Raw genomic sequence first — 55,309 nt, forward strand, 5'->3', positions numbered from 1 at the left:
GCCGCTGCCGCCACTCCGGCCGCCGCCGCTCAGGCCGAGCAGGCCAAGGCCGAGGCGCAGCGGGCGGCGACCGGTGCGCACCCGTGCTGCAAGGGTCCGCGCGGTCCGCGTGGCCCGATGGGTCCGGCCGGCCCTCCCGGACCGCCCGGGTTCCCCGGCGTTCCCGGTCCGATGGGTCCGCTGGGCGCGACCGGTCCCGCGGGCCCGGCGGGTCCGGCCGGTCCGGTCGGCCCGACTGGTCCGGTCGGACCGGCGGGTGCGAACGGTCTGAACGGCGAGCCGGGTCTCGCCGGCGTTTCGGGCTTCGAGGTCGTCTTCGGTCCGTCCGTCACCTGCGCGCCGGCCACCGAGTGCACCGGTGAGGCGATCTGCCCCCTCGGCAAGCGCGCCGTGGGCGGCGGCTTCTCGGTGGCGCCGAACTTCCTGCCGGTGGTCACCACGGCCCCGAACGCGTCGGGTCTCTCGTGGAGCGTGACCGTCTTCAACAGCGGCATTGTGCCGGCGGTGCTGGTCCCGAGGACGGTCTGCGTCACCGCCCTCTAGATCAGACAACAGTGAAACGCCGTCCCGCCTCATGCGGGACGGCGTTTGGCCGTCAGCGGCCGACGTCGCGCCGCATCAGGTCGGCGGGCTCCTCACGCCGGACGATCAGCCGCGCCGTCCCGCCCCGCACGGCGACCACCGGAGGACGGCAGGTCAGGTTGTACGACGACCCCATCGCGTGGTGGTAGGCCCCGGTCACCCGCACGACCACCAGATCACCGGGCCGGGCGTCCCCGGCGGCCACGTTCTCGGCGATCACGTCGCCGGCCTCGCAGTGCCGCCCCACGATCGTCACCGGCTCCCCGGAGCGTCCGGGCACCGCGACCGAGTAGCGCGCTCCGTAGAGGGCCGGCCGGGGGTTGTCGCTCATCCCGCCGTCGACCGCGACGAAGGTCCGCCCGCCCTGCCGCTTGACCGAGATCACCCGGTAGAGGGTCACCCCGGCGGCGGCCACGACGGCCCGTCCGGGCTCGACCACCAGGCGGGGTTCGGGCACCCGCAGCCGCCGGCACCGTTCGGCGACCACCTTCGGCACGGCGGTCCCGAAGTGGCCCAGGTCGAGGCCGTGCTCGTCGTCGAGGTAGGCGACGCCGTGCCCGCCGCCGAGGTCGAGTTCGGGCACCGTGGTCGCGAACCGCTCCCGGACCATGGCCAGCTGGTCGACCATGACCTTGGCCGCCTCCTCGAACGGCGCGACCGAGGTGATCTGCGACCCGATGTGGCAGTGCAGCCCGGCCAGCCGCAGCTCGGGCTGGCTCAGCACCCGCCCGACGGCGTCGGAGAGCTCAGTCAGCGGGATCCCGAACTTCTGCCCCTCCGAACCGGTGCGGATCGCCGCGTGGCCCCCGGCCTCGATCCCGGGCGTGACCCGCAGGTAGACGTCCTGTCGCAGCCCCACGGGCACCAGCGCGGCCAGCCGGTGGATCTCGGCCACGTTGTCGATGACGACGCGCCCGACCCCGACGGCGTCGCGCAGTTCGGCAGGGGTCTTGGCGTTGCCGTGGAAGATGATCCGTGACTCCGGGAACCCGACCGACCGGGCGAGGGTGAGCTCTCCGCCGGAGCAGACGTCCAGGGAGAGCCCTTCTTCGGCCACCCACGACGCCATGGCCTGTGTGAGGAACGCCTTCCCGGCGTAGGCCACCGTGACGGACGGCAGCGCGGCGAGGTAGTCGCGGCAGCGGGCCCGGACGGCGTCCTCGTCCACGACGTACGCGGGGGTCCCGAATCGACGGGCGATATCAGCCAAATCCATAAAACGACACTAAGCACCTATAAAGCCCTAAATCGGGATCTATATGTCGTTCTCGCGTATTCCCTACGCCGTATTGACGGGGTCGTAACTCCCCACGCTCCACACGTGCCCTTCGGGGTCGCGGATCGTGTATCCCCGCCCGCCGTAGTCCTCCGACCGCAGTTCCCGGATCACCTCCACACCGGCCGCCTTCGCGATCTCGTACAGGGCGTCGACCTCCAGGTCGTCGACCACGACGTAGGTGCTGGCGGGCCCGGTCACCACGTCGAGCCCGTGGCCGACGGAACCCAGCATGACCATGCCGTTCCCCCGGCTGAGCTGGGCGTGGACGACCACGCCGTCGTCGGAGCGGTAGACCTCCGGCGAGGTGAACCCCAGGACGGCGGTCAGCCACGCCAGGGCCTTGTCGGCGTCGTGATAGCGAATCGTCGGAATGACTGTCATGGCGTACTTTTGCCCGGAAAGTCGTATGGACCTACCCCGCCCGGGCAAGGGGCGTGTTCATGGCGCTCTTCGACCGCCTCCACGACGCCCTGCGCGCCCACGTCGACGGCGAGGTCCGATTCGACCGGGGGACCAGGGCGGCCTATTCGACCGACGCCTCGAACTATCGCGAGGTGCCGATCGGTGTGGTCGTACCGAGAACGATCGAGGACGCCGCCCTGGCGGTGGAGATCTGCGCCGACCACGACGTGCCCGTGCTGTCGCGGGGCGGCGGCACCAGCCTGGCCGGCCAGTGCTGCAACACCGCCGTGGTCGTCGACTGGTCGAAGTACTGCACCCGCTTCCTGGACGAGGGCGACGGCACCGTCGTCACCGAACCCGGCACGGTCCTCGACGACCTCTCCCGCGGCGGCCTGATGTTCGGCCCGAAACCGGCCACCCACAACCACTGCACCATCGGCGGCATGATCGGCAACGACGCCTGCGGCGCGACCGCGCAGGCCTACGGAAAGACCTCCGACAACGTCCTCGACCTGGAGGTCCTCACCTACGAGGGCGCCCGCTTCTGGACCTCCCGCCCGCCCGAGACGCTGCGCACGGCCGTCGACGCCATCGCCGCCGACCACGGGGACGCGATCAGGGCCCGGTTCCCGAAGATCCCGCGCCGCGTCTCCGGCTACGGCCTCGACGCCCTCCTCCCCGAGAACGGCCGCGACCTGGCCAAAGCCCTGGTCGGCTCGGAGTCGACCCTGGTCACCGTGCTCCGCGCCCGCCTGAAGATGGTGCCCCGGCCGAAGGCGGGAGCGGTGGCGATCCTGGGGTTCCGCGACGTCTTCGAGGCCGCCGACGCCGCCCCGTCGATCGCGCCCTACGGCCCGATCGCCCTGGAGGGCATGGACGACCGCCTCATCGCCTACGAGCGCGCCCGCCGCCTCAACCTGGACGCCATCGACCGGCTCCCCAAGGGCGGCGGCTGGCTGGTCGTCCAGTTCGGCGCCGACACCCCGGAGGAGGCCGCCGCGCTGGCCCGCGCCATGGCCGCCGACCTGGGCGTCCGGCCGGTCGTCACGAACGACGTCGCCTCCGTCGCCGCCATCCGCGAGGCGGCCGTCGGCGCCACTGCGGGCGACGCCTGGCCCGGCTGGGAGGACTCGGCCGTCCCGCCCGAACGCCTCGGCGAGTACCTCCGCGACCTGCGGCGCCTCCAGGAGGACCACGGCTACGGCGCGTCGTCCCTCTACGGCCACTTCGGGCACGGCTGCGTCCACACCCGGATCCCGTTCCGCCGCGCCGACTACCGCGCCTTCGTCGAGGAGGCCGCCGACCTGGTCGTCTCCTACGGCGGCTCGTTCTCCGGCGAGCACGGCGACGGCCTGGCCAGGGGCGAGCTGTGGCCGAGGATGTTCGGCGACGAGGTCATGACGGCGTTCGTCCGCTTCAAGCGGCTCTTCGACCCCCGGAACCGGATGAACCCCGGCCGCCTGATCGACCCCGACCGGCTCGACGACCACCTCAAGCCCCGCCCGCCCGAGGTGCAGACCGTCTTCGCCTTCCGCGACGGCTTCGCCGCCGAGACGACGTCCTGCGCCGGGGTCGGCGAGTGCCGCCGCGACACCGGCGGCGTGATGTGCCCCAGCTTCCGCGTCACCCGCGACGAGAACCACTCGACCCGGGGCAGGGCCAGGCTCCTGTACGAGATGCTCCAAGGCGACGTGATCACCGGCGGCTGGCGGTCGGAGGAGGTCAAGGACGCCCTCGACCTCTGCCTGTCGTGCAAGGGCTGCCGCTCCGACTGCCCCGTCCACGTCGACATGGCCACCTACAAGGCCGAGTTCCTGCACCACCACTACAAGGGCCGGATCCGCCCTTTGTCCCACTACGCTCTCGGCTGGCTCCCGCTGTGGGCGCGGTTCCCCCTGCTGCTGCGGCTTCCCCGGGTCCCCGGCCTGACGACCGAACGCCCGCTGCCGCGACCGGCCCGGGTGCGGTTCAGCGACACCTTCCGCGCCCCGAAGCGCGGCCCCGAGGTCCTGCTGCTCCCGGACACCTTCACCGACAACTTCACCCCCCGCGTCGCGGTCGCCGCCACCCGGGTGCTCTCCCGGGCCGGTTTCTCGGTACGCCTCCCGCGCGCCCCCATCTGCTGCGGCCTCACCTGGATCTCCACCGGCCAGCTCGGCGTGGCCAGGCACGTCCTGCGCAGAACCGCGCGGATCCTCCGTGACGACCTCGACGCCGGCATCCCGTTCGTCGGCCTCGAACCCTCCTGTACGGCCGTCCTCCGGTCGGACGCCCCCGAGCTCCTCCCCGGCGACCCCGACGTCAGAAGGCTGGCCGACCGCACCCGGACCCTGGCCGAACTCCTCGACGACCACGACGTCGACCCGCCCCATCTCCCCGGACGGGTCGTCACCCAGCCCCACTGCCACCAGCATGCGATCATGGGCGCCGACGCGGACCTGCGCGTCCTGCGCAGAACCGGCGCCGACGTCACCCGGCTCGACGCGGGCTGCTGCGGCCTGGCCGGGAACTTCGGCTTCGAACCCGGCCACTACGACCTGTCGATGGCCGTCGCCGAGCAGGCGCTCTTCCCGGCCCTGCGCGCGGAACCGCAGGCCCGGGTCGTCGCCGACGGCTTCAGCTGCCGCACCCAGATCGAGCACGGCACCGGAATCCACGCCGTCCACCTGGCGGAGTTCCTGGCGTCTCAACCTTCCGGCCCCGGGCGGAGTCCTTAGGTCGATGTATGACGCGGAGGGATTCCGGAAGTTCGTGGCCGTGCGCGGTCGCGCTCTTTCGCGCGCCGCCTTCCTGCTCACCGGCGACCACGCCAAGGCCGAGGACCTCATGCAGGAGACCCTGGCCAAGGCGGCGGCCAAATGGCGGCGGGTCTCGGCCGCCGACGACCCCGAGGCGTACCTGAAGACGATCATGATCAATCAGTTACGGACCTGGCACCGGCACCGCAGCCTGGTCTTCTTCCCGACCTCCGAACCCCCTGAGACCGCCGCGCCCCCGCCCGACACCGAGCTGAAGATCGTGCTCCGGCACGCCCTGACCACCCTCACCGCGAAGCAGCGCATCGTCCTCTACCTGCGCTTCTACGAAGACCTGCCCGAGGCGCAGATCGCCGCCCGGCTCGGCTGCTCGGTCGGCACGGTCAAACGGCACACGCACGACGCCCTGAAGCGGCTGCGGAAGGCAGGCATCCATGAACCCGCGTGAGGCCTATCTGGACCTCGCCGACGACGCCCGCGACTACGGCGACCCCGACCGGGCCATCGACACCGCCGGACGCCGCCGGGCCACCCGCTGGAGCGCCGTGGCCGTCGCGGTCACGGTGATCGCCCTGTTCACGTGGCTGCGCCCCCAGCCGGAGGCGGCGCCGGTCCTCCGCGAGCCGCCGCATTCCGGCGTGCGGGCCCATTCGGTCTACTCGACCTGTCGTGTCGGCTGCCCGACCATGCTGCGGCTGACCGACGGCCGTGACTTCGAGATCGGGGTCGACACGGTCCACCCGCCCGGCAACTACACCATCTCCCCTGACGGCCGCTGGCTCGGCATCCCCGAAAGAGGCGGCTACGAGCTGGGCGACCTGCTCGGCGGCCCCAACCTCCGGCTCCCCGCCGAACCGGGCGGCGTCTACGGCCCCTGGGTCTGGGCGGCGGACTCCAGCCGGATCATCCTGGCCCACCACCGGGACGGCGACGTCTCCCACTACCTCGACGTCGACCTGCGCACCGGCCGGATGACCCGACCGGCCGTCCCGGAGGGCACCGAGATCGTCGGTCTGACCGGCGGCGGCGAGCTGATCCTCCAGCCGCCCCAGAAGGTCACCGACGAGCTCACCCTGACCGTCGCCGGGCGCCCGGTCGTCTTCCGTGCCCAGACCGGCCTGTTCGCCGACGACGACCACGGACTGTGGATCCAGTCCCGGGGCGACCAGCTCTACCTCCACGAGTACGGCGAGGAGACCGTCATCCAGATGTTCAGCCCCGACGGGCGGGCCGACGCCTATCTGCGCATCCCGGACGGCCGCTACGCGGTGGGCCCGACCGTGGCCGGATACGTCGTGGTAGAGCCCGGAGACCGGGTCCAGCGCCTCTACGAGATCGGCAGGGAGGAGAGGCTCGTCGGCGAGTACCCGCGCGACGCCGGTGTCGTCATCCCCGGCCTGGCCCGCCACTAGGCCAGCCGCGCCACCGCTTCGGGCGTGAGCTCGGCCAGGCCGGTCAGCACCAGCGACGCCCCGGCCAGCGCGTCGTCGTCGGGCGGGTAGGCCTCCTGCGGCACCGCGACCACGATCAGCCCGGCCGCCGCGGCCGACCGCAGGCCGTTGCTGGAGTCCTCGACCGCGACACACCGCTCGGGGGTGACCCCGAGCCGCTCGACGACGGCCAGATAGACGTCGGGGGCGGGCTTGCCGCGCTTCATGGTCTCGGTGGAGATCGCCACCCGGACGTCCACGTCGAGCGCGGCCAGCACGGTGTCGATCAGCACGGCCGGGGAGGAGCTGGCCACCCCGATGGGCCACTGGTCGGCGATGGCGCGCATGGTCGCCGCGGCGTGCGGGAGCAGGGGCAGGTGGTCGCGGTAGCGCTCGGCCATCCGCTCGATCACCGTCGCGGCGGTCTCGTCGGGCGACAGCCAGACCCCCAGCTCGCCGGTCAGGTAGTCGGCCCACTCGGGGGTGCTCATGCCCATCAGGCGCTTCTGGGTGTCCGGCATCCACGTGCCGCCGAACTCGGCGACGACACCCCGGCGTACCTCTTCCCAGACGGGCTCGGAGTCGATGACGACTCCGTCGAGGTCGAAAACGACTGCTTCGATCATGCGTACAGCCTGACATGGAAGAAGGGGGCCGCCGGCTCGCGCTGTGAGTCTGCCTCAAATCAGCGAGGACGGCCCCCTTCCCACACCTGGCTACGGCAGGGCGTCGATCACGGCGTCGCGCCAGTCGTAGTTCATCCAGTCGTAGTTCGCCCACATGCCGCCGGTGACGTCGGCGAGTTCGGTGTCGGCGAGCTCCTGGGCGGTGCTCTCGAAGTTGTTCATGACAACCCCCTCTTTCGTTTCGTGAACCTTGCGGAACCAAGGTCCCAGGAAGCACTTGGCGATCACTTGTGCGTGGATGCGAGCGATCTCCAAGTCGTCACCTTGTGGCTACGGCTGCGTGGTTACGGCAGCGCCTCGATCACGGCGTCGCGCCAGTCGTAGTTCGCCCAGTCGTAGTTCCAGGGCAGACCGCCGGTGACGTCGGCGAGTTCGGTCTCGGTGAGCTCGCTCGCGGTGTTCTCGAAGTTGTTCATGACAACCCCCTTCGTTCGTGAACCTTGCGAATCAAGAGTCGCAAGCGACGCTTGGTGGGATCTTGGTACTTCTTGGTGTGTTTTCTTGGTGCGCCACCAGCCGCGCGTAGTGGCCGTCGAGTTCCAGCAGCTCGTCGTGGGTGCCCTGCTCGACGACGCGGCCCTCGTCGATGACGGCGATCAGGTCGGCGTCGCGGACCGTGCTGAGCCGGTGGGCGATCACGATGCGGGTCTGGGTGAGGGCGGCGAGGTTGCGCTCGATGGCGGCCTCGGTGACCGTGTCGAGGTGGCTGGTGGCCTCGTCGAACAGCAGCACCTTGGGCCGCCCGAGCACCGCCCTGGCCAGCGCCAGCCGCTGTTTCTGCCCGCCCGACAGGCCCATGCCCTCCGACAGGTTGGTCTCGTAGCCCATGGGCATCGCCATGATCTCGTCGTGTACGCAGGCCGTCTTCGCCGCCCGCACGATCTCCTGCGGCGTGGCCCCCGGCCGGCCCAGGGCGATGTTCTCCCTGATGGTGCCGGTGAACAGGTGGGCCTCCTGGGTGACCACCCCGAAGTTGCGCCGCAGGGAGGAGCGCTGGAGGGCCTCCATCCGGACCGAGTCGTAGCTGACGGCGCCGAAGGTGGGTTCGTACAGGCCGACCATGACGCGCGCGAGGGTGCTCTTGCCCGAGCCGCTCCCGCCGACGAGGGCGATCTTCTGGCCCCGGCCGATGGTCAGCGAGACCTTCCACAGGATCCACGGCCCGTTGGGGGAGTGCCGGAACGACACGTCGCGCAGTTCGATCTGCCCGCGCAGGTGGCCGACCTGGACCTCGCCGTAGGGCTCGGGGGTGAACTCCAGGATGTCGGCCAGCCGTTCGAGGTGGGTGCCCGCCTCCTGGAGGATGCGGACCGTCCCCACCAGCGACAGGATCGGCGTCAGGGCCGCGCCCGCCAGGGCGACCAGCGTCAGCGTCTGGCCGAGGGGCCGGCCGGCCAGCACCTCCCAGCCGCCCGTCCAGAGCAGCGCCGCCGGGGCGGCCAGCCGCATGCTGTCGAGGACCGAGGTGACCAGGTTCTCCATCCGGCCCTGCCGCCCGTCGGCCTTCAGCTGGTCGAGGAACAGCTGCGACCAGCGGCTCAGCGCGGCGTCCTCGATGGCCCCGGCCTTGAGGATCTCCACCCCCTTGATGGCCTCCATGAGCTGTCCCTGCGTCTGGACCTGCGCCGACAGCGCCGCCAGGTTCAGGTCGGCCCGCCGCCGCTTGGTGAGGAGCAGCAGCACGGCCTGGACGGACGCCAGGGCGAGCAGGCACAGCCCCAGCGGCACCGACGACAGCAGCACGATCGTCACGTAACCGATCGCGAGCGGCCCGTCGAGCAGCGCCGTCGTGATCGGCCCGGAGATGAGCTGCCGCAACCGGCCCACGCTGGCGCTGCGCTGGGCCAGATCCCCGGCGCCCCGGGTGGCGAAGTAGCGGTAGGGGAGCCGGAACAGGTGGCCGACCACCTCCGTCGTCAGCAGCCGGTCGGCCCGCAGCCTGAGCTTGAGCACGGTCGCCGCGCGCAGGTAGGTGAGCCCGAGGTGGACGACGCCCGCGACCGCGAGCGCCACCCCCAGGGAGACCAGCAGCGCGGAGTCCTTCGTGGGGAGCACCCCGTCGACCAGGATCCCCGAGAACGTCTGCACCCCCAGCCCGAGGATCTGGAGCAGCAGCGACGCCAGCAGAATCCGCGCGATGAGCCCTTTCTGCAGCGCGGTTCTGGCGAGCGGGCCGACCCACGTCCGCCTCGCCCGTTTCCTGGGCTGGAACGTCTCGCCCGGCTCGAAGGTGAGCAGCACCCCCGAGTAGCCCTCGGCGAACTCCTCCCGGGTCAGCCTGCGGCGGCCGGCCGCCGGGTCGACGACGTCGACGTGCCGGGCGCTCTGCCGCTCGACGACCACGAAGTGGTTGCGCCGCCAGTGGGCGACCGCGGGGAGGGGCGCGTCGGTGACGGTCTCGGCCTTGTACGCGGTCGCGGTGAGCCCGTAGCCGCGCGCCGCCTTCACGATCGCCAGCGCCGAGAGGCCGTCGCGGCCGACCCCGCACTGCTCGGACACCTCACGGACCCCGGTGTGGCGCCCGTGGTGGCTCAGCACCATGGCCAGACAGGCGGCCCCGCATTCGGCCAGGCCCGACTGCAGGCGGACCGGTACTCTCACGTTCACTTTCGGGATCGTGGCAGGGCCGACTTGGACGGCACTTGTCCATGATTTGAGGACCCGGCGATTCCCGCCGGGTCCTCAGGGTGGATCGATCAGGCGAAGGCGTCGAGCGTGGCCTCGCAGAAGGCCTTCAGGTCATCCGGCATACGGCTGGTGACCAGGGTCGACGGCGCCTCATGGCAGACCACGACCTCCTTGTCCTGCCAGGTCGCCCCGGCGTTGCGCAGGTCGGTCCGCAGGCTCGGCCACGAGGTCATCGTGCGGCCCCGTACGACGTCGGCCTCGATCAGCGTCCACGGTGCGTGACAGATCGCCGCGACCGGCTTGCCCATGTCGAAGAAGTCGCGCACGAACCTGACCGCCTTCGGATCCATCCGCAGGAAGTCGGGGTTGGCGACCCCGCCGGGCAGTACCAGCCCGTCGAAGTCGGCCGCGCGGGCCTGGCCGACGGTGGCGTCGATCGGGAACCTGTCTCCCTTGTCGAGGTGATCGAACGCCTGGATCTCCCCTTCCTCCGTGGAGATCAGCTTCGGCGTCCCACCGGCGTCCTTGACCGCTTTCCAGGGTTCGGTGAGCTCCACCTGCTCTACGCCGGCCGGTGCGGCGAGGAAGGCGATGGTCTTGCCTTCGAGCATGTCAGTCTCCCCTCTGAGCTGAGTGGACTCTTCCCCTGCCCAGTCCTTACGCGACCAACCGGAACGACTGGGCGGCCGTGCCGTTGCAGGCGTACTGGACCAGCTGCACCGAGTTGGCCGTCGAGGCCGCCGGGACGTCGAGGCACTTGCCGCTGCCCCGGTTCACGAAGTGGTAGTAGCCGTCGCCCTCGGCGACCGGGAGCCACTGCTGGTTGTTGCCGCCGCCGTAGGTCCAGGTCTGGATGGGGGCGTTGTCGGCGACCGAGACGTTGGTCACGTCGAGGGCCTGGGCCGGGTTGCCCTGGCCGGAGATCCGGTAGTAGCCGTCGCTGGTCGGGGTGAACTGGTAGCGCTGGGCGGCGGTGCCGTTGCAGGTGTACTGCTGGATCGCGGTGCCGTTGACCGTGCCGGCCGCGCGGGCGTCGACGCACTTGGCGCTGTTCTCGTTCACGACCGTGTACCAGGTCGTGGGGGAGATGGTCCCGGTGGGCGGCGGGGTGGTGCCGCCCTCGCCGGCCAGCCAGCGGATGCCCTGGATGAGCCACTGGTTCTGCTGGGCGCTCGCGAAGGTCGAGGAGGTGCGGGTGTTGGTGGAGTAGTTCATGCCGTTGTGGCCGAAGTTGGTGTAGAGCATCTTGTACTTCGTGTTCGTCCACATGATCGGGTAGAACCCGCCGCGCCACTGCTGGTTGGGGTCGGTGCCGACCGGGAAGCTGGAGGTGTCGATCGAGGCCAGGATGCTGATGTCGGGGTTCTGGCGCAGGTCACGGCTCCACGAGTACCACTCGCTGACCGACGACTGGATCGTGGCGGGCAGCCCGGCCGTCGACGGGTGGTTGCGGTTCTCGATCTTCAGCGTCTCGGCCGTCGGCCCCCAGGTGTTGGTGGCGAAGGCCCCCGACCCGAGGAAGGTGTTGTAGTACCAGCTCCACGAGTTGGGGTCGGTGGTGAAGGCGCTGACGTGGAAGCCCAGCCAGGCCCCGCCGTTGTTCATGTAGTTCTGGAACGCCTGCCGCTGACTGGCGGGCGGGGCGTCGTCGAGGAACATGACGACCTTGTACTGCGAGATCGTCGAGGAGCTGAGCCTCGACCAGTCGGTCGTCGCCTCCCAGGTGAACCCGTTCTGGGCCGCGGCCGACGGGAACCACTCCTTGGCGTCCTTGGTGAAGTCGATGTGGGCGGCGTCCCACGTGCCGTTGTAGAAGGCGAGCACCTTGAACGGCGCGGCCTGCGCGGGCGGGCTCAGCACGGCGAGCAGTACGAGGCCGAGTAAGGAGGCGAAGAGACGTTTCACGGGATACCTGCCTTGAACCGTGGGGGGTGGCCGCCGGCGCCGCGGGCCAGTTTTCTTAAGAAAGTTTCCTAACAAATGACCACACCTGTCAATGATCTGGAAAATTGCACGTCATGCATCGATGCATACTGTGCAAGTTGACTGGGTAGGTCAGTGGACATGACATCCGCAGCACAGACCCCGACGGAACTGCGCCGCCTGCTGCCCCCCGAGCTGGTGGAGCGCGGCGCCTGCCCGTTCGACCCGCCCGCCGGGCTGACCAGGCGCCGCGGCCAGGGCGCGGTCCAGCCCCTCCGGCTCGCCAACGGCGCCGAGGCGTGGCTGGTCACCGGCATCGAGGAGGCCCGCGCGGTGCTCGCCGACACCCGCTTCAGCTCCGACCGGGTCCGCCACCCCGACGCCGCCACCGGCGCCGAGCCGCAGCAGGTCGAGACCCGCGACGACGGCATGTTCGTGTTCATGGACCCGCCCGAGCACACCCGGCTCCGCAAGCTGCTGACCGGCCAGTTCACCGTCCGCCGGATGCGCGCCCTCGAAGAGCGCGTCCGGGAGATCGCCGTCGACCACATCGAGGCCATGAAGGCCGCCGGCACCGAGGCCGACCTGGTGCCCGCCTACGCGCTGCCCATCCCGTCGCTGGTCATCTGCGAGATGCTCGGCGTCGACTACGGCGACCGCGACCGGTTCCAGCGGAACACCGCCGTCGCGCTCAACTCCGCCACCCCGCCCGACGAGCGGGCGCGGGCGGGGCTGGAGCTCTACACGTACATCAGGGAACTGGTCGCGGCGAAGCGGGCCGCGCCGGGCGACGACATGCTGTCGGGCCTGCTCGACCTGCCCGACAACCAGCTCGTCGACGTCGCGCTGGTGCTGCTCGGCGCGGGCCACGAGACCACCGCCAACATGCTCGCGCTGAGCACGTTCGCGCTGCTGGAGAACCCCGGCGAGCTGGCGCGGCTGCGGGCGGAGCCGGCGCTGCTCGACACCGCGATCGAGGAGCTCCTGCGGTTCCTGTCGATCATCCAGATGGGGGTCAGCCGGGTCGCGACCGAGGACCTGACAATAGGTGACGTGACCATCCCCGCCGGCGCCACCGTGATCATCGCCACGCCCGAGGCCAATCGCGACCCGGCCCACTGGGACGACCCCGACCGCCTCGACCTGAGCCGTCCCCGCGTCTCCCACCTGGCCTTCGGCCACGGCATCCACCAGTGCCTCGGCCAGCAGCTGGCCCGGGTCGAGATGAAGGCAGGCCTGGGCGAGCTGATCACGAGACTGCCGAACCTGCGCCTGGCCGTACCGGCCGAGCAGGTGCCGCTGCGCGAGGAGATGCTCATCTTCGGCGTCCACTCGCTGCCGGTGACCTGGTCATGACCGTGGTCGGCCGGCGTGAGCGCAAGAAGCTGGCGACCAGGGCCGCCCTCCGGGAGACGGCCCTGCGGCTGGCCCTGCGCCACGGCGTGGAACACGTGACCGTGGAGCAGATCGCCGCCGAGACCGACATCGCGGTACGCACCTTCTTCAACTACTTCTCCAGCAAGGAGGAGGCGATGGTCGCGGCCGTGGCCGCCGAGGCCGACGCGCTGATCGGCGAGTTCCGCGGCCGTCCCCGCGACGAGCCGGTGTTACGGGCGCTGCGCGAGGCGGTCGCCCACGTGATGGCCGTCAGCGACACCGAGGCGCTGCGGCTGATCGTCCGGGCCCCCTCGCTGCTGCCGCAGCGCCTGGCCGTCTACGCCACCCGCGAGAAGGCCCTGGCCGAGGCCATCGCCGACCGGCTCGGGCTCTCCCCGGACGATCTCTACCCGGCGGTGTGCGCGGCCACGGCTCTGACGGCGATGCGGGTGGTCCTGGAGAGATGGCTCGACCAGCCCGCCGACCACGCCGCCCTGCGCGAACAGACCGAAGAGGTCATCGGCCTGCTGGCCGCCGGCCTGGAAAGGAGACTTCCGTGATCGTCACCGTGGACCGGGAGCGGTGCTGCTCGTCGGGGCAGTGCGCGCTGATCGCCCCCGAGGTGTTCGACCAGAACGACGAAGACGGCACCGTGCTGCTCCTCCAGCCCGAACCGGCGGAGGACCTGCACGATGCCGTCGAGGACGCCGCCGACCACTGCCCGTGCTCGGCGATCAGCCTGTCCTAGAAAACGGGCACGCCCGCGCGCACGAGCTTCCAGTTGACGTCGGCGAAGGTCGCCGGGTCGATGGTGCCCGAGGCGGTGGCGGCGTCGATCAGCGCCTGGCGGATCTCCACCTGCCCGTTGTAGACCACGGGGGCCGTGGTGACGTGCGGGAAGCCGCCGCCGCCCGACTGGCGGTAGTTGTTGATGGCCACCACGAACTGCTGGTCGGCGGCGACCGGGGAGCCGTTGTAACTGAGGCCGACGATGCGCGACCCGACCGGCTGCGAGACGTCGACGTCGTAGTCGACGCCGGAGAGCTGGTCGTAGTTGTAGTCGGGGGTGCCGTTCGCGTTGGTCAGCGCCCGCAGGTCGATCGGCGCGCCGGGGGCGACCTGGGCGAAGTACTTGGCGGAGTACTCCAGGAAGTCCTTGACCTGGGCCCCGGTCAGCTTGATGCCGAGCAGGGTGTTGTCGTAGACGTACAGGCCGGCCATGTCACGCACGCTCACCGGCCCGGCGGGGAAGACCGCGGTCCGGCTGAACGGCGCCGCGATCGACAGCACCGGCAGCCCGGCGTCGGGCGTGCCCGCGATGGCCTGGGTGACGACGTCGGTCTGGACCTTCTGGATGTAGTCGAGGATCGGGGTGTCCTTGTAGGGGGACTCCGCCGCCGAGAGCTGCTCCTTCGACTGCGCGACGACCTGGTTGACGTAGCCGACCGTGGTCTCGTGCTGTTCCTTCATCAGCTCGACGATCTTAGGGTCCTCGGGGACGGTGTTGGCGTTCAGCGTGGTCGAGGCCTTCGCGGTGACCTCCCAGCCTCTCCGGATCTTGGTGAGGGTGAAGTCGACGACCGACAGACGCTGTCCCCAGCGCCCCGGCTCGGTCAGCAGCACCTGCTCGCCGGTGACCTTGTTGGTCACGAACCGTTGCGGGACGTCGTTGTGGGCGTGCCCGAACAGGACGGCGTCGATGCCCGGCACCTGCTCGGCGACCATCGCCGAGGCGTTCTCGACCGGAAGCTCCGTGCCGTAGGACGACAGGCCGTTGTCACCGGCGTGCGCCGTGACGAGCACGACGTCGGCCCCCTTGCCACGCATGATCGGCACATACTTCTTGGCCGTCTCGACCAGGTCGAGGAACTTCAGCCGGCCCTCGACGTTGGCCTTGTCCCAGATGGCGCTGCCCGGGTTGGTCAGCCCGAGCACACCGACCTTGATCGGGCTCTCCACGCCCCGGACCTTCATCGTCTTGATGATGTAGGGCTCGTAGGCGGGCTTGCCGTCTTTCACCGACACGGCGTTGGCGGCCAGCACCGGCGCCTTCATCTGCTTGACCCACCTGGCCAGCAGGGGGATGCCGTAGTTGAACTCGTGGTTGCCGAGGGTCACGGCGTCGTACCCGATGGCGTTCATGGCCTTGGCGATCGGGTGGGTCTCACGGGTCTCGGTGATCGGCTCGACCTTGGCGTAGTAGTAGGCCAGCGGCGTGCCCTGGATGGTGTCGCCCGAGTCGAACAGCAGGGTCCGGTCCTTGCCCCGGTCCGCGCGGATCTGGTTGACCAGGGTGGAGATCTTGGCCAGGCCGACGTCGTTGTGGGCGCTGTCGTCGTATTCGGCGTTCTTGAAATAGTCCCAGTTGAGGGCGTTTCCGTGGATGTCGGAACTGGCCATGACCGTGACCTTGACTTCGAGATCACGGTCGGCGTTCGCCGGGACGGCGGGTGCGAGGGCCACGGCGGCGAGGGTGATCGCGCCGAGGGCCCGTGCTGTTAAGGAGGACATGGCACGGGACGCTACCGGACGCCCGTCTGGCGTTCGGCGACGAGCTGGAAGACCCGCTTGAACTCCGCGTACGCCTCCTCGCCCACCGCGCGGGCGTGCTCGGCCTCCATCTCGACCAGGACGGCGTCCGACTTCTCCATGTGGTCGAGGCCCAGTTCGGTGGGCACGACGAGCTTGGCCCGGCGGTCGGCCGGGTCGGGGCGGCGTTCGACGTACCCGAGTGCGACCAGTTCGTCGACCAGGGTGCCGATCACCTGTTTGTGCTGGCCCGACTGTGCGGCCAGGTCGGAGGCCCGGCTGCCCTCGGCGTCGAGGTAGGCCAGCACGGCGCCGTGCCGCGGCCTGACCTGGGCGTGGCCCATCTCGGACAGCCGCGTGAACAGCTCCTTCTGCAGGCTGAACAGCGTGCGGCCGGACAGGATCCCCAGGTCGGGCCGCTCCCGCTTGCGCTCACTCCGTCGCACCGCAGGCCTCCAATTTAGTCACTATTTTTGACTGTCACTATTTTTTTACTATATTGTCGTGGACGACATCGATCGCATGAGAGGGGACATCGCGATGACCATTCTGATCACCGGAGCCACCGGCACCGTCTCAGGGGAAGTGCTGCGCTCGCTGCAGGGGGTCGACGACCTGCGGGTGCTGGTGCGCGACCGGGCCAAGGCGCCGTCGGGGGCCGAGGTGGCGGTCGGCGACCTGCACCACCCCGAGACGCTCGAACCGGCGTTCAAGGGCGTCGACACGGTGTGGCTGCTCACCGCCATGGGGCCCGACTCCACCCACGCGAGCGGCAACGCGCTGTGGGCGGCCAAGCAGGCGGGGGTACGCCACGTCGTCCGCATGTCGGCCATCGGCGCGGGGCACGACGCCCCGACCCGCAACGGCCGGCTGCACGCCCTGTCCGACCTCGAACTCGCGGCCTCCGGCCTCGGCTGGACGGTCGTCCGCCCGGCGTACTTCATGCAGAACATTCTCGGCTCGGTCAACGGCGGCACCTTCCACGGCGCCCCTGGGGAGGGCCGGATCGGCATGATCGACGTACGCGACATCGCCGACTTCGCCGCCGAGGTCCTCCGCGACCCCGCGCCCCACCACGGGCAGACCTACACCATCACCGGACCGGAGGCGGTCCGGCTGCGCGACATGACCGGCACGCTGTCGGAGGTGTCCGGCCGCCCGCTCGACTTCCAGCCGGTACGCCCCGACGACGCCTACCCCGTGCTGGTGAACGCCGGGATGAAGGAGTGGGACGCGGCCGTCACGACGGAGTACCTCAAGGCCTACGACGCGGGCTGGGGCGACTACACCACGCCCACCTTCAGCGCGGTGACGGGGCGACCGGGCCGCACCTTCACCGAGTTCGCCCGCGACTACGCCGACCGCATCGGCGGCTGAGAGCCGCGCGGCGCGACCAGGCCCGACTCGTAGGCGACGATCACGAGCTGGGCGCGGTCGCGGGCGTGCAGCTTGGTCATGGCCCGGTTGACGTGGGTCTTGGCGGTCAGCGGGGTGATCGCCATCCGCTCGGCGATCTGGTCGTTCGACAGGCCCCGCGCGACCAGAACGACCGCCTCGCGCTCCCGGTTGGTCAGCTCCGTCAGCGCGGCGGCGGTGGGGAGCGGCTGGGTGACGTAGCTGTCGATCAGCCTGCGGGTGATCGACGGGGCCAGCAGCGCGTCACCCCGGGCGGCGACGCGCACGGCGTGCAGGAAGTCCTCCGGCACGATGTCCTTGACGAGGAACCCGGCGGCGCCCGCGCGCAGCGCGTCGAAGACGTGCTCGTCGAAGCCGTAATTGGTCAGGATCACCACGTGCACCCCGGCGAGGCCGGGGTCGGCGGCGATGCGCCGCGTCGCCTCGATGCCGTCGACGACCGGCATCTGGATGTCGATCAGGACGATGTCGGGCACGAGTTCCCTGGTCAGAGCGACCCCGGCCAGCCCGTCACCGGCCTCGCCCACGACCTCGATGTCGTCTTCGAGGTCGAGCAGCGCCCGGAACCCCCCGCGCAGCAGCGGCTGGTCGTCGACCAGCACCACCCTGATCACGACGTCTCGTCCACGGGAAGCTCGGCCTCGACGGTGAAGCCGCCTTCGCCGCGCGGCTCGGCCCGCAGCCGCCCGCCGAGCGCGGTGACCCGCTCGCGCATGCCGAGCAGCCCGACGCCCGGCACCGGCGCGACGCCGGGCGTGGCCCGGCCGTCGTCGTCGACCTGGATGACCAGGGCGCCGGGCCGGTAGTCGATGCGCACCGACGCCGTCGCCGCGGCGGCGTGCCGGGCGACGTTGGTCAGCGACTCCTGGACGATCCGGTAGGCGGTCCGGCCGACCGCCGCCGGCACGTCGGCCCGCCGCCCCTCGACCGTCAGCCGCGCGTCCAGGCCCGTCGTGCGCGCGCGTTCCACCAGGTCCGGTACGTCGTCGAGCCCGCGCGGCGGATTCTTCCCGTCGTCGCGCAGCGCCTCCAGAGTCGCGCGCAGTTCCCTGGACGCCTCCCGGCCGGCCTCCCTGATCACCAGCAGCGACTCGGGCACCGGCTCCCCGCGCTTGCGCGCGACGTGCACGGCCACCTCGGCCTGGAGCTTGATGACCGAGATCTGGTGGGTGAGCGAATCGTGCAGCTCCCGCGCGATGTGCAGCCGCTCCTGGTCGGCCCGCCGCCGCGCCGTCTCCTCCCGGGTCCGCTCCGCCTCGTCGGCCCGCCGCTCGGCCTGCCGCAGCGCCTCACCCGCGGCTCCCGCCGCGACCAGCCAGGCCAGCTCCAGCGCGCCCCTGGCCTGGGCGAACGCCTCACCCGTGTCGTGCAACCCTGAGGCCAGCGCCGCGAGGGGGAGCGCGGCCAGCATCAGCACACTGGCGACCACGGTGACCGTGCGATGCCCGGACCGGACGGCGGCGTACACGGCGAACAGGAAGGCGACGGCCGGCACGTCGAACCCGGCCGCCTGATAGCCGACCGCGCACACCCCCGTGACGACCAGCACGGCGACCGGAGCCCGGCGGCGCGCGGCCAGCGCGAGCCCGCCCGCCACCAGCGGCGCGTAGCCGATCGCCGCCGACCCGTGCTCAGACAGCCCCGTGACCAGCAGCGCCGTCGCCACGCAGACGGCGATCACCCAGTCGACGACCGCGGCCCGCCGTGTGCTCATGCGCGCACCCTAACCCGGCCCCCGCCACCGGCGACTCCTGCGGACGGAGGATCGGCCGGCTACCACGTGCGCGGTAGGTCCGCCTGATAGTGCCGACTCGGCGGTAGGCGGATGCGGCGGTGAGGGCAGGCCCGACGGCCCGCGCACGGCTGACGACGGAGGGCACTTGCGGCGGACATGATCCACTCATCCCGTCGTTCGGAGGAGCGTGCCGCATGTCAGTCCAGATCATCGTCGCCGAGGTCGCACCGGTCTACGGCTTCACCGGCGGGCGGGCGGTGTCGTTCGCGGCCGCGCTCGTGGCGCTGGCCGGGGCGGTTCTCGGCGGGCTGGCCCTGTTCCGGTTCGTCCGGCGGCGAGCGGTCATCGCGCTGGCGGCCGGGGCGGTCGGGGTCGTGGGCGGCGGATGGGTCGTGGCCGTCGCCGAGGGAGGGCCCGGCAGCGGGTCGGGAATCGTCGGCGGGCTGGTCGCGCTGGTGTTCGGCTTGGTCGCGCTGGCCCTGGGCGGAATGGCGCTCAAACGGTCGTGAGCACCGTCGCCTGCCAACTTTCCCCCTTGAATGCGCGTCTTACCGTTATGGGCATTTTGCTTCGCGTCACCGCCGCGGCCGTCGCCGTCACCGTCGCCGCGGAACCGGCGGCCGCGCACGCCATGGCGTCGGCCGGTCAGTGGAAGGTCGTCCGCACCGACCGCCGTGACTCCTACGACGCGGTGACGGTGACTCCCGGCGGAGCCGTCTGGGTCGCCGGGACGCGACGCGCAGCGAAGGGCGCCGAGTCGCTCCTGCTGAAGGGCGGCCACTCCGGCTTCAAGCGGGTCACCGGCCCCGGCTTCCGGGTGAAGCGGCTGGCCTCGGCGTCCGACACCAGGGTCTGGGCGTTCGGCACGTCGAAGTGGGCCCGATGGGACGGCAAGCGCTGGCAGGTCAAGCCGTGGAGCCACGGCCGGGTCGATCGGGCGTACTCCATCGGCAGGAACCAGTGGGTCGTCGAGAACGCCAACACCTTCCCCACGGCGGGCGACCCCAAGTGGAAGGCGACGTCCACGCTGCGCCGCCTGACCGGCTCGACCTGGCGCAAGGTCCCGACGCCGATCGTCGTCAAGGGACTCGACGGCACCTGGGCGGCCGGCTCGTCCAGAGGCAAGGCGGCACTGGCCCGCTGGACCGGCAAGGCCTGGCGCGCGGTCGCGCTGCCCGCGATCCCGTCCGCGCACCCGGGCCAGCTCTCGGAACTGACCGACGTCGCGGTCGACGGCGAGACCGGCAGGGTGATGGCCGTCGGCTGGGCCGCCTGGCCGTGCGGCGCGAAGCGCCCCTACTGCGGTGAGACCCTGCTGCTGACCGGCTACCTGGGCGGCTTCGCCTACGAGGTCCGCGCCGAACCGGGCGCCCAGCCGCGCGCCCAGGCCGAACCCGACGGCAGAGGCGGGGCCTGGGTCGTTCATCCGGCCAAGGGCGGTGGCAGCGGTTACCTGCACATCGGCCCCGAGAGCGTCGAGACGGGCGTCTTCCCCGCTCCGTCGAAGCAGACCGTCCGTGACCTGGCGATCCAGGTGGAGAGCCCCTTCATCTGGGCGGTCGGCGCGGGGGTGGTCTGGGCGAACGGCCGCTGAGCCGTCGTTTCCGTACAAGACGGTCGTCGCGGCACCTCCTAGCATGGGCGTGGCCCCAGCACCCCGCCACTGAGGAGAACAGCACATGCGTGAGTTGGTCTACACCGGGTTCGTCACGCTCGACGGCGTCCTCGACTCCCCGGGCGGCCCGGCCGAAGGCCACCGCAGCGGCGGCTGGGTGGTCAAGGACATCGAGTTCCTGCCCGAGGCGTTCTCGCTCAAGGGCGAGGAACTCGCCGACACGACGGCCCTGATGTTCGGCCGCCGCAGCTACGAGGCGTTCGCCCCGGTCTGGCGCGACTCGGAGGACCACGCCTCTTACAAGGACCTGCCCAAGTACGTCGTCTCGACCACGCTGCCCGACGACGCCCTCACCGACGGCTGGGGCGAGACGACGATCCTGCGCTCGGCCGAAGACGTCGCCGAACTCAAGAAGGGCGAGGGCGGCGCGATCTTCATCCACGGAAGCGCGGAACTCGCCCGGACCCTCGCGGACGCCGGCCTGATCGACCGCTACAACCTGCTCGTCTTCCCCGTGCTGCTCGGAGCGGGGAAGAGCCTGTTCAGCCGGACCGACAAGGACAAGCAGACCCTGCGCCTGCGGACGTCCGAGGCCTACCCGAACGGCGTCGTGAAGATGATCTACGACGTCGTCGGCTGATCGAGATCGAGCGCGATCGCCCCACCCGACCCTTCGCGCAACTGTTTCGCGGTGCGGCCGACGTAGCGGCGCAGCGCCCGAGCGAGATGCGGCTCGTCGAAGTAGTCGAGCTTGGCGACGACATCGGCGACCTGTGTGCCGGCCGCCAGCAACGCCGAGGCCGTGCGGACCCGTTCGATCTGCCGCACGGCGCCCTGGGTGAACCCGGTCGCCGCACGGAACCTCCGCTCGACGGTGCGGTCTGAGACGTCTGGCCGCGCACCTCGCCGGATGTCGGCGACGAGCGGATCCCGGATTATTGCTCCTTCACGCACCAGGCGTTCCACCAGGGCCTCGGCGTCGTCGGGACCTGGGGTCTCCCAGCGAAGGCCGTCGAGCTGGAAGGTCCGGTGCGTGGCGTCGGGGAGTTCGAGACCCCGGTCGAGGAGGCTGGACGTGGGGACGGACCGAAGTGAGGTGCCCACGGCGAACTCGATGCCGACGAAGGCCGCGCCCTCGGGGACCGGGGCGGTGCCGGTTCTGGTCTCGGGGCCGGTGACGCTGGCGTACGCCGTGCCTTCACGCTCCCAGAACACCAGCCCCCAGCACGCCGTCGCGACCGAGGTCATCTCGGTGACGTGGTCGCTGGTGCAGGTCCAGACGGTGTCGACCCAGGACGAGTCGGACGGACGATTCACGAACCGCAGTGCCACGGGAGAAGGATAGGCAAAGTTCGTGGTCTTGGACGTCATGCTCGGAGCGAGCGGCTGGGTCCGAACGTTGAGAACTTGCCGCTGCCGAGCGTGGCCAAGGGCCCTGGGCCAGGACGAAAGCGTGACCTGCCGTCACCCGTGACGCCCGTGCGACGTCGCGGCTTCGACCGGCCTGCTGACCGGTGCCGCCTCCGCTCGAACCGCTGGTCGTGTGGCGCGTGCGAGCCTTGACCTCACCGGAGCAATGATCACTACAAGTGATCTTCCGGGTGAAGAGCGCCGCCTGGGTTTCGTCCAGGCGGGACGCAGCAATAGGGGAATGACGATCAATCGAAGTGTTCGCCGTCGCCCCGCGTTCCGCCGTGCCAGCCGGCGGGTCGCCGCGTTGTCGGTAGCTGTGGCCGCCCTCACCGGTCTGGCCACCGGCCCCGCCGCCGGCGCCATCGGACCGGCCGGGACGGTCGCAGCTCCGGTCGTCCACCGGACCTTGCCGTTCCCCACCGACCCCGGCGGCTTTCTGGCCCTCGCCCTGAAGATCGTGTTCGGGCCGAAGATCCAGCTTGACCTGACCACTCCGGGAGCGGTGGTCCAGCTGGAGGGCCAGGACGGTACGGTGACGGCCGCGGGCAAGGGCACCCTCACGGTCGAACTGCTCGAAGGGCGCACCAAGCAGGGGAAGAACGTTGTCCAGCCGGTCGTGGGCATGCTGATGGCCGTCAAGGCCTTCTCCCTGGACTTCCCCGGCGCCGCGACCGGCGACCTGTCGATCAGGCTGGACCCCACCCGCTCTGGTCCGCCCAGTGGCATGAGCGTCCTGGACCCGGGGCGAAGCATCGTCCGCTTCGCCGAACTGTTCTTCAATCCGCTGAAGTGGCCCGGTCTCACTGCCGCCTTCCTGCGCGACCCCAAGGCCTTCTTCAAGTCCTACCTGGGCATCTTCTTCCCGGCTCAGCACGACTTGAATGTGAACGTGAAGGCCACCAGCAGCAAGTTCCCCGGCGTGACCCTCGTCAACAAGGACACCATCAGCCTGCAGAACGCCACCACCAGGGAGTTCCCGCCCCGCAACGGGACCTACGCTCCCTTGAAGCCGATTGAACTGGTGGACATCGCCAAGCCCAATGGCCCGGTCCTCGTCAGGGTCGACGAGCTGCACGGTGTGCTGTCTTACGGCTCGGTTACGGTGCCGAGCGCCTCGATCGCCGTGCCTAAGTGACCCGGTGACGAACGGACAGGGGCTCGCGCCTTTAGGCGCGGGCTCTTGCCGTTGATAATCCCAGCAATAAGTCGGACAGGACGGCACCGGGACCATATGAAAGAAGCTTGCAACCCCGCTGAGCAGCAACAGGGGCTATTCCAAAGGCGCCCCGGTAGGAACCGAACCTGCGACACCAGGTTGAGGAAGGAGAAGCGACTTCCTGAGTGCATCAACAATATTCGCTAGATGCGCTTTTCGGGACGGTATTGGGACCAAGCGTCATTAACAGTCCGGGTGAGCGGTGCCAGGTCGCTGAGGGTTGCGCGTTCGTCGACGATAGAGGGTGTTCCGGTCGATGGACGGCCTCGAGCGCCTTATGCTCGCCAGAGCCGCCCGGAATTCGAGTTCGCAGCCACGAAGGTCACATGATTATTCGCGCGAAGCCTGGGAACTCGAAGTCTTGATGCTCTGGCATCAGGTGATGGTGTTGCGGCGGCTTCCAAGCAGGTTCAGATCAACGCGGCTGATTATGCCCGTGGTGAGGACGTACTCGGCCAACGACTGGAGTGCGTTCCATCCAGTCATGTTCGGCACGCCAGCGAAGTCGAGTCGATGGCGTAGGTACTCGATGCGTTTAACGAGCGTAGTGCGTGGCAAAGCCCAAGCGAGCTGCCGCGACAGCGTAGGACTTGGGGTAGGGATCGTAGCGCGGCGAATCCTCCAAATAACCAGAGAAGAGTGCTATCAATGCCATACGGTCAGTTTCATTGATTTGCACCTCAGGATGGGAAGCGGTTTGATGCCCCGTCACTTGCGGTTTGGGTCCATGAAGCACCAATTCGTACCTGTCGCGTGTGCCTTCGATGAGAATTCGTAGTCGGCCTTCGACAAGCTGGCGTCGACCGGGCGTGAGGATGCTGCGAAGGCCAAGGTCGTCTACAACTGCGAGTGGGGTGGTCGTCGATTCGCTAACGAGCCATATCAAGCCCTTCTCTAGGCGCACCGACCCGGCCTGCTTTGAGAGACCCGTGTCCGTTTGGTCCAAGCAGATGGTGCATGACGGGTTTCGGCCGAAAGTAAGCGGTTCTTGCGTCAGCAAATGGCGACGTGTTTTCCGCGTGGTGCCATGGTTCCATTCAACGGTCAGCGTTTGGCCATAGCCGTTGTCTTCATAATTGCCATCCGAACCGAATGTATCCTTGAAGTGCTGTGACGTCTCCAAGCGGTCGAGGAGCTCCTCAAGCATCAGTACACGCATCTCAGTGATACGGGCTCGCTCGCGTGCTAGCTCAAGTTGTTGGCGCAGGTCGATTATCTCCCTTTGAAATCGAATTCGATCTTCATTCCATCCGGTGCGGAGACTTTCGGATTCGGCTCGAATCTCGTGAAATAGTCGTGAGCGTTCTGTGAGTTCATTTTCCAGGGTGTGGGCGTATCGCTCCGCCTCTTTCCAGCTAGTCACGGCAACCTCTAGCTGGTCGCTGACCTTTCGTACTTTATATTCATGTGGGTGAGCAACTTTTAGAGCAGCCATCTGTAAATCGATTAAGTGCGCACGAACATCATCGGTCACTTGGCTGCCAGAGCTCGCGCGCATAGCAATGATCCGGTCGAGAAACCATCGATCTACAGGTACACGTTTGCCGTTCAAGTAGCGGGATACGGTGCCTTTGTCTATGGGGTGCAGCCTGCAGAACAAGTTGATGGACATGCCCAGGGCGGTGAACTGGGTTCGTAATTCTGCTGCCCACACCATTACCTGCGGGTTGAGTTCAGGGCTCAAAGGTGCTAAGTCGACTGGACGTCGCGCGATCTCGCTCACCTGTCCATCATCACGTCCTACGTCGACTTCCGCGACTGACTCAGGTCGCTGCAGGTGTTGCCAGATGTTTGCAACATCGCTGAGTGGTTGTTGCAGTGCGGCGCAACCCGGTCGGGTTCTGGCTTGCTAGAAGCCGGCATCTGTACTTCGCCTCGCAGACATCCGGCGAGCTGACTAGAAAGGAATCCCGTGTCCCGCCCGGTTCACTCGACTTCTTCTCTCCTAAGCGTTCGAGCTGCCTTGATTCTAGGGCTGTCTCTGATCCTCGGTGCGACTGCCGGCGCCCTCGCCTACTGGGCCACTCGGTCGGCCCCAGGGGCGATCCTGGGCGCTGGTGCGGCAACCGGTGGTGCGATCGGGCTGCTAAATCAGATTGTTAGCGGCACTTCCGACGACGGCGACGCCTGACGGAGGCTCGCATTCTCGGAAAGGGGCAGGATTGAAATGTGACAGCCGTTGACGCCGTACGGCGTCAACGGCTGTCAGCGTCACCGTGAAGCGGCCCGTTCATGGAGACTCTGATGGTTCCCGTGTTGAGTGGCGTCGGATTGTTGGACTCTTATGCTGGTTGGGGGGTTGGGTGGGGCATCCCGTGCCGATGGTGAACGCGCCACACCGACAATCGAAAGAAAGCGCCGCCTGGGAGGTCGACCGCGCGTTGTCTGGGGCACATTCGTACGTCGGGCGCAGAAAAGGGAGATCACCGCCGTCGCCACGCGTGTCATCGCCAAAGGTGGGGATCCCCTACCACCTCCGTGCCAGCCCAATCACCGTCGCGTTTCCGTATGAGTAGCCTGGGCTGGTGTCCCAGCTGGCGAATGCCCTACAGCTCGTGCTCACACGCTCGATCCCCCCACTCCGACGGTTTGGGAGAATAGGTCCTCAACGACCCCACACATTCGGCCGGCGTCCGGGGATGGCCACTCAGGCCCACTGCCCCATCGGTGTAGGGCGGCTAGTGGGACGACATTGGGACCAGGCCTTCGCACGATCACCGTCAGGTCGCGCTGTGGGCGGCCCACAGTGTCGAAGTGCTGCTGCAGATCTACGCGAAGTGCGGCACGGGACAGGAAGCTGTCGCCCGTCAGCGCATCGCAGCGGCCCTCTCTGCGGACTAAGTCCCTGCCTAAGAACTGGGTGAGAACACCGACAACGATCAGCTTTAGCCGACCACACCCAGAGGCAGGAAAGAGCCCTCCACCGGCATAACCGCTGGTGAGGGCTCGCTTGATTGGTGCCCCCGGTAGGAATCGAACCTACGACACCAGGTTTAGGAAACCTGTGCTCTATCCCCTGAGCTACGGGAGCCGACCCCCCAAGCCTAGCGAAACCACAGCCCCCCGCGCGCCACCCACCACACCCCAAAGTCCCCCCGCCCCAAGGTAAAGCTAAGACAACCCGCCAATCACCCAACAGCAGGGAGTGATGGGCTCGCCCCCGTGAACCGAGGACGCCGCCCCGGCAGCCGCGCACTCCGCCCCGCGGTCCTGCTGGCCGCCCTGCTAGCCCCCGCCGTACTGGCCTTAGGGTTACTCGTCGCCGAACTGACCGAATTCGGCGTCCCCCCATACCTAAGAGCCAAGCCGGCGCAGCCGCCGGTCTTCATGGCCCCCACCCCCCTGCCCCGCCCGCCAATCCCGGACCGCCTGTACGAAGGCCGCATCCCCGCCCCAGAGAGAAGGCGCCACCCGACAAAGCCCCCCATCCAGGCCGCAGCCGCAGCAGCAGCGGCCACCACCACCGAAGCCCCGCCCCAGCCCAAGACCCCCCCGAGAAGGCAAGTCACCCCCCCAAGGCCCAACCCAAGAGAGGCAGCGAAGCAGGAGTGCCCCGACGAGTGGACCGACACCTGGCTCTGGGAGATGTGCCAGGAGGAAGCTCGCAAGCCGGCCTGAAAACCTCGCGTCAACCCATGCGAACGGTCCACAAGGCACATACGGCATAAGACGCGTGAATCGGTATGTAACGGCTCCTACGACTCGGGCACGGCCACGCATCCTGCTGTAGTAACGTGCGTCCCTGACCGAGGTCACGAATTCGCAAACGGAGGAGTCGAGCGTGCGATCAGCGGGACTGATCGCGGCCGTCATGCTGGCGCTCTCTATGACCGTGCCGGTACAGGCCGCGCCGGCGCAGACCGCACCGAAGAAAGACCCTGCCACGCTGACCGAGCTCCGACGGGATGCCGAAGAGGCGGCCAAGGGAATCGAGGCCGCCACCAAGGCGCTCGTCGCCCGGCAGAAGGAGTTCGACTCCTCCAACAAGCAGCTTGAGGCCAAGCTCACGCAGCTTCGCGTGGCCGACCAGGAGCTCGCGCGCATCCGGCAGCCGCTGTCCGACCTGATCGAGGTCATGTACCAGAACCCGGCCAGCCGGAACATGGGGTCCCTGCTGACCAGTTCGAACGGTGAGGCGTCGCTGCGGGCGATGAGCGACGCCAACCAGCTGGTCGCCGGCCGCAACATCGTGGTCGTCGACGCGACCCGCCTGTTCCAGGAGCGGGAGCAGCTGGCCTCGGAGGCACAGGAGCTGCGGGCCACCAAGCTCCTCCAGGAGGCCCAGCTCTCGTTCGAGATCGACACGCTGCGCAAGCAGTCGCAGAAGACGGTCAAATCCCTCACCACCGCCCTCGCCAAGCTCGGCGTGAAGCGCGGCGGCGGCGCGTGCGACCCGACGCGGGTCGTGCTCGCGGAGGAGTACGCGAACGGCCTGCTACCCACGAACGTGCTCTGCCCGCTGCCCTTCAAGGGCGAGGAACTCCGCGCCGACGCCGCTATCGCCTTCGCCGACCTCAACCTGGCGTACAAGAAGCGCTTCGGCCAGCCCCTCTGCGTCGTCGACAGCTATCGCAGCCTCCGCGACCAGCAGATCGTCTACTACCAGCGCCCCGGCCTCGCGGCCATCCCCGGCCGCAGCAACCACGGCCTCGGCCTGGCGATCGACTTCTGCGGCCCGATCCGCGTGTACAAATCCACCGAATTCGTCTGGCTCGAACAGAACGGCAAGAAATTCGGCTGGATCCACCCCGACTGGGCCTACGTGAGCCCTTTCGAACCCTGGCACTGGGAATACGACCCCAAGATCGGCTCCCTCCTTTAAAGCCTGCTCCGTTACGGCTCCGCCCACCCCACCCCACCCCGCCCGCCGCCACTGGCCGCCCCCGCACCCGGCGCCAACCGGCCGCGCCGCAACGCCCCGCAACGACGGCAACGGCCCCGAAAACCCGCGTCTAACGTGGATGAATGGCGATCGACAACCGCGCCCCCGCCTGCGCCCGAGCCAACGAGGCAGCCTGCCCGGTAGTAGTGGCCAACACGAGCAACCCACCCTCCTCCGACCGCGCCTTGGTCAACACCGTCACCCGCTCGGCCGCAGTCTCCGCATGCGTCTCATAAGCGGCCAGCACATCGATCACATCCCCGGCCGTCACGAGCGAGGCCGCCTCCGCGTCCTCAACCCGCACCGGCGTGGCCACCACACCCCGCGCATCCGAGCGAAGCAGCCCACCCCCAAGCAGCCGGGCATCGGTGAGCACCTCCCCCCGCCGAGCAGGCGCCGTCAGCACCTTCCCCACCACGGGGGACCCGGCGGCCAAATACCCGTCAGGCAGCACCGAAGACGGCACCCGAACCGTCGAAAGATCGCCGGCCGCAAGCCGCCCACCGGAAAGATCGCGAGCCACCACGAGCACGGCCACCCCCGACGGAGCCTGTACGGAAACAAGCACTCCGGCCACCGCCAGCCCCAACAGAACAGCCGAGATCAACCGTCGCCGCCGGGCAAGCACCCGACCCCACCGCGCCGGCACCACGACACGCATGAAAAGCCTCCAGGGCAACGGGGGGAGCCGCACTACAAGCGCACTCCACAAAGGGACCGTTCCTGCCATGCGCAGCGAACGGACAAACAGAGGCCATCGGGAAACCCGACACAACTCCCGCCCATCGGTCCCAATGTCACGGCGGGGCGGTAGCCACGAGAGACCTCCCGCGACTCGGTGTTGCCGTTACCGGTGGCAGCGTCGATCAATCGCGGTAGGCATCGCCGCCCGGCGGTAGCAGAGCACGTTGTTGGTGACCAGCTAGTTGGCCGCAACTCCGGCGACCTTGGTGACTGCCTCGATGATCGGGCCGATGCCGTAGACGCTTCACTCGTTGCAGGCTGACGCGGCAGCCCATGGCAAAGGCGGAGGTCAGCGGGACCGGCGATGCAAAGGGACCATGGGTCGCGGTCGGCACTGGAGGCAGTGTCTGCGGGCGGTCGATATGCGGAGATTCACTTGTCGAAGGTCAGCGCGGCAGTCCGTGACAAAAGGGAGGTCGGCGGGACTGTCGATGCAGGGGGGAAGCACGGGTTGCGGTTCAGTACTGGAGTCGGCGTCGGTGTGGGCTGTCGATACACGCAAGATTCGCTCGTTGTGGTTGACGCAGCAGGCTGGCGGTAACCCTCGACACACGAGGCGAGCGCTCATGTGCAGGTGAGGTCAGCAGGAGGAGCGGGCCCCCGTAGGCCGCAGAAAAAGCCCCCGCTCACCCTTACCAAACCGCCCCGAATTCAGGGAAGGTCGAACGGCAGCTTGATCCCGTCCAGCGCGTTCCCGCAAGCGCAGGCCCGTTCCTCAGGGAGCGCCTGCACCACCTGCCCCACCAGTGACCGCATCCGCTCCACGTTGGCCGCGAAGAACGCCATCACCTCTTCATGGGTGACCCCGTCACCCGCCTCGACCCCCGCGTCGTGATCGGTCACCAGGGACATCGACGTGTAGCAGAGCGCCAGCTCCCGAGCCAGGATCGACTCCGGAAACCCCGTCATCCCGACGATCGAGCACCCCATGCCCGCGAACCACTTCGACTCGGCCCGGGTCGAGAACCGAGGGCCCTCGATCACGACGAGGGTCCCCCCGTCCGACACGTCCCATCCGGACGTGCGGGCGACGGAGACGGCGGCGGAACGCCCGTCAGGACAGTAAGGGTCGGAGAACGACACGTGGACGGCACCGCCCGCGTCGTAGAAGGTCTGGATGCGACCGGAGGTGCGGTCGATGAGCTGGTCGGGGACGACCAGCGCCCCGGGGCCGAGTTCGGCGCGCAGGGAGCCGACGGCGCTGGGGGCGAGGACCTGGCGCACGCCGAGGGAGCGCAGCGCCCACAGGTTGGCCCGGTAGGGGATGCGGTGGGGCGGGAAGCCGTGGTCCCGCCCGTGGCGGGGGATGAAGGCGACGGTGCGGCCGCCGATGCGCCCCACCGTCACCTTGTCGCTGGGAGGCCCGTAGGGGGTCGCGACATCGATCTCCTCGGCGTCGTCGAGCAGGGAGTAGAACCCTGAACCGCCGATGACACCGATGTCCACACGATTGACCATGGCGCCGACACTAGCGCCCCCGGCCCCACCCGGTGAGGCCCTCTATGCCTTCCTGTGGACAACCCGCATCGTCGCAGGTCAGGCCGCTGGAGTGCTCGCGGGGGCAGTGCTCGCCGGGGTGCTCGTCTCGGCCGGCTTGCTCTCGGTGGCCGGCTTGGACGTCGACGACGAGGTCGTGGACGACGACGTCGACGACCGGTTGTCGGTCCGGTAGAAGCCGGAGCCCTTGAACACGATGCCCACCGCGTTGAACACCTTGCGGAGGCGGCCCGCGCACGCGGGGCACTCGGTCAGGGCGTCGTCGGTGAACTTCTGGACGACTTCGAGCTGCTCACCACAATTGGTGCAGGCGTACTGGTAGGTGGGCACGCGGTCCTCCTCAGTGACTTGGCACTCGACCCAAGTGACTGCTAAATGATAAGGCAACTGGCAACCTGCAACGTTGCCCTGGGGGAGTTTAGTCCCCTGTCTCCCCATACCAACCTGCGAGTTTGCCTCTGCGAGAGACCGCCCGCAGGCGCTTTTCGACCGTGCGGCGCTGGGCGGCGGTCGTCACGACGAGCAGCTGGTCGTCGCGGCGCAGGCGGGTGCTGCCGTCGGGGACGAACGAGTGGCCGTCTCTGACGATCATGGTGACCGCCGCGTCCGACGGCAGCCGCAGTTCGAAGATCTCGACGCCGTGGAGCTTGGACTCCGGCGGGATCCGCATCTGCAGCAGGTCGGCGTGCAGCTCCTCCAGGGGGGCGGCCTCGACGTCGAGATCGCGTGCCGCGCCCTCGTCCGACAGCCGCAGCACCCGGGCCAGGAACGGCAGGGTGGGGCCCTGGATCAGGGTGAAGACCACGACGATGACGAAGACCTCGTTGAACAGCTCCTTCGCGTGCGGCACCCCGGCCGCCCAGGGGATGGTCGCCAGGACGATGGGCACCGCGCCGCGCAGCCCGGCCCACGACAGGAAGACCTGTTCCCGCCAGTCGAACCGGCCGATCCGGGTCACCCGGACGGCGAAGGCCGACACGATCACCGAGATCGGCCGGGCCAGCAGGACCAGCGCCAGGCCGGCGACCAGGCCGGGGACGATCTGGCTCGGGAGTTCACTCGGGCTGACCAGCATGCCGAGCATGACGAACAGGCCGATCTGGGCCAGCCAGGCGGTGCCTTCGGCGAATCCTCTGGTCGCGGCCCGGTGGGGCAGCTGGCTGTTGCCGATGATCAGCGTGGCGACGTACACGGAAAGGAAACCGGAGGCGTGCAGGCTGACCGCGCCGCTGTAGGCGATGAAGGCCACCGCCAGGACGGCGATCGGGTAGAGGCCCGAGGCGGGCAGCGCGACCCTGCGGAGGGCGTAGGCGGCGATGGGTCCGGCGGCGCAGCCGACCGCCGCGCCGGCGGCCAGTTCCCACAGGGCGGTGCCCAGAACGTTCCACATGGACGGCATGGGCTCGCTGACCTGGCTCAGCATCACGACGACGATCACCGTGGGGGCGTCGTTGAAGCCCGACTCGGCCTCCAGGGTGCCGGCCAGGCGGGGTGGCAGGGGGAGCCGGCGCAGCACGCTGAAGACCGCCGCGGCGTCGGTCGAGGCGAGGATCGCGCCCAGGAGCAGGGCCGAGCGCCAGTCCATGCCCAGGAAGCCGAACACGGCCAGGGCCAGCACGATGATGCTGATGGCGACGCCGAAGGTCGCCAGTACGGATGCGCTCGGTACGGTCGAGCGCACGTGTTCCCAGTTGGTGGTCAGGCCGCCTTCGGCCAGAATGACCGCGAGCGCGATCAGGCCGAGCTGTTTGGCCAGTTCGGCGTCTTCGAAGTGGACGCCGAGGCCCGACTCGCCGAGGGCGACGCCCAGGGCGAGATAGAGCAGCAGCGACGGCAGACCGGTGCGGTGCGCGATCCTGACCGAGATCACGGCGGCCAGGACGATCACGGCGGACAGGAGGAGCCATCCGTCGATGTCCAGACGCACCAGGTCCCCTTTCGTGATTTATGTAGATTCTTTCACAGGAATCACACGGATCCCGGACGGCAACGCCGCGTACCTCACCCGCTGATCATGGGGCTCGGCGGGCACGCCCGGACGCAGTTCGCCCTCGTTGAGGAGGGCGACGGTCGGGACGTTGGGGCCCACTCTCGCCAGAGCGCGGTCGTAGGAGCCGCCGCCTCGCCCGAGGCGTACACCCGAATGAGGGTCGACGGCGAGCGCCGGGACGATGACCAGCGCGGCGGTCCGGATCGTGTCCACGCCACGCCTGGTGTCGACCGGTTCCATGATCCCGTGGCGGCCGGGCGCGAGGGTGTCGGGGCCGTCGTAGACGGCCCAGTCGAGGTCGTCGTCGTCGCGCAGCACCGGGAGGATCACGGTCGCGCCGTGTTTCCACAGGGCGAACACCAGACCCTCGGTGGCGGGCTCGGTTCCGGTCGACCAATAACAGGCGACGAGGCCGGCCATCTGGACCCATGGCTGGTCAAGCAGGGTTTCCCGGATCCGGCGAGCGCTCTCACGGCGATCATCGGTGTCCATGATGGAACGTTCACGCAGAATTTCACGCCTCAGCTCGAACTTGTCCAAAGAGGCCTCCACTAGCCTTCATCCATGGGTGCTGACTTCGACTCCGTAACCAAAGCCGTTGTCCCCGCCGCCGGTCTCGGGACGCGATTCCTGCCCGCGACCAAGGCCACTCCGAAGGAGATGCTGCCGATCGTCGACAAACCGGCGATCCAGTATGTCGTCGAGGAGGCAGTCTCCGCGGGGCTGCTCGACGTCCTGATGGTCACCGGGCGCAACAAACGATCGATTGAAGACCACTTCGACGTGGCCGCGGAGCTGGAGGGCGCCCTTCGGGCGAAGGGCGACGAGAAGCGGCTTTCCCAGATTCAGGAACCCGTCGACCTCGCGACCATGCACTACGTCCGCCAGGGCGAGCCGAAGGGCCTCGGCCACGCCGTGCTCTGCGCCAAGCAGCACGTGGGCAACGAGCCGTTCGCCTGCCTGCTCGGCGACGACATCATCGACCCGAACGACCCGCTGCTCAAGCGGATGATCGAGGTCCGCCAGCAGCGCGGCGGCAGCGTCATCGCGCTGATGGAGGTGCCCGAGGAGCAGGTCTCCCAGTACGGCTGCGCCGCCATCGAGGCGACCGACGAGGACGACGTCGTGCGGATCACCAACCTGGTGGAGAAGCCCCCGAAAGAGGAGGCGCCGTCCAACTGGGCCATCATCGGGCGATACGTGATCGACCCGGCCGTCTTCGAGGTCCTGGAGAAGACCCCGCCCGGCCGGGGCGGCGAGATTCAGCTCACCGACGCGCTGCGCACGCTCGCGTCGAGCACCCCCGACGAGGGCGGCCCCGTCTACGGCGTCCTGTTCCGCGGCCGCCGGTTCGACACCGGTGACAAGCTGCAGTACCTGCAGACCGTGGTGGAGTTCGCGGCGCGGCGGCAGGACCTCGCCCCCGAGTTCCTGCCCTGGCTGCGAGAATTCCTGAATGAGGCACAGCCCTAGCGATCTCAAACCGGTCGATCGGCACCTCGCCGACATCCTGGCGACCGTCCGCCCTCTCGCTCCGCTCGAACTCGATCTCGAGCGGGCGCTGGGGGCGGTGCTCGCCGAAGACGTGACCGCGCCGGTCGACCTGCCACCCTTCGACAACTCGGCGATGGACGGCTACGCGGTCGTCGCCGCCGACCTCGCGAACGCGCCGGTCACGCTGCCGGTGACCGAGGACGTCGCGGCGGGCGACCCGCTGGTCCGCGCGATCGGGCCGGGCCTCACCGCGCGGATCATGACCGGCGCGCCGCTGCCGGCGGGCGCCGACGCGGTCGTGCCGGTCGAGTACACCGACGGCGGCACCGCCAATGTGGTTGTCCACAAGCAGGTCGAGCGCGGCAACGCGATCCGCCGGGCCGGTGAAGATGTGCGGGTGGGGGATGTGGTCCTGGCCGAGGGCACGCGCATCGGCGCGGCCCAGGTCGGCATGCTCGCGAGCGTCGGGCGCCGCCGCGTGCTGGTCCGGCCGGTGCCCCGAGTCGCCGTGCTCTCGACCGGCGCCGAGCTCGCCGAGCCCGGCACCCCGCTCGGCTACGGCCAGATCTGGGAGTCCAACAGCTTCATGCTGGCCGCCGCGGTCCGCGAGGCCGGCGGTGAGGCCTTCCGCGTGGGCTCGGTGACCGACGACCCGCGCGTCTTCATGGAGACCCTCGACGCGCAGCTCGTCCGGGCCGACGCGGTGATCACCAGCGGCGGCGTCTCGATGGGCGCCTACGAGCCGGTGAAAGAGGGCCTGAGCCCGCTCGGCACGGTCAGGTTCGAGAAGGTCGCCATGCAGCCCGGCATGCCCCAGGGATTCGGCGTGGTCGGCGACGACCAGATCCCGATCTTCACGCTGCCCGGCAACCCGGTCTCGTCCTATGTCTCCTTCGTCCTGTTCGTGCGCCCGGCCCTCCGCCAGATGCAGGGCCTGCCCGTCTCGCCGCCGGCGTCCGTGCGGGCCGTGTGCACCGACCGGCTGCGCTCGCCCCGGGGCCGCCGCTCCTACCTTCGCGCCGTGCTGACCGGCGACCGGGTCACCCCCGCGCGCGGCCAGGGCTCCCACCAGCTCGCCGCGCTGGCCGCCGCCGACGCGCTGATCGTCGTACCGGAAGACGTGACCGAGGTCCCGGAAGGGACGACTGTTGAGGTGATCCCGCTGTGAATCTCACCCATCTCGACGAATCGGGCCAGGCCCGCATGGTCGACGTGTCAGAAAAACCCGTCTCTGTCCGTACGTCCACCGCCTCCGGTCGCGTCCTGCTCTCCGAGGAGGCCGTGGCGATCCTGAGGTCGGGAGACACCCCGAAGGGCGACGCGCTCGGGGTGGCCCGGATCGCCGGGATCATGGGCGCCAAGAAGACCCCCGACCTGATCCCGCTCTGCCACCCCATCGCCCTGCACGGCGTGAAGGTCTCCCTGGAGATCGTCGACGAGGGGGTCGAGATCACGGCCCGGGTGAAGACGGCCGACAAGACGGGCGTCGAGATGGAGGCCCTCACCGCCGTCACCGTGGCCGCGCTCGGCCTGATCGACATGATCAAGGCCGTCGACCCCGCCGCCGTCATCACCGACGTGCGGGTCGAGGAGAAGACCGGCGGCAAGACCGGCGACTGGCGGCGCTCGTGATCCGCGCCCTGGTCATCACCGCCTCCAACCGCGCCGCCGAGGGGGTGTACGAAGACCGCTCGGGCCGGATCCTCTACGCCCTCCTGGAGGAGCACGGCTGCACGGTCGACGGCCCGGTGGTGGTCCACGACGGTGAACCGGTGTATGAAGCGTTGGTGAAGGGCCTCGAGTCGGCGTACCACGTCATCGTCACCACCGGCGGCACCGGGCTGACGCCCACCGACCTGACCCCCGAGATGACCCGGCGCGTCCTCGACCGCGAGATCCCCGGCATCGCCGAGGCGATCAGGCAGGTCAACCGGGAGAAAGTACCCACATCGGTGCTCTCGCGCGGCCTGTCCGGCCAGGCGGGCAGCACCCTGATCGTCAACCTGCCCGGCTCGACCGGCGGAGTACGCGACGGGATGGCCGTCCTGGGCCCCATTCTTGGACACGTGGTCGACCAGATCCGCGGCGGTGACCATCGCGCCTGATGGCGCGATTCGGTGAACACGAGGGATGATTGACAAGTGGATCGACTTCGCGGCTGGCCCGCGACCCTGGCAGAGGGCCCGGTAGGGCTCCGGCCGCTCCGGCTCCGCGACGTGCGCGTCTGGCGGGAGACCCGCCTGCGCAACGCCGACTGGCTGCGCCCCTGGGAACCCAGCAACCCCGAGACGCCCCTGTTCCGCACCGGCCTCAGTCCCTACGTCTCCATGGTCGGCACCCTCCGCCGGGAGGCCAGACAGGGCATGGCCCTGCCGTGGGTCGTGACGTACAACGGCGCCTTCGCCGGCCAGCTCACCGTCGGCGCCATCGTCTGGGGCTCGGCCCGCTCCGCCCAGGTCGGCTACTGGGTCGACGGCGCCCTGGCGGGCAAGGGCATCACCCCCACCGCCCTGGCCATGGCCGTCGACCACTGCTTCTTCACCACCGGCCTCCACCGCCTCGAAGCCAACATCCGCCCCGAGAACCACGCCAGCCGCAGAGTCGTCGAGAAACTCGGCTTCCGTGAGGAGGGCGTACGCCGACGGCAACTCCACATCGACGGAGCGTGGCGAGACCACATCTGCTATGCCTTGACCGTGGAAGACGTGCCGAGAGGCCTGCTCGTCCAGTGGCGCCGGGCCCGAGACTCATCGGCCGCACGTCACGGCGAGTCCCCGTAGGCGACAACAGCTTCGACGATCTCGCGACACACCGGACCGAATGCTCGTCAATCAGTGACACGCCGCCTTACGGTGCGTGACGTGAGCATGCAGGCGGGTCGAGACCAGGAGGAGAGCAGCCGATGAGCAGCGTCCTCCTATATCTGGCCATCGTCGCAATGTGGCTCGGCGTCCTCGTTCCGATGTGGCTACGCCGCGACCGCTATGTCCTAATGGACGAAGACAAGGACAACGCCGAGGGCGACACCTTGATCGAGACCCCCGATCAAGCCGCACCCTCGCCCGCGACTTCGGAAGAGGAGGCATCGGTGTCCGAACCCGTCGCCGACTCCTCCTCGGACCCCCAGTTCGCCACGAACCGCCGCCGCGCCCGCATCCGCGTCCGCCGGCGGCGCACCCTGCTGTGGTGCGTGGCCATGGTCCTCGTCTCGTCCATAGCCGCCTTCCTGGGCGCCGTGCCGTGGTGGGGAGCGGCCCCGGCCGCACTCCTCCTCGGGCTGTACGTGACGCTGCTGCGGGTGGCCTCCAAGCTGGAACACGAACAGCAGGACCTGGCTGCCCGAGTCCGGGCCGACCGGATGCGGCGGGCCCGGGTGGAAGCCCGGCGGGCCGCCGCCGCCGCTCTCGAAGCCGAGATCATCGAGCTGGAGAAGAAGCGCGGGCACGTGTTCGACCAGTACGCCGATCACCGGCGAGCGGTGGGGGACTAGGGCGTGGATGGCGCGAAGGGGTGCTGGAGTTTGGTAGCCTAGATCTCGTTCACGGGGCTATAGCGCAGTCCGGTAGCGCACTTCGTTCGCATCGAAGGGGTCTGGGGTTCAAATCCCCATAGCTCCACCACGTGATAGCAGGTCAGAAGGGGTTTCGGAGATCATCCGAGGCCCCTTTTTCGATCTTTGAGGCCGTGGGGAGCCAATCGGGGAGCCACCTCACGCAGACTTGCGCTTGCTCTTCTTGGCGGTGCCGAACACCTTGTTCATGGTGCCCGCGCCCGTGGCGATGACGGGCTTCAACTGGTGGCGGTAGACCTGTTCGGTGACGCGGGTGCCGGCGTGCCCGACGAGATCGGCGATCGTCTCTAAGGGCACGTCGTTGTCACTCATGATCGAGACGAACGAGTGACGGAGTTCGCGGGGGACCCAGTCACCTTCGAGGTTCGCCCGCTTGATGATGGCGCGGAATGAGCGGCGGACGTTATGCGCGTCCAGCGGCGTTCCGACGCCGGTACAGAAGACGAGACCGTGATCTTGCCAGAGCGCCCCGGCTTCGAGTTGCTGAGCCGCTTGTGCGGCCCGGTGTTGCTTGAGAGCGGTGGCCGCCTGGTCGGGCAGTTCCAGTGAACGCCGTGACTTGCGGGTCTTCGTGTCACCTCCTACGCGATCGGCCCGCCACACGTAGATGGCGAACCGCTTGTGGTTGAACCCCGCTTCGAGGACTGGTCGCCATGCCTTGTCCTTCGGTGCCCAGGTGACCACGTGATCCCAGCGGAGCGCGCGGGCCTCTTCGGTACGGATGCCGGTGGTCAGGCTCACGACCACATAGGCGTGAAGCGGCGACGTCTTCGCCGCGTCCAGCAGAGCGCTTGCCTGATCGCGGGTGAGGGCCTTACTCGGGCGACCTTCCTTGCCCTTGGGTGTGATGACCAGTTCCGCGACGTTCCGGACGACGAGTTCGCGGGCCTGTGCGTGGCGCGTCGCCCTCTTCAAGATCGAGTGGACAGAGATGAGCGTCCGCGTTGCCAGCTTGCCCGTCAGTCCTTCGAGCCACTTGTCGACGTCGTCGGCCTTGAGGGTGCTGAGCTTCGCCTTGCCGATCAGCGGAATGACGTGTTGATCGGCAAGGATCTTCAGCGTGCCGATGGTGCTCGCGCTCTGCTTCTTGAGACCGGTAGCGAACCAGTCCTCTACCGCGTTCCGGACGGTGTAGTTCTCCGGGCTCTTGACCCCTGATTCGAGGTCCTTCACGGCATTGATCAGCTTCTCTTTGACGTCGGCCTTGGTCTTGCCCTTGCGCTTGAGGCGCAGTCGCTTTCCGTCGGCGGCGAACCCCAGGGAGAGGGCTCCGGTGTAGCCGCCGGCCTCCTCGTAGATCGTCCCTTCGTACTTACCGATCATGATCTTGGACATCAGCTACCTCCTTGTGGCGGGTGAGGTACTCCTCGATCGCCTTTCGGATCACCCACGACACGTCGCGCTCTTGCGATGCGGCGTAGCGGGCGAGGCGCGCTTTGAACGCGGTCCCGACCCGCACGGCCGGCAGCGTGGTTCGGTCGCTCGACATGAGATGCCTCCTCTCGTGGTTGCGGTGACGTGCGCGGACTTGCCGATGGAGTTGTCAAAAGGCGTGTGACTTCGGGACCTTCCGCCCGGTGTTCGGTCTGGCGTGTTCGGGGTCTGTAGCGCAACGTAGCACAGCGGCATGACGCTGCATACTGCTCTATACCGCTTCATGCTTCTATCGCACTTCTTCGAGTGAGGCCACGAAGTCGGCAAGGTGCTGGTCGGTGATGCGGCGAAGCTTGCCGATCTTGATGCTGTTGAGCTGCTTCGTACGGAGCAGCGCATAGACCTTGTCGCGTCCGATATTGAGGATCTCGGCGACCTGTTCGACCGTGTACGCCTGGATGATGGATCACCCCCTTTCCCGGGAACCGTCGCCCCGGGTGTGTGTGGTTGTCGTCTGGCGATCACCTCTCTTGGTTACGGTTTGTGTTTGTCTCACGGGTTCGTCTCAGAGTTCGTCTCACGCCTATGTGCAGACGCGCGCGAGACGATGAGACATTGAGACGTTGAGACGATTACGGATTGTGATTACTGTCGGTCGCGCGCCAGCGTCCGCGTCTCGTCTGCTGGGCGCGTCCCTCGTCTTCGAGTTGGGCGAGACGGCGGTAGAGCGTGGCGCGGCTCATGCCGGTCGCTCTCAGCAGATCGGCCAATCCGATTCCCTCGTCGGGCGCGTCGTCGAGAGCGGCCAGCAGCGCCGCGTCAGCGTCGTGCGCGTTCTTGCGGTTGGGCTGTTCGCGTGGCTCGTCGGGGTGGACGTTGTTGAGCGCCTGGCGCGATACCTCGTCGAGCGTGGGGCGTCGGTCGGCGTGACGTTGTGCGGCGCGTTGAACGGTGTCGTCTTCGAGGAGGTAGCCGCGTGCGCGGCGGGGGATGTCGTGCTCAGGTGAGCTGATGAGGAACTTGCCGGGGGCGTCGAGCTTGTCGGCGTGCCAGCCGGCCTTGTGCATGCCCTGGCCCAGGATCAGGTCGACGTCACGGCGTTCGCGGACGCGGTAGCTGACTCTGATGTCCATCTGTGAGCGGACGGCGCTGTTGCCCATGGTCTTCTGGGATGGGCGTTGGGTGGCGATGACGAGTTGAACGGCGGGTGCGCGGCCACGTCGGGCGATCGAGTCGGCGTGTGCCAGTGCTACCGGGGCTTCGTCGGACAGTTCGGCGTACTCGTCGGTGATGATGACGAGCGCGGGTGCGTCTGGGGTGGGTTCCCAGACGCGCAACCCCTGCATGGCGAGCGTCTCGGCGCGTGCGTCGAGGATGGCGACGGCGTCGCGGAACAGGGCTTCGGCTTCCCGTGGAGTGGTGGCGATGCGGTCGAGGCAGGATGCCCACGGGAGCAGTTCCATGCCGCGTTTGAGGTCGACGCCCCACACGATCGTGTCGGCGCATGCGGTGAGGTTGCCGAGTAGGACGTTCTGTCCGCCGCTCTTGCCCGATCCGGAGACTCCGCCGAACAGGCCGTGCCGGCGAAGGAACGACACCCGCACGGGGGTGCCGTCTTCGAAGACGCCCAGTTCGATCGGGTCGGTGATCGAGGTGACGGACGGGCCGGTCCAGCCGATGGCGTCGGCGTGAGGGTCAGTCTCGATCACCCGGATTTCCATCCGATTGGCTCTCTCGGGGATCGGCTGGACGCGCACGGCACCACGGCGGGTGCCCAACGCCGACTCGATCTCGGGGATGCGTCCCATGGCATGTTCCACCGTCTGACCCCGGGCGAGGCCGATGCGGGCGCGGTAGCCCCACAGGTCGACGAACGCCGATTGCACGCGGGAGCCCGTGAGGCCGATGGCGTGGGAGATCTCCGGCCACGCGGCCAGCGTGCGCTCTACCCGCACACGGGTACGGCGGCGACGGTGGACCCACCACGGCAACGCGAGGACCAGCGTTCCCGCTGCGAGGAGTGCGGGCATCGGCGAGTTGAACGGGCCGTGCGCGGAGGCGAAGGCGATCCAGCTCCCGGTACAGGCGACGACGAGAGCCGCGTACACGCGTTCGCTGACGCGCAGACGGAGCGCCGTGCCTCCGAGCATCGCGACCAGGGCGACGGCGACGCCTGTAGTGACGATGATCGGTTGAGCCCATTCCGGGCGGGTGACGTGCACGGTGGCACCCGTGAGCACGGTCAGTCCGGAAATCAGCAGCGGGCCCAGTTCCGAACGTCGTCGCCACAGCCACGACACGATGAGCGTCACGGCGAGCGGGCCGAACTGCATGTTGGCGTCGATCATCAACATGGGCTCGACGCCGTAGCGGCGCATGCGGCGTACCTGGGAGCGGGACAGATGACGGGCCCTCACGGAGCTTCGCCCCGCTGAGCGGACAGTTCGTCTCGCACGTAGTAGAGCGGATCGGGTTCGCCGTCGTGGTCGGCGGCCAGGGTGGCACGAGCGGCGGCGATGAGGTTGTGGTGGTCGAGACGGAGCGCGGTCAAGGTCTCGTGAAGTCGCTCGATCTCGTCACACAGGTCGGGAACGGCGATGAGGACGCCGGCGAACGCCGACCCGTGCGGGAGGGTGAGGAGAGCGGAGACGAAGGGGCGCACGGACGGCTGGTCGGCGAAGCGGATGAGGTAGGCGTGGTGGTCGCGGATCTCCTGAAGGTCGGGCTGTCGGACGGGTCGTGTGGTCGACGTGGTGACCACCTCCTTTCCTCCCGGGGCGTGTGGCCCCGGGAGTGTTGACGATGTGGACGTTCAGCCGATGAGGAGTTTGAGGACTCTGGCGAGCGTGCTCATGACGTTCTGGAACTCGGGCGTGGCGACGGACTTGCCGAGACAGAAGCCGAACGCCACGCTCACCGCCGCGTGCCAGAGTCGGAGCCGGGTGTAGCGGAGCGCGATCAGCAGGGCGACACCGAGCAGCAGCACCAGGGAGACGGAGACCACCAAGGGGATTCACCTCCTCCTCAGGGCTGCCGGCGACGGGTCGAGGACAACCAGACCCGAGACGCGGCGCGTCATGGCGCAGGGAGCGGAGTCGGGGGCGTGGTGGATGCTGACGCGGGTGCGGTCGTCGCGGCGGATCTCGGCGGACATGCACAGCACGGCCACGACGGCGGTCACGAGGCCGACCGCGCCACCGAACGCGATGATCAGAAACACGGGACGTTCTCCTCTCCGGGGTAGGGGGCCTTGCGACGGCGCCAGCGGTAGCGGGCGAGGCACTTGCGGCAGACGATGGAGCCGAGATCGGCGACTCCTCCGCAGCGGCATCGGTGGCCGCGTGTTCCGGGGATGCGCATCGGGCTCGTCACCACGCGTCCGCGTCGGTCGGGTGGATCGAGCCGTCGTAGGACATGAGTGCGTCGTATTGGGCGCGGGCTCTGGTCGAGATGGCCACGGCCGTGTAGCTGACTCCGCCGAAACTCTTGGTGGTCCGGCAGTGTCCGCTTCCGTGGTGGTCGTGGTGGACCTCGCTCCGGAGGGCGGCACCGATCCGGGTGACCTCCGCGCAGCGTGCTTCGTCGGACTCGCCTCGCGGGAAGACGATCATGTCGACGTTGAGCGGGGAGGGGAGCGCGCGATTCCTTTCGAGGAAATACGCCAGCCGGCGCAATCCGGAGACGAATTCGCGGGCTTGGAATTCATTGGGGTCGTAGGTCATTTCTCGGATCACCTCCTGAGGTTCGCCAGCCCTTCTGTCTGGCGTGCCTCAAGTTCACCGAAATCCCGTGAAAACCCCCATCACTAATCCCTAGCCCGGTTTCTAGCCTTGTCGTCTAGTGGGTTTATACGCGAACTAGACGAGTTGGGCGTTCCTCTGGCTTGGCCCTATGTCGGGCCGTAGTATCGCGGCTGCACTTCCGATCATCCCGAGTAGCGGTGACCTACAGGAGGAACCGGCGGATGCAGGTCAAGCATGCTGGGTGGCAGCCGTCCAAGCTGCGGGAACATCGCGAGGCTGCCGGGCTGACGCTCGAAGCGGCTGGCGAGCAGTTGCGCAACATCGGTGAGCAGCACAGTTGGAACCTCGCGGCGAACTTCCAGACCATCGGGAAGCACGAGCGCGGGGAGAGTTACCCGCACGTCCACTACCGGCGCGCATACTCGCTGCTCTATCAGAGCGACGAGTTCACGTTGGGGTTCCGGGCCAAGCCTGGCGACGTGTCCGGCTCAGTGCCGGTGCTGAACGTGCCGGGGATCGTGTCGGAGCCGGCCTTTCAGAAGGAGGCCGCGCGGGCCATAACCGAAGCTCTGGAGCGCATCGCGAGCGGGGTGAGCGAGGGCGAAGGGACCATGCGGGCCGTGCTCGAAGCGCGGGTTCTCGACGCCTGGGGGTCGCGGTTCGTCATCGGGGCTTCGCAGAAGAAGACGCTCACCCTGGTCGGCGGGTATGCCGGATCGGGGAAGACGGAGTTCGCGCGCTTTCTCAGCGATATCACCGGATGGGCGTTCCTGGACAAGGACTCCATGACGCGGGGAATCGCTGAACGGCTTCTGGTTTCTCTAGGTGGCGATCCGAACGACCGGCACTCAGAGCTTTATTTAAGTGAGGTCCGGCCGTTGGAGTATCGGTGTCTGATGGAGACCGCTTACGACAATCTCGACTGTGGGGTCTCCACGGTTCTCTCCGCGCCGTTCATCTCCGAACTCAAGCAAGAGGCTTGGTTGAAGAGGCTGGAGAACCGGTGTGCGGCCAAGGGCGTCGAGGTTGCCGTTATCTGGGTGCGGTGCGACGTGGATTCCATGCGTGAGTACATGGAGTTCCGGTCCGCGCCGCGCGACACCTGGAAGCTTCAGAACTGGGATGACTACGCCAACTCCATCGACACGGAGAACAGCCCGCCCGGGGTTCATGTCACGGTGGACAACCGCTATGGGATGGCGATAGCCACCGCCGACCGTACGCGCGAGACGTTGCGCCGGCTGCTCCCATGACGCTGCGGGCGATCATCCTGTACGGGCCCCCGGCCAGTGGCAAGGACACGATCACGGCCGCGCTCTCCCGGATCGACGGGCGGTTCACGTACCTGAGGAAACTCAAGGTCGGTGGCGGCCGGTCGGTCGGGTATCAGCACGTGAGCCTGGAGCAGCTGGATGAGTTACGCGGGGAGGGGCGACTAGCCGTCGAGACGCACCGATACGGCAACGTCTACGCCGTCGACCAGGCCGACGTCACGGCCATGCTCACGGCCAGGGCGACGCCCGTTGTCCACATGGGGAACATCCCGGACGTGCGGGCCCTCAGCGCGAGCGATCCGGAGACGTGGTTCCGGGTGCGGCTGCATGTTCCCCGGGAGGTCTGCGAACAGCGTTCGCGTCAGCGGGGGGACTTAGACACCCCTGAGCGCTTGCGTGCTTGGGACGAGACATTTGCCGATCTCCGGAACCACGACGACGGGCACACGTTCCACATCTGTATTGAGACTCATCTCATAGATGCAAAAGAAGCCGCACAAACGATTGTCACGGCATTGAAGATCACGAATGATCATTGATGCCGTGCGACGATGGCCGTTAATGGTGACCACCGGGCTGGAGCGCTTTGAGGCGTAGGACTCTTCTATGGACGGTAGGACTGGCAGCGCTCGTCACGGTGACCTTGAGCGCTTGTCAGCCTCGTGATGATGCGTCTTTTCACATCATCAACTACAGTCAGGAGATCGTCGTGGTGAAGGTGAAGTCGCGCCTCACCGCAGTCGCGACTCTTGCTCCTGGACACGGAACATCCAGAGGCTTCCCCGCGAACTGGTGCGGCGGGAAGGAAACCAATTTTCTGATCGCCTCCAGCGAGATGGGAAAGACCTACTCCTATGGGCCAGAGATCTGCAACGGAGCAAGCTGGGCAATAGGAAAATAGTCATTCCCGCACCCGTCCGGCGAGGCTGATTGAGCGGTGACCTCAAAGCAGCCCCGCCGGAGGATCATTGGGTCACGTTCATCGGTGTCATCTCGCTGATGAACATGACTAATTGGTGAGCAAATGCGAAGGGCAGATTTGTGCTGCCCCACAGGGGGAGTTCCACATTGTGCTCACCGGTGAAGTAGGCACGGCCCTCAGCGTCCGGGGTGTACATGTCGGCGAGCACACTTGCGGGCCTTGAATTGCCGACCATGTAGATCGCCGGCGATACGTGCAGATGGGGGCACAGAGAGAGCGCGACCGGAATGCAACTCAGGCACGTCGGGGGCGCGCTTGCGAGTCCTCCGGTAGCCCCGACTCGACGGAACACGGCGTCTGTGACGATCCAGGGAACACGGCCTGTCGCGCGGTCCTGAGCGGGGTTTCCGCACACCTGGCAGAGAAGGTTCTCCATGCAGTCCCACTGTCGGCGCGTGTTCAGCTTGCGCCACTGGGGCCGGCCCTCGCGTGACTGCCCAGAGCGGGCGCACAGGGCCCCGTAACGCCAATCTCCCTCGTGTGGATGCTCGTAGCTGAGCCGCAGCCCACCGATGGGGCTCCGCACAAACTTGATCGGCGAGGTGTCCAGTTCGCCGGAGTAGGCGATGACGTAGGGGACGGGGATCTTCGACGCCTGGTCAGATCGGGTGCGGGTCATTTATAGCGTCCTCCTCTCCGTCACGTGGACGTGTGCCGTCCGCGAGGACGTCGGCGAGCCGGTTGATCGTCTGGCTGTGAAGGGTGCGGCGGCATCCGCAGGTCGGGGTTGAACAGGAACCGGTGGCGTACCAGATGCCTGCCAACTCCCAGATCGTCCATTCTGGATAGAGCTCTTTGAGCACGTCAGGGGTCATGCGTCACCATGCCGGGCGGCCCGCCGACCTTGGGTGACGCCAGAAGCCGACGGGCCTGATCAGGTGGAAGTGCGGACCTTCCCAGGGCTCGTCACCGCCCGCCGCAGAGCATAGACCGGCATATAGAGCGGTGTATAGCGGCATGCCGCGTCATACATGTCTATGCAGCTCAGGAGCGTTCTAGGGTGATCAGCATGAGCGCTGTGCCGCCGTACGACCCTGACGCACCTGGGCCCGCCACGTACGTCTATGCGCGAGTAGCCGACCACATCGCAGCGCGGATCTTGGCTGGTGAACTTGTGCCGGGCATGCGGCTTCCGGGAGAGCGTGACCTTGCTGCGGAGTATGGAGTTGCCCTTGGGACAGCTCGCCGCGCAATAGAGGAACTCCGTGGGCGCAGGCTTGTTGTCACCCTAGCGGCGAAAGGGACCTACGTTGCGCGCCCGGAAGACATCGATCCTCCTACCGGCTGAGGGTTCAACCGGATACCTGTGCGCTGGCTGAGGAATCAGTTACATCAGGTCGTTTAATATCTAGATTGTTGGGCGCGTCATGTTCACGTCGAGCCTCTGCGGGTGTTGTCACCATATGGAACATACATGTGGAGGATCTCTCGTCCGGTTGGCAATAGATTGCCATTAACTCCTTCCGTGAACAGTGGGCCCAAGTTAAAGCGCAATGCAGGACGTATGTGGCTGAGAGGAACTCGTGTAAGTTCGTCAACGTCGTCCAGACGGCTAATCGCCATTTGGTAGCAGGACGTTGATAGGTGCCGGTTGACTTGCTTGGCCCTTTCGGGTTCAACGATGTAACGCTTTTCGGGGAAACGTGGACGAAGAACCAGCAAGTCATTTGGACCAAGTGGAAAGTGTACTTCGTCCGCGCTTTCTAGGCCGGCGCCTATCCTTTCGAGGTTGTGTGGGTCACGCCTCCAGGCAGCGACAGGTCTATCTGTAGTGATAAAGGGGTGCTTAGGACTTCGTTCGACACTCCAGGCCATCTTCGTGAGTCGTGGTGCGTACTCCTCTTCTGCTAGACGAAATGCGCTGGCCATAATTTCTTCCTTGGTGGGCGCCTCCTTGGAGAGGAGGTAATTTGCGAAAGTCAAGGCACCTTGAAGTTCGCCTTCTTCGGGATCCTCTCCCAGATATCTTTCTGCTAAAAATCTGCGCATACCGTTGCGACTTATGGGGGATTCGCCTGTGGATTTCGCTGCCGCTTCTGGGAACATCATTCGCCCCATGTGCTCGGGTGTCCGCACTAGCTGCAAAGCGATCAGGTAACTAATCTCCCAACGAGTATCGCTATTTTTTGATGGGGTCCGTTCTTCGCGTAACACTGCCAAATGATTGCTCAGAGGACCTTCGATATCTGAAAGGGCTACTTCCACGGAATCGTCCGGTCCATCTGGAGTGGGAATGGCGTACAGGCCAGCTTCTACGGCTACATTGGTAATAGCTGATGGGAAGGGCTGATTCCGATCTCTTCGGCGGACCATCACTTGTTCCCTGTCGTCTGCCCACGACAATAGATAGGACTCTGGCAAGTAGTGATGCCGCTTACGTCGTTGTTTGCGAGGTGCGTGGTGACGGTCCTTCATAGCCAATGACCCCCTTGTTCTGATGATCAGATTATTTTGGTCGAAATATCTAACCGGAAAGTCATCAGAGAATCACTTTTCCGGGGGGCGTGGATTTCTTCTTCTGCTTCTTCTTTCGGTAGGTGTCGCTTGGTACGGCACTAGGCAAGAAGTCGCGCACGAGTTCGGAGAGATTGTAGAGTAGATGTCCGCCAAGGACCTGCTTTGCGGGTTTCCCGTCGCCTGAGACTGTATTAAGTATTGCGCTGGTAAGAAGTGCCGATCCACTCTCGGCCAGGATTCATACATCGCGGGGGTCCGGCGCATAGGAGGGTTGATGCTTCGTACAGTTATAGGAATCCCAGAAGATATCCGCCCACTTCTCAATATCGCCTCCGACCCACGATTCGAACGGGTCGCCGATGTGTTTGGCGAGGGCATGCGTCACTGTTTTATCTTTGGCCCATGACGATGTTCGAGCATGACTATTAACCCAATTCTCAATTCCAGCACCTACTTCCAGAATTCGAGAGAAGGGGGATAGGCTGCCCCGTCTGAAGTGGTTGATTATCGGGCCGACTGATCGTGGGTGCTCTTTGCAGACCTGAATCCAGCGAGGGAGGCTATCCACGCCACCCAGAGCGGATAGAGAAAACAGCGGAACCGATGAGGGCTTTGAGTTCACGGCGAAGGCGGGAGTTGTCATCAGGTTTGAGTTCCACAAATGTGGAGTCTCAGCGGGAGTTGGATCATCGGCCATGATCACCCTCCCTCCGCTTGCCGGAGTGAAGCTTTGAAAGGCCAAATTAATTAGATCTTGGATGCGAGTAAGAGGACCTAGATGGGAGCCCAGATGGAGAGGTTTCGTGCTACGGCATCCCACCTCTAGTGGTGCGCGTACGGTCCGTTGGCCTTCGGGCCCAGTGAATTCCCAGTGGCTTGTTATAAAAAGCGTGATCTCCTCCGAGACAGCCACCTCTTGTACCGGAGCCTGCGTTACGTTGAGCGTAAATCCCGTATAACGTCGATCTTCGTCGAAAGTTGGAATCTCTTCGGATGTCTTTATTCCCGCCCATCTGGCCGCACTAGGGAAGAATACCCTTCCTTCGGTTATGCTTGTGCTTCGTGTGGTAGTAAAGTCCATTCCAATAATCGCAGATCTTGCCTTGTAATGATGGATTGATGCTTTTGTTCCTCCGTATGCGGTGTTTGCGCCCCTGTGGAACACATTTAGAAGTGCTATGCCGCCGTGCTCTGTTGCTCCAGCGATCGCCTGCGGGAATTGAGCATCTTCGTTGTCGTACCAATGTTCTTTGTCTAGATTCTCGTTCAGTGTGTCGAGGGAAATAGTTCCATCCTCGAATGTGCGAATGTAGCCTCGTTCCGGTTCTGCTTCGGTATTTATGACTCCGTCATCCGAAGGCCAGAAATAGCCAATGCAGCCGGCTAGCATTTCTTTTGATTTGACGGACATGACATCCTTACGTAGTTCCTGTCCTAAGTCTGTCATGACCGGGCAATGGCTGTCCTCGGGATATAGCGTCCTCATCGAGTCGCTATGTACAGTTCACGGCGGTTGAGGCATCTGTGTCGCTTGTGCGTCAGGAAGGCTTCGAGCCTGGGAGGCTTGTGCTTGTCGGTCCGAGTGCTGTCGGTTGGGCTGGCCTGTTAGCCATGCGATGCTTGCCCAAGCTGCGGGAGCCACGGGAGCCACTTTCGGGAGCCAATGACCTCTGACTCCCTCGTGCCCGCCGTGACCCCCTCAGGTTGTCGGTGCAGGTAAGGGAAAACCCCTCCGACTCATCTCGACCTAGGTCGACTGACCGGCGTTGCTTCGCATCGAAGGGGTCTGGGGTTCAAATCCCCATAGCTCCACTCTCGGAACGGCCCGTGGTTGACGCCCCTTTGGGGCGGCTGCCACGGGCCGTTCGTCGTTTACACCGGGGGGCGACCCCCGGACCCCCGATACGAGAGGGCTTCGCCCCCTCGCGCTCCCCCCGGTCCGCTTGCGCGTCCCCGGCGTCGCTGTCGCTCCGGGGTCGCTCTGCTCCCTGGCGAAGGGCTCCGCCCCTCGCGCTCCTTGGCAGGGCCTCGCTTCGCTCGGATCGATGGACTCCAAGCTGTGCCAAAGACCAGCGACATGTCTCTTTGATCTTCCGAGTGGCTAATTGAGTGACTGCGTCCGGAAGGTTGCTTCTTGGCTTGAGCGCTTGGCGACTCGGCGGCCGGTGAGTGTCGAACTAGCAGCACGGATTCTCTGCAAGTGCCCAGAGCAGGTTTGATAGCAGTCTGCGATTTCACGGATGATCGATATAAGCGTCAAACCCCGGCAGGTCGCCATCTGTTGGTTCACGATCTAGGCTGCACCCGTACACAATTCGCGTGGAGAGCGGGTCGTGTTGCCGTAGATGCTCCAGAGAGACCGTCACCTCTGTTTGTTCGGCGAGGGTGGCGAGTCGCTCATCCCGAGTGGCTTCGGCAGCCAACCGAAGGGCCTTTTTCATTCGGAACCCTATCTCGATGGTCACCTCGTAGCGGCCGCCGGTCTCATCGAGTACGTCTTGCAGAAGATGCCCGGGCACCCTCATCTGCCCCCTGGCATAAGCCTCGGCCAGCGGATGTTCTGACGTGAAGACCTCAGCATAGGTGGAAAATTTCACTGTCGTCCTTCCTCAGGAGCTGCGGCAGCAGCTTTGTCGCAGCCACCTCTGCCGTCGGCCACAGATTCTCAGGCTAAATGAGGACCAGAGGTTAGGGCATGCGGGGTGAGTGACAAACTGAGTGACGAAAAAGGCGCACACCGGAGGACGCCGCCGATCATGGAAGGGGCTTTGCCCCAGGTCAACGGCCCAAAAGTTACGGTGCAGGTTGCTCAAGTGGCTTCGCATCGTAGGGGTGTGGAGTTAAATTCCCATAGCTCTACTCTCGGAACGGCTCATAGCTGACACCCCTACTCAAAGGGCAGCCGCCACGGTCGGTCGAAGTACGACCTCCCGAACCCTCCATGCGAGAGGGCGTTCGCCTCGCGCGCGCTTTCGTAGGCCAGGCCTCGCTTGGGCGACTCCCGCTCTGCTCGAATCCTTGGTGTGAGGGCTTTGCCCGCACGCGCTCCATGCGAGGCTGACGTGATGTGGCGAGTGGCTTCGGCCAATAGATGGCACGTTGATCTTCCGCGTGACTGTGTGCGCGGTAACAATCGCGTGGGTGCGGAGGCGTTTCGGCGGGACTGACCCGTGATCTACAGCGCCAATCCGCGGTCGACGATGAACCGGGTGAGCAGGGCGCGTTCGCTGAAGTCGGCTATGAGGTCCGGAGTGGATGGCCCCTCGAGTCGCTCCCAGGGCAGGGCCGTGAACGCGGAGCGGATGACGAGGCTGCCGTGGAATCCATAGGCGATATCGCTGGATGCCGACGGCTTTCCCCGCTCGGCCATCCCATCCCGAAAAGACGATGTGAGCACTTCGTCCAGCTCGGGCAGTCGGTGGGCCGGGAACTGTCCGGCATGGACCAAGCCCACGAGGAGCTGGCCGAGGTCGAAGCCGATCGCATGCGGCGTCTGGAAGGAGGCGTCGATGGCGACGAAGGTCTCGGGTTCGTCCGATGGCACGAGCAGGTTCTGCGGGCTCGCGTCACCGTGTGGCAGCGCCTGAGGCAACTGGTCGAGCCGGTCCAAGATCTGGTCGATCCGGCCGGCGAGGGTCCGCAAGTCCGTTCGCAGGTGTTCGTCGACCGAGGCGGTCACCACGGGATGTGCCCACAGGGCGTCGTCCTCGAGTTGGGGGAGCGCGCCCATCAGCCGGGCGTGCCGGTACATGCGCAGGCCGAACCCGGGTGGCCAGTCGGCCCCGGCGATCAGGTCGGGATTCGAGCGGCCGGCCGCGAAGCCTCCGAGCAGCCGGGCGGCTCGGGCGAAGCGCGGCACCTCCCACACGTCGGTGCTCTGCTGGACGTCTTCCATCCACACGGCGACGCGGTCGTCGCCGAGTTCGGCGAGGCGGTAGAGGTGAGGGACGCGCAGGCCGGGGGGCAGGTGGTCGAGGAAAGCGGGCTGCCATGCCGCGAGTTCCGTCCGCCAGGGGAAGTCGTCGACGAAGCGCTGGCGGGTGTGCTCGGGCAACAGGTGCAGGTGGGGCCAGTGCCGGGGGCTCTGGACGACCTTCAGGAAGATGCGGAACGGCTCGCCGTCATCGGTGACGCCGTGGATCCGCCAGAGTGCGCCGGTGGACGGGGAGCCGAAGAGTGGATAGTCGACGACCTCCGCCGACCAATCCTTCACGGCCGCGGGGCGGCCGAGGGCCCGGCTCACGATCTCGGCGAACTCGGCGTCGCTCACGGAGGCGGAGCCGAGCAGACGGGTCGACATGGCGCGCTCCGAAGATAAGGTTACCTGACTAATGTAGATAGTAAGGTAACCTTATGACTTTGGCCAGCGATCCCGAGCACGTGATCGCGCTCCTCGACCGGGCGCTGCGGGAAGCCAAGCGCGTCATGGACGAGGTGGTGGCCGACCACGCGCCCGGCCTACGGGTTTCCTTTCTGCGGGTCATGGACCTGATGCCCGCCGACGGCATCAGGCTGACCGACCTGGCCGGTCGTGCGTCGATGACCAAGCAGGCCATGGGTGAGTTCGTCGCGACCCTGGAGCGGGAGGGCTTCGTACACGTCCTGCCTGACCCGCGTGATCGGCGGGTGCGCCTCGTGGTGCCCACGGCCCGGGGCGTCGAACTGCAGAAGGCGAGTTCGGCCGCCATCGAGGCACTTGAGCGGGAGTGGCGGGAGCGGGTCGGCCCTCGACGGTGGGCCACCACGCGCGCCGTCCTGGCGGAGCTGGGTGGGTAGCCCGCGGGAGCCCCGGCGGGGCTTCATGGGTTCAAGCCGCCTTCGGCAGCAGCGGTTCTGTATGTGGTCTTAGGTGGGGACTGCGCCCACTCGAAGTTCTACCTGAAATTCCTCCTGCCACTCCGCATGGTCCCGGGGCGGAGGGAGTTCGACTCCGGCCAGCCCGGCGGGGGCGGAGAACTGTCGACGGAGTTGCTCGATGAGCTTCGCGGCCTGAGTGAGCCTTTCTTGTCGATTGTCCGGGGCTTCGACGCTGAGACCGAGCACGGCGGCACCGTCGCGAGCAACGCAGATGATGGCTTGATAATGCTCTCGACCTCGCAGGTAGAGCGAGAAGCCTTCGTCGGCATCGGCTTCGGTCGTGATTCCCAGGACGTATGTCCGTGTGAATGCCTGCAACCGATGGTCTTCCCCGGGATCGGCGACGTAGCTCTCGATGAATCGGCCGAAGATCCCGGGCCTGCGTTCGGGTATCCAGACGTACACGTCAAGACAGGGCGGCATGCGCCAAGGCTAGGGCGCGTCAACTGACGATCATCTGGTTCGGGCTGACCGTGCTACTCACCGGAAACGCTTCAGCCATATCGGACGGACGCTTGTGCAATTCACGTCCGAGCAGAGCACGTCGATCGAGTGAACCGGCGATCGACTGGGCAGCAGTCCGCGCCGACCTTCGCAGCCATAGGCCCGGAGTGAGTGAACCCTCGATCAGCGGAATGCGGACGCGTTGCGGTCGGCCCAGTCGGCGAAGGTGGCCGGCGCACGACCGAGGATCTTCTCGACGTCAGAACTGACCCGCTGCTCGTGGACGGTCGGCGTGCCGAGGATGTCGAGGGTGGTCTCCACCACTTGCGCAGGCATGAACGTGATCATCTGGGCATAGGCCTCCTCCCTCGTCTGCTCCCTGAAGGTGACGGGTTCGCCGATGGCGTCCCCGATGGCGGCTGCCCGCTGGCGTGGCGTGGTCAACGCGGGGCCGGTCAGTTCGTAGGTCGTCTTCTCATGGCCGGGCTGGGTCAGGGCGACGGCGGCCACCGCGGCGATGTCGTCGGGGTCGATGACCGGGAGGCCGATGTCGCCGAAAGGCGCGGCGATCGTGCGGCCGGCCGTGACGGACGGCACCCAGGCGAAGGCGTTGGAGGCGAAGCCGCCAGGCCGCAGGAACGTCCAGTCGGTGCCGGAGGCCATGACGGCCTGCTCGAAAGCGGCGAGGGCCTGTCCGTGTGACGGAGAGTCCGGGCGGGTGGCCACTCCCTGGGACGAGAGGAGGACGATCCGGCCGGAATCGGCCAACGGCCTCACGACCTGGGCGGCGTTGCCGGCCATCATCAACTCTCCGCCGACCAGCAGAAAGATCGCGTCCGCTTCGGCAGGAAGGTCGGCGGACGGCTGAGACAGGTCGGTCGCGAGGGCGCGGACGCCGGGCGGCACGTCCGCCTCGGTGATACGGCGGGCGACGGCGGTCACCTCGTGCCCCTGGTCGGCGAGGATGCGGACCAGCGTGCGTCCGACGTTGCCGGTGGCGCCTGTGACGACGATCATGGGAATTCCTTTGAGTTAGTTGGCTGACTCACTTATGGAGACCGTAGCACGGGTCGATGCCCTAGAGTTAGTCAGGTGACTGACTTGAAGGAGCCCGCCCGCGTCCGGACGGCCAGTGCCAAGCGCCGGCGCCTGATGAGGGCGGCGGCCGAAGTCATGCACCGGCAGGGCGCGGAGCGCACCACCATCGCCGACATCGCGCGCGCGGCCGAGGTGCCCGTCGGCAACGTCTACTACTACTTCAAGACGAAGGACGAGCTCGTCGCCGCCGCGCTCTCCGAGCACGCTCGGCAGCTCGACCTGCTCACCGGCGACCTCGACCGGCTCTCCGACCCCCGCGAGCGCCTCAAAGGGCTGATCGCGGCCTGGGTGAGCCAGCGTGACCTCGCCGCCCGCTACGGCTGCCCGACCGGCACGCTCGCCGTCGAGCTGGACAAAGGCGATGAAGGCGGCCTGGACGTCGAAGCGGGCAAGGTCATCCGGCTACTGCTCACCTGGGTCGAGCGCCAGTTCCGCGAGCTGGGCCGGCCGGACCCCGACGGGCTGGCCGTCACCCTCGTAGGCGCCTATCAGGGCATGTCTCTGCTGGCCAACGCCTTGCGCGACCCGGGGATCATGGAACGCGAGGGCGCTCGCCTGCTCACCTGGATCGATCAGGTCGCCTGACGCGATCACCGCATCCGGAAGACCGGTCCGCGTGGACGGAAGGGGAGCGAGGCCCCTTCGGGGACCAGGTAGGCATGCTCCCGACGCACCCGCACCACGTCACACCACCCGTCGGTGATGATCAAAATAGGCCCACCCTGAGGGAAGTCGTCGGCCCGCTCCAGCAGGTTCACCCCCGGCTGCAGCACCGTCCCCCCGCGCCCGCGCACCCGGACCTTCCCCGCGATCGTCTCCACCGGCAGGTACCCCGCGTCATACGCCGCCGCGTCGCAGAACACCACCCGCGCCTGCGGCACGTCCCTGGCCAGCGCGTAGGACGCGATCGCGCCCAGGGCCTTGCCCAGGAGGCGGACGTCCATGGACCCGGACGTGTCGAGGACCACGCCGAACGTCGCGTGCCGCACCACCTCCTCCGGCAGGATCCAGCCGGGCCGGGGGATGTCGGGGCTCGACGACTGGCGGCGCGACGCGCGGGCGTAGGTGCGCTTGCGGGTCGGGCTGGGCACGTGTTCGTCGAACCAGCGGGCCAGTTGGGCGTCCCAGGGCAGTGGGGGCTGGTCGAGGGCGCGGATCTCCTGTTCCAGGCCGCTGGGGAGGTCGCCCCGGCCGGCGGACAGGTGGTATTCGAGGCCGTTGGCCAGGGCGCTGCGGTAGTAGGCGTCGAGGTCGGCGTACCTGCCCGGGGTGGCGGGTTCGTTCAGGAGGTCACCGAGGCCCTTGCCGCGGAGGGTGGCCAAACGTCGCATCCGGCGCAGGTCGGTGCTGACGCGGTCGTACACCTCTTCGCTGGACAGGCCTCTCAGATCTGGGTCGTAGAGGAGCCCTTCGGGCATTTCGCCGACGTTCATCTCGACGAGCCAGCCGTTGACGACGAAGTCGCAGGCCACGTTCCACAGGTACGGATCGCGGCCGCCGACGCGGTCGCCGTGGCGGAGGGCGGCGTGGAGCATCTCGTGGGCCAGTACGAACCGCCACTCTTCGGCGGGCAGGTCGCGGAGGGGGTTGATGTAGATCTCGCCGGCTTCGGCGTTGACGGCCGCGATCGCGATCTGCCAGCCTCGGGCGACGTCGGCGTCCGCGACGATCTTCAGGCCGGCGGCCAGGGCGCCGAGCAGCGGATATGACGACACGAACCAGCCCAGCGCCAGCTCCCACGGCGGCTTGCGGCGGATCGGGTCGCCGCCGGAGGCGACCGTGACGGCCGCCGTCGCCGCCGAGGAGACGCCGATGGCCAGTTCGGCGGGGTACTTGTGCCAGTCGGCTTCCCGTTCGGTGCCGACGGTGAAGTCGGGGTGGTCGCCGGGGGCGTATTCGGCCGGGACGCCGGCCG

Annotated in this window: 59 protein-coding genes, 2 tRNA genes and 1 pseudogene (1 of these 62 cut by a window edge); 25 read left to right on the top strand and 37 right to left on the bottom strand. The window is 67.4% G+C overall.

What is annotated here, in order from left to right; genetic code table 11:
• Window positions 1-543 (top strand): annotated as a pseudogene (locus FDA94_RS41105) (hypothetical protein); the annotation flags it as partial.
• A 52-nt stretch (window positions 544-595) separates the two neighbouring features.
• Here FDA94_RS41105 and lysA read toward each other — a convergent pair.
• Together lysA and FDA94_RS14275 are read right to left on the bottom strand one after the other, a co-directional pair.
• On the bottom strand, window positions 596-1,798 hold the full coding sequence (lysA, locus tag FDA94_RS14270; protein ID WP_137247547.1) for a diaminopimelate decarboxylase: 1,203 nt from the start codon (window positions 1,796-1,798) through the stop codon (window positions 596-598).
• A gap of 63 nt (window positions 1,799-1,861) precedes the next feature.
• Window positions 1,862-2,242, bottom strand: a complete 381-nt coding sequence (locus tag FDA94_RS14275; protein ID WP_137247548.1) for a VOC family protein — start codon at window positions 2,240-2,242, stop codon at window positions 1,862-1,864.
• Window positions 2,243-2,301: 59 nt separating this feature from the next.
• Between FDA94_RS14275 and FDA94_RS14280 the strand changes: the two genes are divergently transcribed.
• The 3 genes from FDA94_RS14280 to FDA94_RS14290 are packed head-to-tail and all read left to right on the top strand — an operon-like array spanning window position 2,302 to window position 6,431.
• Complete coding sequence (locus FDA94_RS14280; protein ID WP_137247549.1) at window positions 2,302-4,980, top strand: FAD-binding and (Fe-S)-binding domain-containing protein; 2,679 nt, start codon at window positions 2,302-2,304, stop codon at window positions 4,978-4,980.
• Window positions 4,981-4,984: 4 nt separating this feature from the next.
• Entirely contained in the window at window positions 4,985-5,467 is a 483-nt protein-coding gene (locus FDA94_RS14285; protein ID WP_137247550.1) for a SigE family RNA polymerase sigma factor, read from the top strand.
• Window positions 5,454-6,431 (top strand): hypothetical protein, encoded by a 978-nt coding sequence (locus FDA94_RS14290; RefSeq protein WP_137247551.1) that lies wholly within the window; start codon window positions 5,454-5,456, stop codon window positions 6,429-6,431. Before FDA94_RS14285 ends, FDA94_RS14290 begins: the two co-directional genes overlap by 14 nt.
• Here the strand turns inward: FDA94_RS14290 and FDA94_RS14295 are convergent.
• The 6 genes from FDA94_RS14295 to FDA94_RS14310 form a co-directional block, all read right to left on the bottom strand.
• Window positions 6,428-7,075 (bottom strand): HAD family hydrolase, encoded by a 648-nt coding sequence (locus FDA94_RS14295; protein ID WP_137247552.1) that lies wholly within the window; start codon window positions 7,073-7,075, stop codon window positions 6,428-6,430. The genes FDA94_RS14290 and FDA94_RS14295 overlap by 4 nt on opposite strands.
• A 90-nt stretch (window positions 7,076-7,165) precedes the next feature.
• Window positions 7,166-7,297, bottom strand: coding sequence for a hypothetical protein (locus FDA94_RS41110; protein WP_268903605.1), 132 nt, complete (start codon window positions 7,295-7,297; stop codon window positions 7,166-7,168).
• Between the two features lie 122 nt (window positions 7,298-7,419).
• Window positions 7,420-7,551 carry a hypothetical protein gene (locus FDA94_RS41115; RefSeq protein ID WP_268903607.1) on the bottom strand — a complete coding sequence of 44 codons (132 nt, stop codon included), beginning with the start codon at window positions 7,549-7,551 and terminating at the stop codon, window positions 7,420-7,422.
• A 31-nt stretch (window positions 7,552-7,582) separates the two neighbouring features.
• Window positions 7,583-9,742 carry a peptidase domain-containing ABC transporter gene (locus FDA94_RS14300; protein ID WP_137247553.1) on the bottom strand — a complete coding sequence of 720 codons (2,160 nt, stop codon included), beginning with the start codon at window positions 9,740-9,742 and terminating at the stop codon, window positions 7,583-7,585.
• Window positions 9,743-9,831: 89 nt separating this feature from the next.
• Complete coding sequence (locus tag FDA94_RS14305; protein WP_137247554.1) at window positions 9,832-10,374, bottom strand: type 1 glutamine amidotransferase domain-containing protein; 543 nt, start codon at window positions 10,372-10,374, stop codon at window positions 9,832-9,834.
• Between the two features lie 46 nt (window positions 10,375-10,420).
• On the bottom strand, window positions 10,421-11,668 hold the full coding sequence (locus tag FDA94_RS14310) for a ThuA domain-containing protein (RefSeq protein WP_137247555.1): 1,248 nt from the start codon (window positions 11,666-11,668) through the stop codon (window positions 10,421-10,423).
• Between the two features lie 159 nt (window positions 11,669-11,827).
• Here FDA94_RS14310 and FDA94_RS14315 point away from each other — a divergent pair, with 159 nt between their 5' ends.
• Genes FDA94_RS14315 through FDA94_RS14325 form a run of 3 tightly spaced genes read left to right on the top strand, consistent with a single transcriptional unit; the run spans window position 11,828 to window position 13,811 of the window.
• On the top strand, window positions 11,828-13,042 hold the full coding sequence (locus FDA94_RS14315) for a cytochrome P450 (RefSeq protein WP_137247556.1): 1,215 nt from the start codon (window positions 11,828-11,830) through the stop codon (window positions 13,040-13,042).
• The gene (locus tag FDA94_RS14320; RefSeq protein WP_137247557.1) at window positions 13,039-13,623 is read left to right on the top strand and encodes a TetR/AcrR family transcriptional regulator; all 585 of its coding nucleotides are present in this window, start codon (window positions 13,039-13,041) and stop codon (window positions 13,621-13,623) included. The genes FDA94_RS14315 and FDA94_RS14320 overlap by 4 nt, the downstream gene beginning before the upstream one ends.
• Complete coding sequence (locus FDA94_RS14325; RefSeq protein WP_137247558.1) at window positions 13,620-13,811, top strand: ferredoxin; 192 nt, start codon at window positions 13,620-13,622, stop codon at window positions 13,809-13,811. Before FDA94_RS14320 ends, FDA94_RS14325 begins: the two co-directional genes overlap by 4 nt.
• On the opposite strand, the gene FDA94_RS14330 is transcribed toward FDA94_RS14325, so the two are convergent.
• The gene (locus FDA94_RS14330) at window positions 13,808-15,574 is read right to left on the bottom strand and encodes a bifunctional metallophosphatase/5'-nucleotidase (RefSeq protein ID WP_137247559.1); all 1,767 of its coding nucleotides are present in this window, start codon (window positions 15,572-15,574) and stop codon (window positions 13,808-13,810) included. The genes FDA94_RS14325 and FDA94_RS14330 overlap by 4 nt on opposite strands.
• Window positions 15,575-15,585: 11 nt before the next feature.
• Window positions 15,586-16,038, bottom strand: a complete 453-nt coding sequence (locus tag FDA94_RS14335; protein WP_137247560.1) for a MarR family winged helix-turn-helix transcriptional regulator — start codon at window positions 16,036-16,038, stop codon at window positions 15,586-15,588.
• Between the two features lie 58 nt (window positions 16,039-16,096).
• Here FDA94_RS14335 and FDA94_RS14340 point away from each other — a divergent pair, with 58 nt between their 5' ends.
• The gene (locus tag FDA94_RS14340; RefSeq protein ID WP_137247561.1) at window positions 16,097-16,969 is read left to right on the top strand and encodes an SDR family oxidoreductase; all 873 of its coding nucleotides are present in this window, start codon (window positions 16,097-16,099) and stop codon (window positions 16,967-16,969) included.
• Here FDA94_RS14340 and FDA94_RS14345 read toward each other — a convergent pair.
• A complete protein-coding gene (locus FDA94_RS14345; RefSeq protein ID WP_137247562.1) occupies window positions 16,945-17,622 on the bottom strand; it encodes a response regulator in 678 nt (225 codons plus the stop codon). The genes FDA94_RS14340 and FDA94_RS14345 overlap by 25 nt on opposite strands.
• Complete coding sequence (locus tag FDA94_RS14350) at window positions 17,619-18,722, bottom strand: sensor histidine kinase (RefSeq protein ID WP_137247563.1); 1,104 nt, start codon at window positions 18,720-18,722, stop codon at window positions 17,619-17,621. Before FDA94_RS14350 ends, FDA94_RS14345 begins: the two co-directional genes overlap by 4 nt.
• 215 nt (window positions 18,723-18,937) lie before the next feature.
• Here FDA94_RS14350 and FDA94_RS14355 point away from each other — a divergent pair, with 215 nt between their 5' ends.
• The 3 genes from FDA94_RS14355 (at window position 18,938) to FDA94_RS14365 (ending at window position 20,998) form a co-directional block, all read left to right on the top strand.
• Window positions 18,938-19,252, top strand: a complete 315-nt coding sequence (locus tag FDA94_RS14355; RefSeq protein WP_170990931.1) for a DUF6223 family protein — start codon at window positions 18,938-18,940, stop codon at window positions 19,250-19,252.
• Window positions 19,253-19,299: 47 nt separating this feature from the next.
• Window positions 19,300-20,337 carry a hypothetical protein gene (locus FDA94_RS14360; protein WP_137247564.1) on the top strand — a complete coding sequence of 346 codons (1,038 nt, stop codon included), beginning with the start codon at window positions 19,300-19,302 and terminating at the stop codon, window positions 20,335-20,337.
• An 85-nt stretch (window positions 20,338-20,422) separates the two neighbouring features.
• Window positions 20,423-20,998 carry a dihydrofolate reductase family protein gene (locus FDA94_RS14365; RefSeq protein ID WP_137247565.1) on the top strand — a complete coding sequence of 192 codons (576 nt, stop codon included), beginning with the start codon at window positions 20,423-20,425 and terminating at the stop codon, window positions 20,996-20,998.
• Here FDA94_RS14365 and FDA94_RS14370 read toward each other — a convergent pair.
• Entirely contained in the window at window positions 20,980-21,690 is a 711-nt protein-coding gene (locus FDA94_RS14370) for a helix-turn-helix domain-containing protein (RefSeq protein ID WP_137247566.1), read from the bottom strand. The two genes, FDA94_RS14365 and FDA94_RS14370, sit on opposite strands and share 19 nt — an antisense overlap.
• A gap of 211 nt (window positions 21,691-21,901) precedes the next feature.
• Here FDA94_RS14370 and FDA94_RS14375 point away from each other — a divergent pair, with 211 nt between their 5' ends.
• Entirely contained in the window at window positions 21,902-22,906 is a 1,005-nt protein-coding gene (locus tag FDA94_RS14375) for a hypothetical protein (RefSeq protein ID WP_137247567.1), read from the top strand.
• A 616-nt stretch (window positions 22,907-23,522) separates the two neighbouring features.
• On the opposite strand, the gene FDA94_RS14380 is transcribed toward FDA94_RS14375, so the two are convergent.
• Together FDA94_RS14380 and FDA94_RS14385 are read right to left on the bottom strand one after the other, a co-directional pair.
• Entirely contained in the window at window positions 23,523-24,710 is a 1,188-nt protein-coding gene (locus FDA94_RS14380; protein ID WP_137247568.1) for an FHA domain-containing protein, read from the bottom strand.
• Window positions 24,711-25,942: 1,232 nt separating this feature from the next.
• A tRNA-Arg gene (locus FDA94_RS14385) sits at window positions 25,943-26,018 on the bottom strand.
• Window positions 26,019-26,768: 750 nt separating this feature from the next.
• Between FDA94_RS14385 and FDA94_RS14390 the strand changes: the two genes are divergently transcribed.
• Entirely contained in the window at window positions 26,769-27,809 is a 1,041-nt protein-coding gene (locus FDA94_RS14390) for a D-alanyl-D-alanine carboxypeptidase family protein (RefSeq protein WP_137247569.1), read from the top strand.
• Window positions 27,810-27,939: 130 nt separating this feature from the next.
• On the opposite strand, the gene FDA94_RS14395 is transcribed toward FDA94_RS14390, so the two are convergent.
• From FDA94_RS14395 to FDA94_RS14415, 5 genes are all read right to left on the bottom strand, one after another.
• Window positions 27,940-28,530, bottom strand: coding sequence for an SAF domain-containing protein (locus FDA94_RS14395; protein ID WP_137247570.1), 591 nt, complete (start codon window positions 28,528-28,530; stop codon window positions 27,940-27,942).
• A 734-nt stretch (window positions 28,531-29,264) separates the two neighbouring features.
• A complete protein-coding gene (locus FDA94_RS14400; protein ID WP_137247571.1) occupies window positions 29,265-30,071 on the bottom strand; it encodes an S-methyl-5'-thioadenosine phosphorylase in 807 nt (268 codons plus the stop codon).
• Window positions 30,072-30,149: 78 nt separating this feature from the next.
• Window positions 30,150-30,440, bottom strand: a complete 291-nt coding sequence (locus FDA94_RS14405) for an FmdB family zinc ribbon protein (RefSeq protein ID WP_137247572.1) — start codon at window positions 30,438-30,440, stop codon at window positions 30,150-30,152.
• A gap of 88 nt (window positions 30,441-30,528) precedes the next feature.
• Window positions 30,529-32,037 carry a potassium/proton antiporter gene (locus FDA94_RS14410; protein WP_342778479.1) on the bottom strand — a complete coding sequence of 503 codons (1,509 nt, stop codon included), beginning with the start codon at window positions 32,035-32,037 and terminating at the stop codon, window positions 30,529-30,531.
• 18 nt (window positions 32,038-32,055) lie between these two features.
• Window positions 32,056-32,640 carry a 5-formyltetrahydrofolate cyclo-ligase gene (locus tag FDA94_RS14415; RefSeq protein WP_137247573.1) on the bottom strand — a complete coding sequence of 195 codons (585 nt, stop codon included), beginning with the start codon at window positions 32,638-32,640 and terminating at the stop codon, window positions 32,056-32,058.
• Between the two features lie 24 nt (window positions 32,641-32,664).
• Between FDA94_RS14415 and galU the strand changes: the two genes are divergently transcribed.
• The 7 genes from galU to FDA94_RS14450 all read left to right on the top strand — a co-directional run bounded on the left by galU (window position 32,665) and on the right by FDA94_RS14450 (window position 37,214).
• Window positions 32,665-33,573, top strand: a complete 909-nt coding sequence (gene galU, locus FDA94_RS14420; RefSeq protein ID WP_137247574.1) for a UTP--glucose-1-phosphate uridylyltransferase GalU — start codon at window positions 32,665-32,667, stop codon at window positions 33,571-33,573.
• Window positions 33,557-34,762, top strand: coding sequence for a molybdotransferase-like divisome protein Glp (gene glp / locus FDA94_RS14425; protein WP_137247575.1), 1,206 nt, complete (start codon window positions 33,557-33,559; stop codon window positions 34,760-34,762). The genes galU and glp overlap by 17 nt, the downstream gene beginning before the upstream one ends.
• On the top strand, window positions 34,759-35,226 hold the full coding sequence (moaC, locus tag FDA94_RS14430; RefSeq protein WP_137247576.1) for a cyclic pyranopterin monophosphate synthase MoaC: 468 nt from the start codon (window positions 34,759-34,761) through the stop codon (window positions 35,224-35,226). The genes glp and moaC overlap by 4 nt, the downstream gene beginning before the upstream one ends.
• Window positions 35,223-35,699, top strand: coding sequence for a MogA/MoaB family molybdenum cofactor biosynthesis protein (locus FDA94_RS14435; RefSeq protein WP_212735321.1), 477 nt, complete (start codon window positions 35,223-35,225; stop codon window positions 35,697-35,699). The genes moaC and FDA94_RS14435 overlap by 4 nt, the downstream gene beginning before the upstream one ends.
• A gap of 36 nt (window positions 35,700-35,735) precedes the next feature.
• Complete coding sequence (locus tag FDA94_RS14440) at window positions 35,736-36,374, top strand: GNAT family N-acetyltransferase (protein WP_137247577.1); 639 nt, start codon at window positions 35,736-35,738, stop codon at window positions 36,372-36,374.
• A gap of 122 nt (window positions 36,375-36,496) precedes the next feature.
• On the top strand, window positions 36,497-37,084 hold the full coding sequence (sepX, locus tag FDA94_RS14445) for a divisome protein SepX/GlpR (RefSeq protein WP_137247578.1): 588 nt from the start codon (window positions 36,497-36,499) through the stop codon (window positions 37,082-37,084).
• 53 nt (window positions 37,085-37,137) lie between these two features.
• Window positions 37,138-37,214 (top strand) — tRNA-Ala (locus FDA94_RS14450).
• Between the two features lie 89 nt (window positions 37,215-37,303).
• Here FDA94_RS14450 and FDA94_RS14455 read toward each other — a convergent pair.
• From FDA94_RS14455 to FDA94_RS14490, 8 genes are all read right to left on the bottom strand, one after another.
• Window positions 37,304-38,500, bottom strand: coding sequence for a site-specific integrase (locus FDA94_RS14455; RefSeq protein WP_137247579.1), 1,197 nt, complete (start codon window positions 38,498-38,500; stop codon window positions 37,304-37,306).
• Window positions 38,478-38,654: a ribbon-helix-helix protein, CopG family gene (locus FDA94_RS14460; RefSeq protein WP_137247580.1), complete on the bottom strand. Its 177-nt coding sequence runs from the start codon at window positions 38,652-38,654 to the stop codon at window positions 38,478-38,480. The genes FDA94_RS14455 and FDA94_RS14460 overlap by 23 nt, the downstream gene beginning before the upstream one ends.
• Before the next feature lie 174 nt (window positions 38,655-38,828).
• Complete coding sequence (locus FDA94_RS41530) at window positions 38,829-39,002, bottom strand: helix-turn-helix domain-containing protein (RefSeq protein ID WP_137247693.1); 174 nt, start codon at window positions 39,000-39,002, stop codon at window positions 38,829-38,831.
• 169 nt (window positions 39,003-39,171) lie between these two features.
• Window positions 39,172-40,917 carry a helix-turn-helix domain-containing protein gene (locus tag FDA94_RS14470; RefSeq protein ID WP_137247581.1) on the bottom strand — a complete coding sequence of 582 codons (1,746 nt, stop codon included), beginning with the start codon at window positions 40,915-40,917 and terminating at the stop codon, window positions 39,172-39,174.
• A 35-nt stretch (window positions 40,918-40,952) separates the two neighbouring features.
• Window positions 40,953-41,300 (bottom strand): hypothetical protein, encoded by a 348-nt coding sequence (locus FDA94_RS14475; RefSeq protein ID WP_137247582.1) that lies wholly within the window; start codon window positions 41,298-41,300, stop codon window positions 40,953-40,955.
• A 51-nt stretch (window positions 41,301-41,351) separates the two neighbouring features.
• Entirely contained in the window at window positions 41,352-41,543 is a 192-nt protein-coding gene (locus FDA94_RS14480; protein WP_137247583.1) for a hypothetical protein, read from the bottom strand.
• A gap of 9 nt (window positions 41,544-41,552) precedes the next feature.
• On the bottom strand, window positions 41,553-41,759 hold the full coding sequence (locus tag FDA94_RS14485; protein WP_137247584.1) for a hypothetical protein: 207 nt from the start codon (window positions 41,757-41,759) through the stop codon (window positions 41,553-41,555).
• A gap of 148 nt (window positions 41,760-41,907) precedes the next feature.
• On the bottom strand, window positions 41,908-42,273 hold the full coding sequence (locus tag FDA94_RS14490) for a hypothetical protein (protein ID WP_170990932.1): 366 nt from the start codon (window positions 42,271-42,273) through the stop codon (window positions 41,908-41,910).
• 230 nt (window positions 42,274-42,503) lie between these two features.
• Here FDA94_RS14490 and FDA94_RS14495 point away from each other — a divergent pair, with 230 nt between their 5' ends.
• Window positions 42,504-43,535 carry a P-loop nucleotide/nucleoside kinase family protein gene (locus FDA94_RS14495; RefSeq protein WP_137247586.1) on the top strand — a complete coding sequence of 344 codons (1,032 nt, stop codon included), beginning with the start codon at window positions 42,504-42,506 and terminating at the stop codon, window positions 43,533-43,535.
• Window positions 43,532-44,095 carry a DEAD/DEAH box helicase family protein gene (locus FDA94_RS14500; RefSeq protein WP_137247587.1) on the top strand — a complete coding sequence of 188 codons (564 nt, stop codon included), beginning with the start codon at window positions 43,532-43,534 and terminating at the stop codon, window positions 44,093-44,095. Before FDA94_RS14495 ends, FDA94_RS14500 begins: the two co-directional genes overlap by 4 nt.
• A gap of 426 nt (window positions 44,096-44,521) precedes the next feature.
• Here FDA94_RS14500 and FDA94_RS14505 read toward each other — a convergent pair whose 3' ends face one another.
• Window positions 44,522-45,157 (bottom strand): hypothetical protein, encoded by a 636-nt coding sequence (locus tag FDA94_RS14505; protein ID WP_137247588.1) that lies wholly within the window; start codon window positions 45,155-45,157, stop codon window positions 44,522-44,524.
• Window positions 45,138-45,353: a hypothetical protein gene (locus FDA94_RS39145; RefSeq protein WP_170990933.1), complete on the bottom strand. Its 216-nt coding sequence runs from the start codon at window positions 45,351-45,353 to the stop codon at window positions 45,138-45,140. Before FDA94_RS39145 ends, FDA94_RS14505 begins: the two co-directional genes overlap by 20 nt.
• 194 nt (window positions 45,354-45,547) lie before the next feature.
• On the opposite strand from FDA94_RS39145, the gene FDA94_RS14510 reads away from it, so the two are divergent.
• Window positions 45,548-45,826: a winged helix-turn-helix domain-containing protein gene (locus FDA94_RS14510; protein ID WP_137247589.1), complete on the top strand. Its 279-nt coding sequence runs from the start codon at window positions 45,548-45,550 to the stop codon at window positions 45,824-45,826.
• A gap of 83 nt (window positions 45,827-45,909) precedes the next feature.
• Here the strand turns inward: FDA94_RS14510 and FDA94_RS14515 are convergent, their stop codons facing one another.
• The 4 genes from FDA94_RS14515 to FDA94_RS14530 all read right to left on the bottom strand — a co-directional run bounded on the left by FDA94_RS14515 (window position 45,910) and on the right by FDA94_RS14530 (window position 51,265).
• On the bottom strand, window positions 45,910-46,953 hold the full coding sequence (locus tag FDA94_RS14515; protein WP_137247590.1) for a DUF4238 domain-containing protein: 1,044 nt from the start codon (window positions 46,951-46,953) through the stop codon (window positions 45,910-45,912).
• A gap of 280 nt (window positions 46,954-47,233) precedes the next feature.
• Complete coding sequence (locus tag FDA94_RS14520) at window positions 47,234-48,442, bottom strand: ApeA N-terminal domain 1-containing protein (protein ID WP_137247591.1); 1,209 nt, start codon at window positions 48,440-48,442, stop codon at window positions 47,234-47,236.
• A 787-nt stretch (window positions 48,443-49,229) separates the two neighbouring features.
• A complete protein-coding gene (locus FDA94_RS14525) occupies window positions 49,230-49,592 on the bottom strand; it encodes a hypothetical protein (protein WP_137247592.1) in 363 nt (120 codons plus the stop codon).
• A 578-nt stretch (window positions 49,593-50,170) separates the two neighbouring features.
• On the bottom strand, window positions 50,171-51,265 hold the full coding sequence (locus tag FDA94_RS14530; RefSeq protein WP_170990934.1) for an aminoglycoside phosphotransferase/kinase family protein: 1,095 nt from the start codon (window positions 51,263-51,265) through the stop codon (window positions 50,171-50,173).
• A gap of 83 nt (window positions 51,266-51,348) precedes the next feature.
• Here FDA94_RS14530 and FDA94_RS14535 point away from each other — a divergent pair, with 83 nt between their 5' ends.
• Window positions 51,349-51,771: a MarR family winged helix-turn-helix transcriptional regulator gene (locus FDA94_RS14535; protein ID WP_137247594.1), complete on the top strand. Its 423-nt coding sequence runs from the start codon at window positions 51,349-51,351 to the stop codon at window positions 51,769-51,771.
• 69 nt (window positions 51,772-51,840) lie between these two features.
• Here FDA94_RS14535 and FDA94_RS14540 read toward each other — a convergent pair whose 3' ends face one another.
• Complete coding sequence (locus FDA94_RS14540; RefSeq protein ID WP_137247595.1) at window positions 51,841-52,275, bottom strand: hypothetical protein; 435 nt, start codon at window positions 52,273-52,275, stop codon at window positions 51,841-51,843.
• Between the two features lie 204 nt (window positions 52,276-52,479).
• Window positions 52,480-53,313: an SDR family oxidoreductase gene (locus FDA94_RS14545; protein ID WP_137247596.1), complete on the bottom strand. Its 834-nt coding sequence runs from the start codon at window positions 53,311-53,313 to the stop codon at window positions 52,480-52,482.
• A gap of 75 nt (window positions 53,314-53,388) precedes the next feature.
• Here FDA94_RS14545 and FDA94_RS14550 point away from each other — a divergent pair, with 75 nt between their 5' ends.
• Window positions 53,389-53,979, top strand: coding sequence for a TetR/AcrR family transcriptional regulator (locus FDA94_RS14550; RefSeq protein WP_137247597.1), 591 nt, complete (start codon window positions 53,389-53,391; stop codon window positions 53,977-53,979).
• Between the two features lie 5 nt (window positions 53,980-53,984).
• Here FDA94_RS14550 and FDA94_RS41120 read toward each other — a convergent pair whose 3' ends face one another.
• Window positions 53,985-55,309 carry the 3' portion of a vWA domain-containing protein gene (locus FDA94_RS41120; protein WP_137247694.1) on the bottom strand. 442 nt of this gene lie beyond the right edge of the window, so only the last 1,325 of its 1,767 coding nucleotides appear in the window; the start codon falls outside the window, past its right edge; the stop codon is at window positions 53,985-53,987.

The organism is Herbidospora galbida, assembly GCF_005233835.1.
In the GTDB taxonomy this organism is placed as follows: Bacteria; Actinomycetota; Actinomycetes; order Streptosporangiales; family Streptosporangiaceae; genus Herbidospora; species Herbidospora galbida.

Coding starts and splice junctions, on each gene's coding strand:
- FDA94_RS14540 (WP_137247595.1), bottom strand. CDS start 52,275: ATGCCGCCCTGTCTTGACGTGTACGTCTGGATACCCGAACGCAGGCCC.
- FDA94_RS14510 (WP_137247589.1), top strand. CDS start 45,548: ATGAGCGCTGTGCCGCCGTACGACCCTGACGCACCTGGGCCCGCCACG.
- FDA94_RS41110 (WP_268903605.1), bottom strand. CDS start 7,297: ATGAACAACTTCGAGAGCACCGCCCAGGAGCTCGCCGACACCGAACTC.
- FDA94_RS14295 (WP_137247552.1), bottom strand. CDS start 7,075: ATGATCGAAGCAGTCGTTTTCGACCTCGACGGAGTCGTCATCGACTCC.
- FDA94_RS41115 (WP_268903607.1), bottom strand. CDS start 7,551: ATGAACAACTTCGAGAACACCGCGAGCGAGCTCACCGAGACCGAACTC.
- FDA94_RS14505 (WP_137247588.1), bottom strand. CDS start 45,157: ATGACCCGCACCCGATCTGACCAGGCGTCGAAGATCCCCGTCCCCTAC.
- lysA (WP_137247547.1), bottom strand. CDS start 1,798: ATGGATTTGGCTGATATCGCCCGTCGATTCGGGACCCCCGCGTACGTC.
- FDA94_RS14520 (WP_137247591.1), bottom strand. CDS start 48,442: ATGACAGACTTAGGACAGGAACTACGTAAGGATGTCATGTCCGTCAAA.
- FDA94_RS14355 (WP_170990931.1), top strand. CDS start 18,938: ATGTCAGTCCAGATCATCGTCGCCGAGGTCGCACCGGTCTACGGCTTC.
- FDA94_RS14290 (WP_137247551.1), top strand. CDS start 5,454: ATGAACCCGCGTGAGGCCTATCTGGACCTCGCCGACGACGCCCGCGAC.
- FDA94_RS14320 (WP_137247557.1), top strand. CDS start 13,039: ATGACCGTGGTCGGCCGGCGTGAGCGCAAGAAGCTGGCGACCAGGGCC.
- glp (WP_137247575.1), top strand. CDS start 33,557: ATGAGGCACAGCCCTAGCGATCTCAAACCGGTCGATCGGCACCTCGCC.
- FDA94_RS14275 (WP_137247548.1), bottom strand. CDS start 2,242: ATGACAGTCATTCCGACGATTCGCTATCACGACGCCGACAAGGCCCTG.
- FDA94_RS14460 (WP_137247580.1), bottom strand. CDS start 38,654: ATGTCGAGCGACCGAACCACGCTGCCGGCCGTGCGGGTCGGGACCGCG.
- FDA94_RS14455 (WP_137247579.1), bottom strand. CDS start 38,500: ATGTCCAAGATCATGATCGGTAAGTACGAAGGGACGATCTACGAGGAG.
- FDA94_RS14395 (WP_137247570.1), bottom strand. CDS start 28,530: ATGCGTGTCGTGGTGCCGGCGCGGTGGGGTCGGGTGCTTGCCCGGCGG.
- FDA94_RS14500 (WP_137247587.1), top strand. CDS start 43,532: ATGACGCTGCGGGCGATCATCCTGTACGGGCCCCCGGCCAGTGGCAAG.
- FDA94_RS14280 (WP_137247549.1), top strand. CDS start 2,302: ATGGCGCTCTTCGACCGCCTCCACGACGCCCTGCGCGCCCACGTCGAC.
- sepX (WP_137247578.1), top strand. CDS start 36,497: ATGAGCAGCGTCCTCCTATATCTGGCCATCGTCGCAATGTGGCTCGGC.
- FDA94_RS14315 (WP_137247556.1), top strand. CDS start 11,828: ATGACATCCGCAGCACAGACCCCGACGGAACTGCGCCGCCTGCTGCCC.
- FDA94_RS14330 (WP_137247559.1), bottom strand. CDS start 15,574: ATGTCCTCCTTAACAGCACGGGCCCTCGGCGCGATCACCCTCGCCGCC.
- FDA94_RS14360 (WP_137247564.1), top strand. CDS start 19,300: ATGGGCATTTTGCTTCGCGTCACCGCCGCGGCCGTCGCCGTCACCGTC.
- FDA94_RS14515 (WP_137247590.1), bottom strand. CDS start 46,953: ATGAAGGACCGTCACCACGCACCTCGCAAACAACGACGTAAGCGGCAT.
- FDA94_RS14495 (WP_137247586.1), top strand. CDS start 42,504: ATGCAGGTCAAGCATGCTGGGTGGCAGCCGTCCAAGCTGCGGGAACAT.
- FDA94_RS39145 (WP_170990933.1), bottom strand. CDS start 45,353: ATGACCCCTGACGTGCTCAAAGAGCTCTATCCAGAATGGACGATCTGG.
- FDA94_RS14535 (WP_137247594.1), top strand. CDS start 51,349: ATGACTTTGGCCAGCGATCCCGAGCACGTGATCGCGCTCCTCGACCGG.
- FDA94_RS14545 (WP_137247596.1), bottom strand. CDS start 53,313: ATGATCGTCGTCACAGGCGCCACCGGCAACGTCGGACGCACGCTGGTC.
- FDA94_RS14400 (WP_137247571.1), bottom strand. CDS start 30,071: ATGGTCAATCGTGTGGACATCGGTGTCATCGGCGGTTCAGGGTTCTAC.
- galU (WP_137247574.1), top strand. CDS start 32,665: ATGGGTGCTGACTTCGACTCCGTAACCAAAGCCGTTGTCCCCGCCGCC.
- FDA94_RS14470 (WP_137247581.1), bottom strand. CDS start 40,917: ATGCGCCGCTACGGCGTCGAGCCCATGTTGATGATCGACGCCAACATG.
- FDA94_RS14305 (WP_137247554.1), bottom strand. CDS start 10,374: ATGCTCGAAGGCAAGACCATCGCCTTCCTCGCCGCACCGGCCGGCGTA.
- FDA94_RS14285 (WP_137247550.1), top strand. CDS start 4,985: ATGTATGACGCGGAGGGATTCCGGAAGTTCGTGGCCGTGCGCGGTCGC.
- FDA94_RS14365 (WP_137247565.1), top strand. CDS start 20,423: ATGCGTGAGTTGGTCTACACCGGGTTCGTCACGCTCGACGGCGTCCTC.
- FDA94_RS14350 (WP_137247563.1), bottom strand. CDS start 18,722: ATGAGCACACGGCGGGCCGCGGTCGTCGACTGGGTGATCGCCGTCTGC.